The 53278-nt window shown below is 40.8% G+C and carries 47 protein-coding genes and 15 tRNA genes (1 of these 62 cut by a window edge); 42 read left to right on the forward strand and 20 right to left on the reverse strand.

What is annotated here, in order from left to right; all coding sequences use genetic code 11:
- Positions 1-1133, reverse strand: partial view of a M28 family metallopeptidase gene (locus QL986_RS05230; protein ID WP_290191289.1) — the 5' portion only. Its footprint begins 481 nt before the window's first position; 1133 of the gene's 1614 nt are visible here — the first part of the coding sequence; its start codon is at positions 1131-1133; its stop codon lies off the left edge, out of view.
- Positions 1134-1295: 162 nt separating this feature from the next.
- Here QL986_RS05230 and QL986_RS05235 point away from each other — a divergent pair, with 162 nt between their 5' ends.
- Positions 1296-2666: a Gfo/Idh/MocA family oxidoreductase gene (locus QL986_RS05235; RefSeq protein WP_024602781.1), complete on the forward strand. Its 1371-nt coding sequence runs from the start codon at positions 1296-1298 to the stop codon at positions 2664-2666.
- Positions 2667-2734: 68 nt separating this feature from the next.
- Here the strand turns inward: QL986_RS05235 and QL986_RS05240 are convergent, their stop codons facing one another.
- Both QL986_RS05240 and gloB read right to left on the reverse strand, forming a co-directional pair.
- Positions 2735-4312: a LysM peptidoglycan-binding domain-containing protein gene (locus tag QL986_RS05240; protein ID WP_024602780.1), complete on the reverse strand. Its 1578-nt coding sequence runs from the start codon at positions 4310-4312 to the stop codon at positions 2735-2737.
- A 186-nt stretch (positions 4313-4498) separates the two neighbouring features.
- The gene (gene gloB, locus QL986_RS05245) at positions 4499-5272 is read right to left on the reverse strand and encodes a hydroxyacylglutathione hydrolase (RefSeq protein WP_024602779.1); all 774 of its coding nucleotides are present in this window, start codon (positions 5270-5272) and stop codon (positions 4499-4501) included.
- A gap of 53 nt (positions 5273-5325) precedes the next feature.
- Here gloB and QL986_RS05250 point away from each other — a divergent pair, with 53 nt between their 5' ends.
- Positions 5326-6087: a class I SAM-dependent methyltransferase gene (locus QL986_RS05250; protein WP_008465729.1), complete on the forward strand. Its 762-nt coding sequence runs from the start codon at positions 5326-5328 to the stop codon at positions 6085-6087.
- Between the two features lie 14 nt (positions 6088-6101).
- Here the strand turns inward: QL986_RS05250 and rnhA are convergent, their stop codons facing one another.
- On the reverse strand, positions 6102-6566 hold the full coding sequence (gene rnhA / locus QL986_RS05255) for a ribonuclease HI (protein ID WP_013464557.1): 465 nt from the start codon (positions 6564-6566) through the stop codon (positions 6102-6104).
- A gap of 68 nt (positions 6567-6634) precedes the next feature.
- Here rnhA and dnaQ point away from each other — a divergent pair, with 68 nt between their 5' ends.
- From dnaQ to QL986_RS05310, 11 genes are all read left to right on the forward strand, one after another.
- On the forward strand, positions 6635-7348 hold the full coding sequence (gene dnaQ, locus QL986_RS05260) for a DNA polymerase III subunit epsilon (protein WP_024602778.1): 714 nt from the start codon (positions 6635-6637) through the stop codon (positions 7346-7348).
- 9 nt (positions 7349-7357) lie between these two features.
- Positions 7358-8728: a TIGR03503 family protein gene (locus QL986_RS05265; protein WP_024602777.1), complete on the forward strand. Its 1371-nt coding sequence runs from the start codon at positions 7358-7360 to the stop codon at positions 8726-8728.
- A gap of 98 nt (positions 8729-8826) precedes the next feature.
- Positions 8827-8903, forward strand: a tRNA-Asp gene (locus QL986_RS05270).
- Positions 8904-8930: 27 nt separating this feature from the next.
- Positions 8931-9007: transfer RNA gene (locus tag QL986_RS05275), tRNA-Asp, on the forward strand.
- Positions 9008-9048: 41 nt separating this feature from the next.
- Positions 9049-9125, forward strand: a tRNA-Asp gene (locus tag QL986_RS05280).
- Between the two features lie 31 nt (positions 9126-9156).
- Positions 9157-9233 (forward strand) — tRNA-Asp (locus QL986_RS05285).
- A gap of 38 nt (positions 9234-9271) precedes the next feature.
- Positions 9272-9348: transfer RNA gene (locus QL986_RS05290), tRNA-Asp, on the forward strand.
- Between the two features lie 37 nt (positions 9349-9385).
- Positions 9386-9462, forward strand: a tRNA-Asp gene (locus tag QL986_RS05295).
- A gap of 53 nt (positions 9463-9515) precedes the next feature.
- Positions 9516-9592 (forward strand) — tRNA-Asp (locus QL986_RS05300).
- Between the two features lie 220 nt (positions 9593-9812).
- The gene (locus tag QL986_RS05305) at positions 9813-9911 is read left to right on the forward strand and encodes a helix-turn-helix domain-containing protein (RefSeq protein ID WP_016899469.1); all 99 of its coding nucleotides are present in this window, start codon (positions 9813-9815) and stop codon (positions 9909-9911) included.
- A gap of 43 nt (positions 9912-9954) precedes the next feature.
- A complete protein-coding gene (locus tag QL986_RS05310; protein WP_249362451.1) occupies positions 9955-10518 on the forward strand; it encodes a transcriptional regulator in 564 nt (187 codons plus the stop codon).
- A 63-nt stretch (positions 10519-10581) separates the two neighbouring features.
- On the opposite strand, the gene QL986_RS05315 is transcribed toward QL986_RS05310, so the two are convergent.
- Positions 10582-12525, reverse strand: a complete 1944-nt coding sequence (locus QL986_RS05315; RefSeq protein WP_024602776.1) for a S9 family peptidase — start codon at positions 12523-12525, stop codon at positions 10582-10584.
- Between the two features lie 162 nt (positions 12526-12687).
- Between QL986_RS05315 and QL986_RS05320 the strand changes: the two genes are divergently transcribed.
- Both QL986_RS05320 and QL986_RS05325 read left to right on the forward strand, forming a co-directional pair.
- Positions 12688-13278: an ATP-binding cassette domain-containing protein gene (locus tag QL986_RS05320; protein ID WP_013464562.1), complete on the forward strand. Its 591-nt coding sequence runs from the start codon at positions 12688-12690 to the stop codon at positions 13276-13278.
- Entirely contained in the window at positions 13275-14387 is a 1113-nt protein-coding gene (locus tag QL986_RS05325) for a DUF6136 family protein (RefSeq protein ID WP_013464563.1), read from the forward strand. Before QL986_RS05320 ends, QL986_RS05325 begins: the two co-directional genes overlap by 4 nt.
- Here QL986_RS05325 and fadE read toward each other — a convergent pair whose 3' ends face one another.
- A complete protein-coding gene (gene fadE, locus QL986_RS05330) occupies positions 14388-16850 on the reverse strand; it encodes an acyl-CoA dehydrogenase FadE (RefSeq protein WP_138687393.1) in 2463 nt (820 codons plus the stop codon). It lies immediately after the preceding gene.
- A gap of 307 nt (positions 16851-17157) precedes the next feature.
- Here fadE and QL986_RS05335 point away from each other — a divergent pair, with 307 nt between their 5' ends.
- On the forward strand, positions 17158-17922 hold the full coding sequence (locus QL986_RS05335; protein ID WP_013464565.1) for a class II glutamine amidotransferase: 765 nt from the start codon (positions 17158-17160) through the stop codon (positions 17920-17922).
- Positions 17923-18038: 116 nt separating this feature from the next.
- Here the strand turns inward: QL986_RS05335 and QL986_RS05340 are convergent, their stop codons facing one another.
- From QL986_RS05340 to cmoA, 5 genes are all read right to left on the reverse strand, one after another.
- Complete coding sequence (locus QL986_RS05340; RefSeq protein WP_042849237.1) at positions 18039-18833, reverse strand: DUF3108 domain-containing protein; 795 nt, start codon at positions 18831-18833, stop codon at positions 18039-18041.
- Complete coding sequence (gene purN, locus QL986_RS05345; protein WP_013464567.1) at positions 18787-19434, reverse strand: phosphoribosylglycinamide formyltransferase; 648 nt, start codon at positions 19432-19434, stop codon at positions 18787-18789. The genes QL986_RS05340 and purN overlap by 47 nt, the downstream gene beginning before the upstream one ends.
- Positions 19434-20486 carry a phosphoribosylformylglycinamidine cyclo-ligase gene (gene purM / locus QL986_RS05350; protein ID WP_016899473.1) on the reverse strand — a complete coding sequence of 351 codons (1053 nt, stop codon included), beginning with the start codon at positions 20484-20486 and terminating at the stop codon, positions 19434-19436. The genes purN and purM overlap by 1 nt, the downstream gene beginning before the upstream one ends.
- A gap of 196 nt (positions 20487-20682) precedes the next feature.
- A complete protein-coding gene (gene cmoB, locus QL986_RS05355; RefSeq protein WP_028835337.1) occupies positions 20683-21651 on the reverse strand; it encodes a tRNA 5-methoxyuridine(34)/uridine 5-oxyacetic acid(34) synthase CmoB in 969 nt (322 codons plus the stop codon).
- 15 nt (positions 21652-21666) lie between these two features.
- Positions 21667-22392 carry a carboxy-S-adenosyl-L-methionine synthase CmoA gene (cmoA, locus tag QL986_RS05360; RefSeq protein WP_090493955.1) on the reverse strand — a complete coding sequence of 242 codons (726 nt, stop codon included), beginning with the start codon at positions 22390-22392 and terminating at the stop codon, positions 21667-21669.
- A 116-nt stretch (positions 22393-22508) separates the two neighbouring features.
- Here cmoA and QL986_RS05365 point away from each other — a divergent pair, with 116 nt between their 5' ends.
- Positions 22509-23192, forward strand: a complete 684-nt coding sequence (locus QL986_RS05365) for a DUF3334 family protein (protein ID WP_008111638.1) — start codon at positions 22509-22511, stop codon at positions 23190-23192.
- A gap of 226 nt (positions 23193-23418) precedes the next feature.
- On the opposite strand, the gene QL986_RS05370 is transcribed toward QL986_RS05365, so the two are convergent.
- Together QL986_RS05370 and QL986_RS05375 are read right to left on the reverse strand one after the other, a co-directional pair.
- Positions 23419-23916, reverse strand: a complete 498-nt coding sequence (locus tag QL986_RS05370) for a YgjP-like metallopeptidase domain-containing protein (protein WP_016899476.1) — start codon at positions 23914-23916, stop codon at positions 23419-23421.
- A 27-nt stretch (positions 23917-23943) separates the two neighbouring features.
- The gene (locus QL986_RS05375) at positions 23944-24792 is read right to left on the reverse strand and encodes a DUF72 domain-containing protein (RefSeq protein WP_058155471.1); all 849 of its coding nucleotides are present in this window, start codon (positions 24790-24792) and stop codon (positions 23944-23946) included.
- Between the two features lie 237 nt (positions 24793-25029).
- Here QL986_RS05375 and aspS point away from each other — a divergent pair, with 237 nt between their 5' ends.
- Together aspS and QL986_RS05385 are read left to right on the forward strand one after the other, a co-directional pair.
- Positions 25030-26808, forward strand: a complete 1779-nt coding sequence (aspS, locus tag QL986_RS05380; protein WP_013464572.1) for an aspartate--tRNA ligase — start codon at positions 25030-25032, stop codon at positions 26806-26808.
- Between the two features lie 89 nt (positions 26809-26897).
- Positions 26898-27497 (forward strand): pentapeptide repeat-containing protein, encoded by a 600-nt coding sequence (locus tag QL986_RS05385; RefSeq protein WP_290191290.1) that lies wholly within the window; start codon positions 26898-26900, stop codon positions 27495-27497.
- A gap of 35 nt (positions 27498-27532) precedes the next feature.
- Here QL986_RS05385 and QL986_RS05390 read toward each other — a convergent pair whose 3' ends face one another.
- On the reverse strand, positions 27533-27856 hold the full coding sequence (locus tag QL986_RS05390) for a hypothetical protein (RefSeq protein WP_008111621.1): 324 nt from the start codon (positions 27854-27856) through the stop codon (positions 27533-27535).
- 129 nt (positions 27857-27985) lie between these two features.
- Here QL986_RS05390 and QL986_RS05395 point away from each other — a divergent pair, with 129 nt between their 5' ends.
- Complete coding sequence (locus tag QL986_RS05395; RefSeq protein ID WP_290191291.1) at positions 27986-28732, forward strand: alpha/beta hydrolase; 747 nt, start codon at positions 27986-27988, stop codon at positions 28730-28732.
- Positions 28733-28802: 70 nt separating this feature from the next.
- On the opposite strand, the gene QL986_RS05400 is transcribed toward QL986_RS05395, so the two are convergent.
- A complete protein-coding gene (locus QL986_RS05400; protein WP_290191292.1) occupies positions 28803-30005 on the reverse strand; it encodes a bifunctional alpha/beta hydrolase/OsmC family protein in 1203 nt (400 codons plus the stop codon).
- A gap of 426 nt (positions 30006-30431) precedes the next feature.
- Between QL986_RS05400 and QL986_RS05405 the strand changes: the two genes are divergently transcribed.
- Together QL986_RS05405 and QL986_RS05410 are read left to right on the forward strand one after the other, a co-directional pair.
- Entirely contained in the window at positions 30432-31271 is an 840-nt protein-coding gene (locus tag QL986_RS05405; protein WP_290191293.1) for a 2OG-Fe(II) oxygenase family protein, read from the forward strand.
- 171 nt (positions 31272-31442) lie between these two features.
- The gene (locus QL986_RS05410) at positions 31443-32840 is read left to right on the forward strand and encodes a DEAD/DEAH box helicase (RefSeq protein ID WP_290191294.1); all 1398 of its coding nucleotides are present in this window, start codon (positions 31443-31445) and stop codon (positions 32838-32840) included.
- Positions 32841-32909: 69 nt separating this feature from the next.
- Here QL986_RS05410 and QL986_RS05415 read toward each other — a convergent pair whose 3' ends face one another.
- Together QL986_RS05415 and QL986_RS05420 are read right to left on the reverse strand one after the other, a co-directional pair.
- On the reverse strand, positions 32910-33656 hold the full coding sequence (locus QL986_RS05415; protein WP_290191295.1) for a DUF3307 domain-containing protein: 747 nt from the start codon (positions 33654-33656) through the stop codon (positions 32910-32912).
- A complete protein-coding gene (locus tag QL986_RS05420) occupies positions 33656-34279 on the reverse strand; it encodes a hypothetical protein (protein ID WP_013464581.1) in 624 nt (207 codons plus the stop codon). Before QL986_RS05420 ends, QL986_RS05415 begins: the two co-directional genes overlap by 1 nt.
- Before the next feature lie 139 nt (positions 34280-34418).
- On the opposite strand from QL986_RS05420, the gene QL986_RS05425 reads away from it, so the two are divergent.
- From QL986_RS05425 to QL986_RS05460, 8 genes are all read left to right on the forward strand, one after another.
- Positions 34419-34913: an NYN domain-containing protein gene (locus QL986_RS05425; protein ID WP_013464582.1), complete on the forward strand. Its 495-nt coding sequence runs from the start codon at positions 34419-34421 to the stop codon at positions 34911-34913.
- Between the two features lie 187 nt (positions 34914-35100).
- Complete coding sequence (nudC, locus tag QL986_RS05430) at positions 35101-36027, forward strand: NAD(+) diphosphatase (protein WP_013464583.1); 927 nt, start codon at positions 35101-35103, stop codon at positions 36025-36027.
- Between the two features lie 3 nt (positions 36028-36030).
- Positions 36031-37209: a cystathionine beta-lyase gene (locus tag QL986_RS05435; protein ID WP_290191296.1), complete on the forward strand. Its 1179-nt coding sequence runs from the start codon at positions 36031-36033 to the stop codon at positions 37207-37209.
- Between the two features lie 143 nt (positions 37210-37352).
- Positions 37353-38180, forward strand: coding sequence for an ABC transporter permease subunit (locus QL986_RS05440; RefSeq protein ID WP_024601640.1), 828 nt, complete (start codon positions 37353-37355; stop codon positions 38178-38180).
- Positions 38177-39085: an ABC transporter ATP-binding protein gene (locus tag QL986_RS05445; RefSeq protein ID WP_013464586.1), complete on the forward strand. Its 909-nt coding sequence runs from the start codon at positions 38177-38179 to the stop codon at positions 39083-39085. Before QL986_RS05440 ends, QL986_RS05445 begins: the two co-directional genes overlap by 4 nt.
- The gene (locus tag QL986_RS05450) at positions 39085-39459 is read left to right on the forward strand and encodes a PH domain-containing protein (RefSeq protein WP_013464587.1); all 375 of its coding nucleotides are present in this window, start codon (positions 39085-39087) and stop codon (positions 39457-39459) included. Before QL986_RS05445 ends, QL986_RS05450 begins: the two co-directional genes overlap by 1 nt.
- Positions 39460-39667: 208 nt before the next feature.
- A complete protein-coding gene (locus tag QL986_RS05455) occupies positions 39668-40456 on the forward strand; it encodes a putative porin (protein ID WP_013464588.1) in 789 nt (262 codons plus the stop codon).
- Positions 40457-40669: 213 nt separating this feature from the next.
- Entirely contained in the window at positions 40670-42946 is a 2277-nt protein-coding gene (locus tag QL986_RS05460; RefSeq protein WP_024601641.1) for an acyl-CoA dehydrogenase, read from the forward strand.
- A gap of 124 nt (positions 42947-43070) precedes the next feature.
- Here the strand turns inward: QL986_RS05460 and QL986_RS05465 are convergent, their stop codons facing one another.
- Together QL986_RS05465 and cysK are read right to left on the reverse strand one after the other, a co-directional pair.
- Positions 43071-43520: a hypothetical protein gene (locus QL986_RS05465; protein ID WP_013464590.1), complete on the reverse strand. Its 450-nt coding sequence runs from the start codon at positions 43518-43520 to the stop codon at positions 43071-43073.
- Positions 43521-43665: 145 nt separating this feature from the next.
- The gene (gene cysK / locus QL986_RS05470) at positions 43666-44634 is read right to left on the reverse strand and encodes a cysteine synthase A (protein WP_024601642.1); all 969 of its coding nucleotides are present in this window, start codon (positions 44632-44634) and stop codon (positions 43666-43668) included.
- A gap of 377 nt (positions 44635-45011) precedes the next feature.
- Here cysK and QL986_RS05475 point away from each other — a divergent pair, with 377 nt between their 5' ends.
- The 12 genes from QL986_RS05475 (at position 45012) to QL986_RS05530 (ending at position 50531) form a co-directional block, all read left to right on the forward strand.
- Positions 45012-46163, forward strand: coding sequence for a dicarboxylate/amino acid:cation symporter (locus tag QL986_RS05475; protein WP_016899481.1), 1152 nt, complete (start codon positions 45012-45014; stop codon positions 46161-46163).
- Between the two features lie 167 nt (positions 46164-46330).
- A complete protein-coding gene (uvrY, locus tag QL986_RS05480) occupies positions 46331-46981 on the forward strand; it encodes a UvrY/SirA/GacA family response regulator transcription factor (RefSeq protein ID WP_016899482.1) in 651 nt (216 codons plus the stop codon).
- A gap of 9 nt (positions 46982-46990) precedes the next feature.
- On the forward strand, positions 46991-48814 hold the full coding sequence (gene uvrC, locus QL986_RS05485; RefSeq protein ID WP_024601643.1) for an excinuclease ABC subunit UvrC: 1824 nt from the start codon (positions 46991-46993) through the stop codon (positions 48812-48814).
- 42 nt (positions 48815-48856) lie between these two features.
- The gene (gene pgsA / locus QL986_RS05490) at positions 48857-49402 is read left to right on the forward strand and encodes a CDP-diacylglycerol--glycerol-3-phosphate 3-phosphatidyltransferase (RefSeq protein ID WP_013464594.1); all 546 of its coding nucleotides are present in this window, start codon (positions 48857-48859) and stop codon (positions 49400-49402) included.
- Positions 49403-49541: 139 nt separating this feature from the next.
- Positions 49542-49617 (forward strand) — tRNA-Gly (locus QL986_RS05495).
- Positions 49618-49645: 28 nt separating this feature from the next.
- A tRNA-Cys gene (locus tag QL986_RS05500) sits at positions 49646-49719 on the forward strand.
- Positions 49720-49755: 36 nt separating this feature from the next.
- A tRNA-Leu gene (locus QL986_RS05505) sits at positions 49756-49842 on the forward strand.
- Between the two features lie 66 nt (positions 49843-49908).
- Positions 49909-49984, forward strand: a tRNA-Gly gene (locus tag QL986_RS05510).
- Between the two features lie 39 nt (positions 49985-50023).
- A tRNA-Leu gene (locus QL986_RS05515) sits at positions 50024-50110 on the forward strand.
- A gap of 129 nt (positions 50111-50239) precedes the next feature.
- A tRNA-Gly gene (locus tag QL986_RS05520) sits at positions 50240-50315 on the forward strand.
- Positions 50316-50333: 18 nt separating this feature from the next.
- Positions 50334-50407 (forward strand) — tRNA-Cys (locus tag QL986_RS05525).
- Between the two features lie 37 nt (positions 50408-50444).
- Positions 50445-50531, forward strand: a tRNA-Leu gene (locus QL986_RS05530).
- A 672-nt stretch (positions 50532-51203) separates the two neighbouring features.
- Here QL986_RS05530 and QL986_RS05535 read toward each other — a convergent pair.
- On the reverse strand, positions 51204-52622 hold the full coding sequence (locus tag QL986_RS05535; protein ID WP_024601644.1) for a sodium:alanine symporter family protein: 1419 nt from the start codon (positions 52620-52622) through the stop codon (positions 51204-51206).
- Positions 52623-53278: the final 656 nt, after the last annotated feature.

Consider the following 53278-nt stretch of genomic DNA (forward strand, 5'->3'; position numbering starts at 1 on the left):
CCGGTTTCTTCGGCGGTGAAGTTGGCAAAAATAATCGAGCGTTTAAACGGTGTTTGCTGATGCATTTTTTGCATTATTCGAGCAATCTCAAGGGTGGCCGCGGTGCCTGATGCGTTATCAACGGCGCCATTATAAATTTTAGGACCGCTGTCGGTTTGTTTAGTGCCAAAGTGATCCCAATGGGCACTAATAACGATGTATTCATCTGGGCTTTCACTGCCTGTGATTTTTGCGACCACATTATGTGATTTTGCATGTGACACTTCGTTTTTAAATGCAAGGGTTGCTTTTAAATTCAACGCTTTAGCTTGAAATTGCTCACTAAGTGCTTGTTGTTTTAATTGTTGGTAATTTAAGTGTGCTGATGCAAATATTTGCTCGGTGGCATCGAGTGTTAGCCAGCCCATAACGGGCAATTCAGATGCATTGAGGTTGTTATCCATTAGACTGTATTTAGTGCCTGTATTTGAGCTTTCAACTACCCCCCAAGGGTATGCGGCAGGAGCTGTTTCGTGAACAATAAATACCGCTTTAGCGCCTTGGCGCGCGGCTTCTTCATATTTATAAGTCCAACGACCATAATAAGTCATGGCATTACCAGTAAATAACGTATCGTCTTGAGTGGCAAAGCCCGGATCGTTTACCAGCACAATAACGGTTTTACCAGTTACATCAATATTGGCGTAGTCGTTCCAGTTATATTCAGGGGCATTTATACCATAACCGACAAAGACCACATCAGAATTGCGAACATCAATAACAGGCTGTAATTGTTTAGTACGAGCAGTAAAGTCTTTACCCGCTTTAAAGCTTAAATCACCCATGGTCAATTGCATGTTTTGATCTGCGGTGATCATAGCCATTTTAACCGGATGTAAAAAATCACCGTTATAGGCACCAGTTAACCCTATGGCTTTGTATTGTTCACTCAAATAGCCAACGGTTTTTACTTCACCCAATGTTAATGGACCGCGACCTTCAAAGTCATCAGAGGCAAGGGTTTTAATATGCTGTTTTATATTATTTAAACTAACGCCCGGACTGTTTTCGAGCGAGGAAGTGTGGGTTGCAGACTCTGAGCAACCCGTTAGTACAATAACTAAAAAAAATGTGATGGTTTTTATATAAGACATAATAAGTTAGGAAATAATATTTTTTTCGACTATAACCCCAAACAATAACACAATGCGAATTTTTATCCCTTTTAAACCTATTTTTATGCAGCTTACCTCTTTGGCCCTTTACCCATTAACCGCCATTAGGTAAGTTAAAAATAATAACAAAAGGGATAAGTAATGAAGCAATTTAATCGTCGGGATTTTTTAAAGGCAGCCAGTGTAGCTGCCGCTGCTGGTGTGGTTAGTGGCTGTGCATCTAGTGGCAGTGTTCATACTAGCGCGCCTATGCAACAAGGGCGCTCCGTTATCGGTTTGGTCGCACCTAAAATGGATGTGGTGAGAGTAGGGTTTATTGGTGTGGGTCAGCGCGGGTTTGGCCATGTAAAGCGTATGAGCCATATTGAAGGCACTCAAATAGTGGCTATTTGCGATACTCATACAGAGGTTTTAGAACGTGCCGCTAATTATTTAGTTGATACGGGAGTGGCAAAGCCTGCATTGTATAGTGGCAGTGAGCGCGCTTATCAACAAATGCTCGAACGACAAGATATTGATATTGTGATTATTTCAACACCATGGGCATGGCATGCGCCAATGGCTATCGATACCATGAACAGCGCAAAACATGCTTTTGTTGAAGTGCCTCTGGCACTGACTGTTGATGAAATGTGGCAAATTGTCGATACCGCAGAGCGTACGCAAAAAAACTGCATGATGATGGAAAATGTTAACTACGGCCGCGACGAGTTAATGGTATTAAACATGGTACGCCAAGGTGTATTTGGGGAGCTGTTACATGGCGAAGCGGCGTATATTCATGAACTGCGCTGGCAAATGAAAGAGCTTGAGCACAAAACAGGCTCATGGCGAACGCAGTGGCATGCAAGACGTGACGGTAATTTATATCCTACGCATGGATTAGGGCCGGTATCGCAATACATGAATATAAATCGTGGCGATCGGTTCGATTTTTTAACCTCAATGAGCTCACCTTCACTTGGCCGAAGCGCCTATGCGCAACGTGAGTTTGCTGCCGAACACCCCCGTAACCAGCTCAATTATATTGCCGGTGACATGAACACGACGCTGATTAAAACTCTCAAAGGGCGCAGTATTATGGTGCAGCACGATACGACAACCCCTCGGCCGTACTCACGACATAACTTAATACAAGGCACGAATGGCGTGTTTGCAGGTTTCCCTAATCGTATTGCCCTTGAAACTGGTGGCTCAAAAAGTTTTCATGAGTGGGATTATGATATGAGCGCATGGTATGAGCAGTACGACCATCCCTTGTGGACAAAAATGGGTGAAGAGGCGCAGCGCAATGGTGGTCACGGTGGCATGGACTTTTTAATGTTTTGGCGGATGATTTACTGCTTAAGAAATGGTGAACCGCTAGATCAAGACGTTTATGATGGGGCGGCATGGTCGGTTATTTCGCCGTTATCAGCCCAGTCTGTGAGTGAGCGTAGCCGCTCAATAGATATTCCCGATTTTACTCGCGGGGCATGGCAAACCGCACAGCCTTTGGGCATTGTAAGCTAAGGTTTTTAGCAGGCACAAAAAAAGAGCGCATGCGCTCTTTTTTATTTAACAGTTTATTACAATAAGGATCAGCTACTTCTTACATCTACTTTTAATTTAAGCTTTTGGCCTGGCTGTAAGTATTTTTGCCCAGCCAAGTCATTCCATTTAATTATATCGCTCACGGTTAAATTAAACTTAGAGGCTATACGCGCTAATGAATCACCCCGACGCACTTTATAAGTAATAGTGCGATTGGTGTTATTCGCTGACTCTTTAGGCTGATTTGCTGATTTATAAACAACCAATTTTTGATTTAAACGCAGTACTGCATTTTTCTTCAACTTATTCCACTTAGCTAATTCACCCATAGTGACATCGTATTCGCGGCTTATGTCCCACAATGTGTCGCCACTTTTTACCGTGTGTGAGAGCTTAGTACGCAAACTTTTATTAGCGGCCGCGCGTACTTGCTGAGGTAAATGTTCACTGTTAATTTTACCATCTGTTAGCGGCACTAAAATTTGTTGGCCAACACGAATTACGTTTGAATTAAGCTTATTTAATGACTTTATTGCATTGGTGCTAGTGGTAAATTTACTGGCAATTACCGACAGGCTATCACCTTTTTTAACTTTGTATTGTTGCCAGCGAAGACGATTTTTAATGTCAGTTGCAGCCAATTTTTCTGTAAATTGCTCTACTTTATCCGTGGGTATTAATAAAAAGTGTGGGCCATCAGGGTCTGTTGCCCAGCGGTTAAATCCAGGGTTTAGTCTGTATAGCTCGGTAAGGGTCATGTCAGCCATATCGGCTGCCAGCGCTAAATCAATCTGTGACTCAATATTGACCACTTCAACCACTTGCGCGTTAATGATAGGCTTCCATGACACATTAAAATCATCAGCGCGCTTTAATAAATCGGCTAATGCTAATAATTTAGGCACGTAGGCAGTGGTTTCACGAGGTAAATCAAGTGACCAAAAATCGGTAGGTAAATGCTTTTTACGATTCTTTTTAATCGCACGCAGTAAGCGGCCTTCACCTGAGTTATAAGCTGCAATTGCGTTCAGCCAGTCACCCTCAAGGGTTTTGTGTAAGTATGAGAGATAATCAAGCGCTGCGCGAGTTGATTGCACAATGTCGCGACGGCCGTCATACCACCAGTTTTGTTTTAAATCAAAACGCTCGCCGGTTGCTGGCATAAATTGCCAAATACCCGATGCGGTGCGATGCGAGTAGCCATAAGGGTCAAAAGCACTTTCTACTATAGGTAAAAGTGCAATTTCGATTGGCATTTCACGCTTTTCAATTTCTTCAACAATAAAGTGTAAATACGGCTCAGCACGTTTAGAAATACGATCTAGGTAAGCCTGATGGCGCGCATAATAGTTACGTTCAGCGACTACTGGGCGATTTTGGGGAATATCGATAGATAATTGGTAACGAATACGCTCCCAAACATCGTCAAACACAGGGGCTTCCTCTTCGATATCGTTCACTTGTTGATATTGCGCGTTCATCATCAGCGCCGTGCTAATATCGTTTGGGCTTGCGCCTTCAAGCTGCTCTAGTGCCTGATTTTGTGAATCTGTGTTTAACGTTGTCAGAGTTTGACAACCGCTTAGCGTCATCGCTAAGACCAATAAAAGAGGAGATTTATTCATAAATACCAATACATAGGGTAAAAAACTCGGCGAATACTACCCATAATGAGTCAACATTGCCACTTATGACCGTTAAAAGTTCCAAACAAATATGATTAGAAAATGTTAACTTGTTGTTTATTAACTAATCGTTTTTTATTGTTGTTGCTAGCGCATGTTTAACCTTGAAAGGTCAACAGGCCCAAATTAAAAATGATCTTTGAACTTTCTCAGACTAGCAAAGTTTTCCCAAGGTTCATTGTTTTTTGTAACTAAACAATATTCTTTTGGTATTAATTCTATAATGTTTGGCAAATTGCTACGCATAAAAGGGTTAATTTTTAGCTCTTGGCCTATGGTACTTGGCAACGTTATTTCATCTTTATTACGCAATTCATCCACTTGCTGGCTGTAAGCTAGTAACTCGGGGTTTCGTGGCTCAACCGCTTTTGCAAACGCCAAATTCGTCTGGGTGTATTCATGAGTGCAATACACTTTGCAATCACTTGGTAGTGCACTAAGTTTATTAAATGAATGCCACATTTGTTCTGGAGTGCCTTCAAATAAGCGCCCACAACCACCGCTAAATAATGTGTCGCCAGTAAAGGCAAGTGCATCATTAACATAACAAATATGATCGAGTGTGTGGCCAGGCGTGGTGATAATATTAAATGAGGTGCCTAAAACGGTAATCGTTTGGTCTTCATTTAAAGGCTCTGTTATTCCTTTAAATGGACTGTTACTGGGACCGTAAACCTCAATGTTTGGATACTGTTTTACTAATTGGGCAACGCCATCAGTGTGATCATAATGATGATGCGTTATTAAAATACCGCCTAGGGTTAAATTATACTGTGCTAAATGCTCAGTGACCGGCGCAGATTGGCCAGGGTCAACCACCCACGCTTGATTATTATGCTCGGTGGTTAAGCACCAAATGTAGTTATCAGAAAAGGCTTTAATTGCTTTGACTTGCACCATGTATCGTTGCTCTATAAAGTGGTATTTAATTAATATTATAACGAGCTTATATAATGAAACCAGCCCTTAGTTTTCAAGAAGGCCCCAAACCGTTGTCATGGCAACAGTTTCCGCATGGTGATTATTTACGTTGTGATATAGAACGCAAATTGTCGCCGTGGTTACCACGTATGTTTGGCTATCATATGCTTAAATTGGGTAATTTAAGTGGCGAGTTAGATACCAGCAAAAGTTCCATTAAGCATCAAGTATGCGTTGCAGAGCCAGGCCCTTATACCGGAGTGGTGGCTGACATAGACGAACTGCCTTTTTATGAGCACAGTATAGATGCGTGCATTATGAGCCATTGTTTAGAGTATCACTCAGATCCGCATCATATATTACGTGAGGCTCATCGTACGCTTATTCCCGGCGGTTATATTGCCATTACCGGTTTTAATCCTTTTAGCTTTTGTGGGTTAGCGCAATTACTGCCATTTAGTGGTCAAAAATTACCGTGGACAGGGCGCTTTTTTACCCCTGCACGGGTAAAAGACTGGCTTAATTTGCTTGGGTTTGAAATTGTGGCCGATGAGCGCTTTATTTATTCATCGTTGGCACGCGGTAACCGGTTGTCGCGGTTTGCGTTTTGGCGCAGCTTTACCAAGCAATATTTAAAACCTATGGGCAGTGTATATTTGCTGGTGGCACGAAAGCGTGTTGCGCCACTTACGCCAATAAAACCTAAGTGGCATGCACGGCCACAATTTGCGCCAATAAAAGGGGTAGGGCTTAGGCAGACCTCAAAGCAACATTATCAGCAAAATAAAAAATAGTGCGATATTGAGGGTTACGGTTGGTAACCTTCATCATCAATTAAGTTGTTGCCGCTGGCCGCATCACGTGCAAGGTCGTCAACAATTTCATTATATTTATGGCCACTGTGACCTTTTACCCATTTCCAGGTAACGTCGTGCTCGGCGCAGGCTTTATCGAGACGTTTCCATAAGTCGACATTTTTAACCGGCTTTTTAGCAGAGGTTTGCCAACCGCGTTTTTTCCAATTGGTGATCCACGACTCAATGCCTTGTTTTACGTATTGGCTATCGGTAGTCAGGGTAACAGGGCATGAACGATTAAGTGATTCTAGCGCAACAATGGCAGCTAGCATTTCCATGCGGTTGTTTGTTGTGAGTTTGTAACCTTGGCTTAATTTTTTTTCATGGGCTTCATAAATCATAAAAATACCATAACCACCGGGGCCTGGATTACCTAAACACGAACCATCGGTGTAAATCTCTACGGTTTTTTGCACTGTTTTACCTTGATATTATGTACAATAAAGTGATTATAGAAAGATACCAGAGTCAGGCTTAATTCGATATGGCACGCAGACAAATAGTTTTAGATACAGAAACCACCGGCATCGACCCTAAACAAGGGCATCGTATTATTGAGATAGGCTGTGTGGAGCTAATGAATCGTCGGTTAACCGGCAATAATTTTCACGTTTACATAAATCCACAACGCAGCATTGAAGAAGAAGCAATCGACGTTCACGGTATTACCAACGAATTTTTACGTGACAAACCGCTTTTTAGAGACATTGCCCAAGAGTTTTTTGACTATATTAAAGACGCAGAACTCGTTATTCATAACGCGCCGTTCGATATTGGTCATATGGATAATGAATTTGCGTTATTAAATCAAGGTTATCAAAACACCCATGATTTTTGTGGCGTGCTTGATACCCTTAAAATGGCGCGTGACTTGCATCCAGGACAAAAGAACAACCTAGATGCGCTTTGCCGTCGCTACGATGTTGATAACACTAAGCGGACGTTACACGGCGCCTTACTGGATTCTGAGATTTTAGCCGATGTTTACCTGGCAATGACCGGGGGACAAGTAAAGCTAAATCTTAATCAAAATAAAGATGACTCAAGTGAAGATCAAAAGGGCGGCATTAGGCGCTTAAACAGCGATAGAGCCCCATTGGTTGTTGTAGCAGCAAACGAAGCAGAGCAAAGCGCACATCAATCACGTTTAGACATTGTACAAAAGGAGGGCGGCCATTGTTTATGGCGCGCTGAATAAGGCACTATTATGAAAACGCTATTAGTAGTTTCACTGTTTTTAATCGCTGCGTGCTTCATTCCCGATGCACACAGCGTTAAACAAGTTGAAGAGTTAAAAGGCAGCGGAAAACAAAATGAAATACCGTTACTGGATAACCGTTTTCGTATAGATGACAAAATTGATGAAATAAAATTAATATTTTTTAGACGTCCTGGCTCGCCTGCCGTTATTTTAGTTAGACCCGATGGCACTAAATACTTTGCAACCAATGCGGTAAGAAACACCAGCCTAGATTGGTACGACGAATTAAATTACGACCTAGTGGTTATTCGCAACCCTATGCCTGGGCCATGGCAAGTTATTGGCCAAATAATGCCACAGAGCCGTATTGTTGTAATTGGTGAGCTATCACTTAAGGTTGATCCACTCCCTAAGATTCTTTTTCAGGGTGAAACTGTAAAGGTAACCGGTGAGATTTTAAATGATGGCGAGCCCATTCGCGCTAATCTTTTCAAAGATGCGGTATCGCTCAATGTGAGTTTTGTGAGTACCAATAATGAAAATTTTGAAAATTTTGGAGCGGGCATACAGCAAGTTACTGAATTTAAAGACGATGGCTACGGATTTGATGAAAGTGCAAAAGACGGTGTGTTTACGGGTGAGTTTACCTTAAATTTCACTCCAGGCGAGTGGCGGCCAGAACTTTATATTACCACCGATGTCCTTGAGCGACGAGTTGTTCAAGACACTATAGTTGTGCATGAGCCGCCTTTTAGTTTTACCTCAGTTGAAGCAACCGATGAGGGGGACGATCACCGTATTACTATAAATATTGATGAAAAGTTATTAAAGCCTGAAACCGTGATCATGCAAGGGAAAATTTATTATCCCAATAATGAAGAGCAAGTATTTTACTTAGACACTAATAACACCGCAGTAAGAGAACTGGCTTTACAAGATTACGGATGGGGACGTTACAACATTGAAATTTCTGTGTTTGGCTCAACAGTAAATGACAGAGAGTTTATGGCTACGTTGCCAACCTATTTATTTGAAATAGAAAGACCGATAGAAGTTATTCCTGAAATTCCAAAAGCGAGCCTCATTAAGGAAGAAAATATTCCAGAGCCTGTTATAAAACCAAAAGTAATGGCCACGGGATTAATGGTTAGTTTAATTATTGGTGGGAATTTGGCCATATTATTTATTGGTTGGTTATGTATTCGTGTTTTTGTGCAGAATAAACCGATAAAACTTAAATTGAATTTTGCTTTTTTAAAGAAAAAGAAAGCAACCGAGGCAAAAAAATCAGATCAGCAAAAAACAACTGATGCAGAAAATGGCTCAAAAAATGACAAAACAGGTGAAATTTTAAACCTTTCGATGTCAGATGACTAAAAAACCTGTAAAAAAACAAAAAAGCCCTTGACGAAGTAGGGGCTGGTTCGTATTATTCACGCCGCTGTCAGGGGAGACTCAGACAGCAACGAAAATGCGGAGTGGTAGTTCAGTTGGTTAGAATACCGGCCTGTCACGCCGGGGGTCGCGGGTTCGAGTCCCGTCCACTCCGCCAATTTTCGACAATTTGTAAGTAAAAGCTGGAGTGGTAGTTCAGTTGGTTAGAATACCGGCCTGTCACGCCGGGGGTCGCGGGTTCGAGTCCCGTCCACTCCGCCAACACTTACACAACATATGGTTGTAAAACATATTCTTATTATGGAGTGGTAGTTCAGTTGGTTAGAATACCGGCCTGTCACGCCGGGGGTCGCGGGTTCGAGTCCCGTCCACTCCGCCAATAAGAAAAAATAACAGTTTAAATACGCGCTGGAGTGGTAGTTCAGTTGGTTAGAATACCGGCCTGTCACGCCGGGGGTCGCGGGTTCGAGTCCCGTCCACTCCGCCAACTATTTAAACACTGTTATATTACAAAATTTGTATGCTGGAGTGGTAGTTCAGTTGGTTAGAATACCGGCCTGTCACGCCGGGGGTCGCGGGTTCGAGTCCCGTCCACTCCGCCAACAAATTAAGTAATGACAAGTAAAAAGATATCTCTGCGGAGTGGTAGTTCAGTTGGTTAGAATACCGGCCTGTCACGCCGGGGGTCGCGGGTTCGAGTCCCGTCCACTCCGCCATTTGATATCGTAACAAAATTAGTAAGTGCATTACCCCATGCACATACCACTGCGGAGTGGTAGTTCAGTTGGTTAGAATACCGGCCTGTCACGCCGGGGGTCGCGGGTTCGAGTCCCGTCCACTCCGCCACTTGTTATTTCCTCAATAACAAGCAATAAATAATTTACTTATTAATAAATCCAAACATCATTTTTATCAGCTATCAGCTATCAGCTATCAGCTATCAGCTATCAGCTCGACTCTTATATACTAACCTGCTAATATTCTTGTCTATTCTTCAATATTCAGCTTCTTATCTCTGCATGAATTACCAAGAATCTAATCTCACTTTAAAAAAGGAAGCATTAAGATGAGTACATTAGGTCAGCAATTAAAGCAGCTAAGAAATAATAAAAAATTGAGCCAACCTGAATTTGCCCAGCAAGTAGGTATATATATCAAAACTTGAAAACGATAAATCAATTCCCTCGAATGAAATATTTAGAGCTTTATTGATAGCATTAGACCTTTCAATTGATGAGTTTATGAAGCCCCTTACCTACAGCCATGACAAAACAAGACTCATGCAAATACCCGATTTAGAGCTGTGGTTTAAAAGTAAAGCAGTAAAGAGCTCAGTCGCACAGCGTAAAATTATATACCTCGCTATGTTTCTGATTTCTTTTGGCTGTGCATTATTTTATGCAGGACATAAAAATTATCTGTTCAATGAACGCTTTTACGAATATAAATCACTGGGTGTGATCAAAAATGATGAACCTCTAAATATATATACTCATTGGAGCAATTATATTATTGATTCAAACCGAGAGAAAAGAGAGGAAAAAACTCGTGAAATGCTGGCCAGAAGGGTACCCAGTTTTAAGTTAATGAATGAATACATCGGTGAATCATTTGTTGAAGAAGTCGAGGGAGGTAAACGACTTTATAACGTAGATGAACTCTCGCGAACAATACCACATGCAGGCAATAGTTGGTTTGAGTTTTTAGGTATTTTGGCTGCTGTATTTGGTTTGGCGTTCGCTTTACTGGAACCCAGATTAACCAAGCAATAAAAAAGTAATAAAAAGCCTGCGTACATGAAAACGCAGCAGGCTTTAATATAAATTGGCTTGCAATTATCCTTGTGGGCCAAATAACTCTTTTAAGTAAGTATCTAAAAAGTTGAGGTAGGCGTTTGAGGCGCTGATACGGTTTTCTTTTTTGCTAAAACCGTGTCCTTCATCATCAAATAATACATATTCTACTGGCACACCATTAGCTTTAACCGCAGCAACCAACTCATCGCTTTCAACTTGTAATACGCGTGGATCATTAGCACCTTGTATTACCATTAAAGGCTTAGTGATGTTATCGGCATGAAACAGCGGTGAAATAGCACGGTGACGTTCACCATCGGTGGCAGGATCGCCCATTTCATCGTAAAGCGCCTTTTTAAAGCTTTCCCACCATGGTGGAATTGAGTTCAGTGTGCGTACCCAGTTAGTCACACCAAAAATATTGATACCTACTTTGAACTCTTCCGGTTTAAAGGCAAGCGCGGCTGCGGTCATAAAACCGCCGTAGCTACCACCCATGATGCCGATTTTATCTGCATCGACCCAATCTAGGCTTTGTAAGTGTTTTTTACCGTAGATAATATCTTGTAGATCATCGGTGCCATGTTTTTTATCGTCTAAATGGAAAAATGTTTTACCATAGCCTGAGCTACCGCGGTTATTGACGGCAAAAATAGCATAGCCATGATTAACTAAATGTTGCTGCATTGCGCTATAACCAGTTCGGCTTTGCCCACCTGGGCCGCCATGCACCCAAATAAGTGCAGGTACTTTATTGGTGCTGCTGGCTTGTTTTGGTTTGTATAATACGCCCGGTATTTCTAAACCATCAAAACTTTTAAAGTGCACAATGGTGCTCTCTACTAAGTCGTTTTGATCTATATCTTCACTTAATGTGTTGGTAAGTTGCTTGGCTTCATTACTGCCAACTTGCCAAACAAATAAGTTGCTTGGTGAGGTATCTGAATTTAAATAAAACGCCATGGTTTTCTCATCGCTTGAGAAATTCACACCACGTAGATTTCCCGCAGGTAATTTAGGCATGGCAATTTCATCCCCTGTTTGCGTGTCTTTTACTGTGACCTTTGTGCTGGCATCAGCATTTACACCGCTTACTTGGTATCGCCCAGATTTAGAAAAATCAATAAAGCTAACGTCCCAATCACCTTTTAATGCTGGACTGTGCTTGCCTGTGGCGAGCTCATATTGCCACACCTCTGAAAACTCTCCTTTAGCGTCTGTTGAGTAGTATAAATATTTGCTGTCTATAGAGAAGGTCTCAGGCGTATATTGTGCTGGTGTATCGTGTTTTGAAATTAATTGCGGCTTGAGGGTTTTCTTATAGGTATCAAGAATAAACGTATCGCTGTCTTTATTGGTATTATTTTTAGACAGCGCAATGTAGCGTCCATCGGGGCTAATTGCGCCCACATCTAGTCCTTGTGTGTTTTGATAAACGGGCGTGACTTTATAGGTTTTGCTATCTACGCGATACAAGTCCATAAACTTGGCATCGCGTTGATTACTGGTAATAAAAAACTGACTGCCATCTTTAGTAAAGCCTGCAAAACTCGCGCGGGTTTCTTCCCCTGGGGTTAAATCTTTGATTGAACCATCAACTTCACGCACATAAACATGGTAGCGCTCATTACCGCCTGAGTCCTTGGTAAATAGTACACGCTCATCATTTGGGAAATAGCGAATAGGGTAGGTGCTGTCTTCAAAATTGGTTAGGCGCGTTTTGCTACCTGTTTTTACGTCAACTTCATACAAGCTGTAAATACCGCTTTCATCGCTACTAACTAGAACTTTATCGCCAGTCGGGGAAAAGCTACTGCCCATGATAGATGTTGTATCAAAAAAGGTTTTAGCGTTATAGGTTTTTACTTGTCGTGTTTGCTCAGTTGCCACAGGGGTAGAGGCTGAATTATTAGATTGACTGCAACCTGTTAATGCAATTGATACTGCACAGGTAATACAGGCAAATTTGAGGGCTTTTTTCATAGATACATTCCTTGGATTATAATTATGGACTTTTAGTGTTAACCGAAGGTTTTTTAAACGCAAGTAATTAGCCTATTCGAACTGCAATAAAGTGTTACAAACCATGTAGCCCACGAAAATAGAAAACCAGTTATAATTCACTTTCAAAATCAGGGAGTATTTATGATAGAAGTCATTGGGTTACATAAACAGTTTGCTGAAAACGTATTGTACAGTGGTTATAGTGTGCAGTTTTGTGCACCTAAAATATGCATTGAAGCGCCTAATGGCCAAGGTAAAACAACGCTGTTGATGATGTTGGCAGAGCTCGAAACGCGCCAAAGTGGGCAGATTTTATTTTCTAAAAAAGCATTAACCGAACCGCATAAACAAGTTGCTATAGCATCAGACTGTATTGCTTTACCTGACTTTCTTACGGCAAAGCAAATTATTAACTTGTCCGTGAATACGCTGGGTTGTGATTGGCCAACGACAATAATAGATGGGTTTAATTTCAATGAATTTTTAAATACTCGTTTTGATGCGCTGTCGTCAGGTAATCAAAAGAAATGCCAGTTAATTTTAGCGCTTATGCGTGATGCACCTTATTTACTTCTAGACGAACCCAGCGCAGCACTTGATCAAGCCAGTATTCAGTATTTATTAGTACTGCTTGATGAATATCTAATAGATAAGCCAAATGGGCAAATAGTCATCACCTGCCATGAACCAGCGCCATTTATTGAGCGTGGCTTTGAGTGTATACCGTTATGATTGCAAATTTAAAACAATCAATCGGGCAATATCGCTCTTTTATGGATTATCGTTATCAGGCTTACAAAACTGAACTCACGCAATTATTGTTACAACTAAAAAGCTTTGGGTTGTTATTTTTAGTGGTGTTAGGCTCGTCAGTGTTGGGTTTGATATTGCTACTTTTTTTAGGCCTTGGAAAAATTATAGACAGCAGCGCAGCACCCCAATACGGTGCACAAATGGCTTTATTTTATTTGTTACTACAAAGTGTGATGCTCAGCGCAATGAAGTCAGCAATTAAAAATAGTAAGCAGCGGTTATTTCAGCAAACTATTGCACGATCAGTTTGGTTAAATTTAGTCGATATTAAACTATTAACGCTCAGTAATGCATGGCTTATAGCCAGTGTATTAATTGCGCTAGATTTAACGCTAACACAATGGGTTAAAGTACCGCATTTTATTGTATTTATGTTGCTGCAGTTTATCTTGGGCGTTTTGTGTTTATACAAAACCAGCGCACTGGTATATGGCTTTTTGTTTAGCACGATATTAGTGCTGGTTCCTATTCATATGCAGCCGCTCACTTATCATATGGGCTTTGCTTTATTGTTTGCGCTGAGCCTTTTTGTCCCCGTGGTTAATGTTAACGGGCGTATTGCAGTAAGTTCATTATTGGGCTTTTGGTTTTGTTATTTATTAAACCATTGTTGGACACTTGTTTGGCGCGTGTCGTTACTTTTATGTGTATTCATGGCATCAGCTGCGCTAATAAACGAACGTGCTGATTTAGTACCTATACTTGTGATATTAGCCATGGCTTTTATTGTACTCTTTAGTAGTTCATTGCAATTTGATTGCGGTAGGGTGTATGAGCAGTATCGATTATTTTTTAAAACATGCGAGCAAGAACGCGCCTTTTATATTAGCCAGTTTTTACCTAGCATATTGCTGTTTTTATTAGCCACAATAAGTTATAGCGTTATTTTTGGTTACACTCATATTGTATTATTTGTCATTGGAAATATGTGGTGTGTATTACAGGTTTACCTTGCACAAAAAAAACCAGCGCATTATGCGCTGGTTTGGCTAATTTTAGCAGGGTTGCTGCTAGCTTTACTAAACTAGTTAAGCGGCATCTGCCTTTTTAGATTTAGCTTTGCTATTACGCGCTGCTTTGCCGGCAAGTAAATCTGCAGGGTCAAAGTCGTCAACGTTAATAACGTCTAAGCGAGCTTGTTCAACAGCTGCTAACTTATCAGCTTCAGCTTGGCTTAAAATGCCGGCTTCTAAGCCCATTTGCGCCACTTTATCAAGTTGGAAGAATGGCAATTTAACGCCTTTCTCTTTACATACGCGTTCAAATAAAGGCTCTACCTCTAGCAAGTCTTTAAGCGTTTGCTCTTGACGACCTACAAGGTTAAGCGGCTCGTTTGTAAGGTATACATAACTTGCTAAACGATTACGCGTTTCGCTAGGCACTTGCAGTAATTGCGCTAGTTTATGCTCAAGTTTGTCGGTAGGTTTACGAACCGGGCGACCAAACGGGAATAACAATACTTTTAATACGCCACGAAGTGGTGCAGATGGCATATTGTTGATTAAATCAGCAAGCGCACGTTGACAGTGGTAAAGGTGATCCTGACAGCTCCACTGAACCAGTGCAAAATCTTCTTTTTTACGGCCTTCGTCGTTATAACGTTTAAGCGTTGCAGACACTAAGTAAAGGTAGCTTAATAAGTCACCTAAGCGTGCTGAAATACGTTCTTTACGTTTAAGTGAACCACCAAATACTGCCATACTAATATCAGACATAAGTGCAAGCGATGCACTAAAGCGTGAAGCTATACGATAAAACTCTGCCGTTTCGTCTTTGTACGGCACACTAGTAAAGCGAGCGCCAGTAAGTGCAAGCCACTTAGTGCGTACTAGGTTAGACATGGTAAAGCCAATGTGGCCCATTAGCGCTTTATCAAATACGTTAAGCGCTTCTTCGCGGTCTTCAATTTCACACGCACCTAGCTCGGTAAGTACAAATGGATGACAACGAATAGCACCTTGACCATAAATAATCATATTACGGGTCAAGATGTTTGCACCTTCAACGGTAATGGCAATAGGTGCACCTTGATAGCCACGACCTAAATAGTTATTTGGCCCAAGCATGATCCCTTTACCGCCTAGCACGTCCATTGCATGAATGGTGGCATCGCGCATTTGCTCGGTAAGGTGGTATTTAATAATAGCCGAAATCACAGATGGTTTTTCGCCTAAATCAACAGCACCGGTAGACATACTTACTGCAGCGTCTGAGCTGTAAGCATAACCGGCAAGCTTCGCCATTGACTCTTCAACCCCTTCCATTTTACCAATTGGTAAGCGGAATTGACGACGAATACGGCTATAAGCACCTGTTGCTACAGCAATCATTTTAATGCCACCGGCTGAATTTGACGGCAATGTAATTGCACGACCAACCGATAAACACTCAACCAGCATACGCCAGCCTTGACCAGCCATTTCTGGGCCACCAATAATGTAATCAAGTGGTACAAAAATATCTTTACCGCGAGTAGGGCCATTTTGGAACGGCACATTAAGCGGGAAGTGACGACGACCAATTTCTACCCCAGGGGTATCTGTTGGGATAAGTGCACAGGTAATACCAGGCTCTTTAACGTCACTTAATAATCCATCTGGATCTTGTAATTTAAATGCTAGACCAAGAACCGTAGCTACAGGTGCAAGTGTAATGTAACGCTTGTTCCATGTAAGGCTTACACCGACTACTTCTTCGCCATTCCATTGCCCTTTACATACTACACCGTAGTCTGGAATTGAGCTTGCATCAGAACCTGCCTCTGGCGAAGTAAGAGCAAAACATGGAATTTCTTGACCGCTTGCTAAACGCGGTAAGTAATGATTTTTTTGATCTTCAGTACCGTAGTGCTGTAATAACTCACCCGGGCCTAACGAGTTAGGTACTCCAACAATTGACGAAAGCAATGTTGATTTACTGGTTAGTTTTTGCAGTACACACGATTGTGCAAATGCAGAGAATTCTAAGCCGCCGTATTCCTTTTTAATGATCATGGCAAAGAATTTGTTATCTTTCAGATATTGCCATACATCCTGAGGTAAATCCGTTAGCTCATGCGTAGCTTCCCAATCGTCCAGCATACTACATACAACTTCAACAGGGCCGTCGATAAATGCCTGCTCTTCAATAGTAAGCTTTGGAACTGGATACTGGTGAAGCTTTTTCCAATCTGGGTTACCACAAAATAAATCAGCTTCCCACCAAGTTGTACCGGCATCAATAGCTGACTTTTCGGTGTCAGACATGCTCGGTGTAACTTTTTTGAAGACCTTGAAAATAGGCTTGATAATATATTGCTGACGAATGCCAGTAACAGAAAGAGGCACTGCGATGATTAAAAAGATCACCCAGCTAATTAAACCAAAAGCACCAGCAAAGGTACCAATTAATAATGTTGCGGCAGAAACACCAAGTGCTGTGTTCCAACTCGCTCTGTGGTAAAGCGCAATGCTGAGCAGTGCGATTAAACCGAGTGTAAATATGAGTGTCATTGCTAATTCCTTAATAGAGGTCAGACCACCTTGTTTAGAGTAGCGCTAGTAACGCTAAGTTTCAAGTACATTACTTAGATTAAAGTGTAGTTATCGGTACGATTATTACAATCCGTTGTATGTTATACGAACAGTTTGGCTGTAATCGTTTATTTTGGCTTATCATAAAAAATATAAGCGTTAAAAAATCAATTAATCTAGTAGTAATATAAGTTTAATTAAGTAAATATACTTATGATTTTCAGTGTACGCTTATTAAAAATAGAACGATATTCTATGTTTAGCTTTTTAAAGGTTTATTTATTTTATGTGTGAATTACTTGGCATGTCAGCCAATGTGCCAACGGATATTTGTTTTAGTTTTTCAGGGTTGTTGGAGCGCGGTGGCAATACGGGGCCGCATAAAGATGGCTGGGGCATTACTTTTTATGAAGGTAAAGGCTGTAGAACCTTTAAAGATCCTGAGCCAAGTTACCAGTCAGAAATAGCTAAATTAGTTAAAGCTTATCCGATTAAAAGCGTATCGGTGATAAGTCATATTCGTCAAGGCAACCGCGGGCGAGTGTGTCTTGAAAACACCCATCCGTTTACTCGTGAGTTGTGGGGGCGTGAAATAACCTATGCTCATAACGGGCAGCTTTCAAATTATCATGATTTAAAACCTGAATATTATCGACCTGTGGGTAATACCGATAGCGAGTTGGCATTTTGCTGGTTGCTTGACAAAATTCGTGAAAAGTACCCGCAGCGACCAAGTAATATGGCGTCGGTTTTTAGATATGCGGCTAAGCTTTCGCATACGCTACGTGAAAAAGGCGTGTTTAATATGTTATTGACCGATGGTGTATTTGTTTTAGCGTATTGTACTAATAATTTACATTACATAACGCGCCGTGCGCCATTTGGTAAAGCAACACTTATTGATGCTGATATGGTGGTCGACTTTCAACAAGAAACCACACCAAACGATGTGGTAACGGTTATAGCAACAAGGCCGCTAACCAACGATGAACGCTGGCAAAAAATGCAGCCAGGAGAGTTTGCGTTATTTAAAATGGGTGAATTAATGTAGGTTGGTAGAGTAAAACGAAACTCAACTTAAAGTTTCAAATTTAAGTATTGAAATGAAAAGCCCAAGTTATGGTTATCACACTTGGGCTTTTCGTATTGCATCTTGTAAGTAATTTATTAGGGGGTTATTTCGTTCTTAACTTGTGCAGGTAAAGCCGGTGGATTGATCACGGTAAACGATTTCATCTGCACTTCAAACTGTTCCACACCTTTTTCACCTTTCCACATGCGCACGAGCATATAATCCATTTCTGGGGCAAACCATGCTAAGGCTTGGCGTTTGTCATTGTCGTATAAACGTTTTACTTTAATGGCTTCTACGTTACCAATCGGTAAGGAAATCATTTCGGTTTCTACCACTTCAAAGTCGTAGTCACGGCAATTACCTTTTTTATCAACTAACGGAAACGAGAAACTAGTTTTTCCTTTTTTAAGTCCTTCTCGAACTTGCACTTGATAAGAAATACCATCTTGGAAGTTATCATGCCATTGGCATTTTAACGGGTAGTCGCTGGTGTTACTGGTGACAGTTTGTGTTTGACGATCAAAGTTAATTTCATACTTTTTGTCAGGCCCAGTCCCCGTGCGGATCATAGAGTACTGAATAGGCTCTACTCTATCGTTAGCAAAGCTAAAAGTTGATGACTCTTGACGTGAGTCAGAGAAAATCATCCATTCAATATCGCTATGGTAAGTGACTTGGTAGTTATTATTATCGAGTTTTTTAAGCGTCCGCTCGGCTGTACCATGATTTGCGCCTTTGCGCAAAATATCGTAGCTGGCTTGATACTGGGTTAACTCACCTGCAATCAGGCTGGTAGGAAGTAATAAAGTGCCCGCACATAATAGCCAGGCACTTAATTTTTTATTTTGGGTAGTGCGCGCCGTGTGCAGGAAGTTGTTTTTCGTCAAGAACTGCATAATCTGCTTCCATCGTAAGTCGTTGTTCACTGAACCACTTGACCACCAAAGGATAAATTATGTGCTCTTGCGCATGCACACGCTTAGCGAGCGTGTCTGCTGTATCGTCTGCTAATACAGGCACTTTGGCTTGAAGAATAACGGGTCCACCGTCTAATTCTTCAGTAACAAAGTGAACACTAACGCCGTGAATGTCGTCTTTTGCATCAATTGCTCTTTGGTGGGTATTCAGCCCCTGATACTTAGGCAACAAAGATGGATGAATGTTCAACATTTTTCCAACATATTTTTGCACTAAGCTAGGAGTTAGAATACGCATAAACCCAGCTAATACAACTAGATTTGGTTCAAAAGAGTCAATTATATGCATTAATTGGGCATCGTACGCTTCGCGTGAGTCAAACTCTTTATGACTCAGCACGTGTGTGGCAATACCAGCATTTTTTGCACGCTCTAACCCATAAGCGTCTGCTTTGTTACTAATAACAGCCGCTATATGGGCGTTTATCTCGCCGCTTTCACAGGCGTCTATAATGGCTTGTAAATTTGAGCCACTGCCTGAGATCAAAACTACTAGACGAGTGGGTGCCATTACGCAGCACCACCTACAATTTCAACTTGCTCTTCGCCAGCAACGGCATCTTGGATTTCACCAAGGTGCCATGCGTTCTCGCCAAGATCTTTTAAGATATTTAAGCTATTTTCAAGCTCATCCGCAGGTACAACTAACACCATGCCTACACCACAGTTAAATGTGCGGTACATTTCATGTGTTGTAATGTTGCCGTTTTCTTGCAACCAGCTAAACACACTTGGCCACTGCCAGCTATCACCTTTAACAACCGCTTTAGCAGATTCAGGTAATACGCGTGGGATATTTTCCCAAAAACCGCCACCAGTAATATGCGAAAGGGCATGCACGTCTACTTGCTTGAACAACTCAAGTAATGGTTTAACGTAAATACGTGTTGGTTCTAAAAGGTGCTCACCTAAGGTTTTGCCATCAATCACTTGATTAGTATCAGCGTTAGAGACTTCTAAAACTTTGCGAATTAAAGAGAAACCATTTGAGTGAGGACCGCTAGAAGCAAGGGCAATAAGTTGATCGCCTGCAGCTACTTTAGTGCCATCAATAATTTTTGATTTTTCTACCACACCGGTACAAAAGCCTGCCATGTCGTAGTCTTCACCATCATACATACCTGGCATTTCAGCTGTTTCGCCACCAATTAGGGCACAACCTGAAATTTCACAACCTTTACCAATACCGGTTACTACGTCGGCTGCTGTGTCTACATCTAGTTTACCCGTTGCATAGTAATCTAGAAAAAACAGGGGTTCAGCGCCTTGTACTATTAAATCATTTACACACATCGCAACTAAGTCGATACCTACAGTATCGTGCTTTTTAAGGTCAATTGCTAAGCGTAACTTAGTGCCAACACCGTCAGTGCCTGCTACAAGTACAGGTTGCTTATAACCTTCAGGAATTTCGCAAAGTGCGCCAAAACCACCAATTCCGCCCATCACTTCAGGACGACGAGTTTTTTTAACTACGCCTTTAATACGCTCAACAAGTGCATTACCAGCGTCGATATCTACGCCCGCGTCTTTATAGCTTAGAGACTGTTTTTGTTCGCTCACAGGTTTTCCTCAAAATAGTTGTTTTGATGCTTACTTAGAAACGCGCGTATTTTACAACAATTGCAAGGGCGCGGCTAGTTGAAATCTGGATTTGATTTTAAAGACAAGGACACTTGTCCGCTAGTTGCTGTATTAGTAAACAAAAAAAGCGCCCAATGGCGCTTTTTAATATGGAAATAAAAATTAATACTACAAATTAGGCTTTAGCTGTAAGTATCGCTCTAAGTGGTGCAGGGTAGCCTTCAATGGTTTTACTGGTGTCAGCGGGGTCTAAAAAGTCAACTAAAGATTCGTTTTCCATCCAGTCAGTTTTACGCTGCTCGTCGAGCGTTGTAATAGCACAATCTTTAATTTGCACATCTTTAAAGCCAACACGTTCCATCCACAATTTTAATGCCGCAGTGCTTGGAATAAACCATACATTACGCATTTTCGCGTAGCGGTCGGTCGGTACTAATACGGTGTTTTCATCGCCTTCAATAACTAATGTTTCAAGCACGAGTTCTCCGCCTGGGCGAAGCTGTGCTTTTAATTGCGCTAAAAAGTCGATAGGGGAACGACGATGATAAAGCACCCCCATTGAAAATACCGTATCAAACGCTTTAAGCTCTGGCAGGGCTTCTACACCTAATGGTAACAAATGCACGTTTTCATCTGGGTTAAAGTGTTTAATTGCCTGAAACTGACATAAAAATAAGTCAGATGGGTCAATACCCACTACAAACTGAGCACCTTCACCGCGCATACGCCATAGGTGATACCCCGAGCCACAACCAATATCTAATACAGTACGGCCTTTTAATGGCTCAATATGCGGTAGCAGTCGATCCCATTTCCAGTCGCTGCGCCATTCGGTATTTATTTCAATACCGTGAACGTTAAACGGGCCTTTACGCCAAGGCATCATCCGTTTTAATAAATGCGTGGTTTGCTTTTTTTCGCCTTCAGACATTTCGCCAGGCGCACCTATTGCTACTTTGCTGACAATATCAACTTGGTTTGTCGATATCTCAGGTAAGTTTTTCAGCACTTTTTGCCATTGTGGCAAATCGCCATGGCTTGCCTCTTGTTGCCAATGCTTTAATTGCGCAGGCAAGGTTTCTAGCCAGTGGCTAAGTGGGCTTTGTGCAATCGCAGCGTAAAATTGGTTAAACCATGCAGACATGTGTCACTCTCTAAATTATTTAATTGCTACCATTGAGCAAAAATTAAAACATTGATACCACACTTGCGTTTGGCTAAAACCAATGTCGCTTAAACGTTGTGTATGTGTACTAAGTGTATCGGGGCGCATTACGTTTTCAATGGCAGTACGCTTTTGGCTTATTTCAAGCTCAGAGTAGCCATTATGGCGTTTAAAGTCGTGGTGCAAGTCAATCAGTAAGTTATCGCACTGCTCGTTTTCGGCTTTAATTTTTTCACTTAATAACAAAACGCCACCGGGCTTTAAATTAGCGTATATTTTTTCAAGTACCGCTTTGCGCTGCGCAGGTGGAATAAACTGCAGGGTAAAATTCATCGCTACTACTGAGGCATTTTGAATATCAAGCTCGTTAATATCACCTAATGTAACCGTTACAGGAACGTCCGATCTAAATCCTTGTAAATGAACCTTACAACGCTCCACCATGGCTTGTGAGTTATCTACAGCAATAATGTGGCAGCTATCGGTTTTAATATTACGGCGCATACTTAAAGTAACCGCCCCTAACGAGCATCCTAGGTCATACAAATTTGAATTTGGCTGAGCATACTCACCCGCTAATTTTCCCATAGTACTTACAATAGTGGCATAACCGGGTACCGAGCGTTGGATCATGTCGGGAAATACTTCAACCACGTTTTGATCAAAACTAAAGTCTTTTACTTGTTGCTCAGAGGCATAAATACTGTCTTTTATACTCACGAAGGCAGTCTCTTTGAAAATAATAGTGCTATTTTAACATTTTATGCTGGATAGTCAGTGATAAATTCAGTAGCTTGACTAGAATTATGAAGAATAAGTATAAAAGAGATTATTAAATGAGCAAAAGTAAGGTTATTAGTACCGACGATATATTAGCAACATTATGCCACTCAGTAACGGGTGTACTTTCATCAGCCAGCGGCAACGAGATCAGCTATTCAGCCATGGTACAAAAAATAACGCGTACTTGTATGCGACCAGACATAGGCTGTTTTGTTTTATTTGACGGGGGCTTTACCGGCTTGGTTGTTACCAACTTTACAGCGCAAGCGGCCATGGAAATTTATGGCGATTACATGCGTAACATGGGTATGCCAGAAGACGAAATTGCACATAGTCACTTATCTGATGACGTTTCAAACGTGATGGGTGAGTTGATGAACCAAATAGTGGGCGACTTCACGTCAAAAGTGCGTGAACAGCTGCATACCTCTATTACCCAAAATCAGCCAAAAATGATGGCTATTAATAAACAAGTGCAAATATCGGTTGATACCACTATGGATCGTCCGCAAGCACGTCGCGTAACGTTTACGACTCGCAACCAAAATATCTTCTATTTAGAATTAGCGATGGATAAAACAGAGTTTATTAAACTTCACGACTTTGACATTGTAGAAGCGATAGACCCAGACGATATTATCGAAAATGAGGCTAAGCAAAAAGCGGATAAAGAAAAAGCGAAACAGCCAAAGCAAGATGATAGCGATGACGACTTTATGGCCGAATTAGGGCTTTAACGTTTTTACGTAGGCTGGGTTAAGTGAAACGAAACCTAACACGCTTTTAAGCTCTTAGCTGTCAGATTAGAAAGTGACAATAATAAAAACGCGATGTATATCGCGTTTTTTGTTAACGAGGGCTTTCATTGTGAACTCGTGTGTCATTATTTTGGCTGACCGCTGACCGCTGACCGCTGACCGCTGACCGCTGACCGCTGACCGCTGACCGCTGACCGCTGACCGCTCAATTATACGGATTCTCACCCATAGCAATAGCCACACAAAAAATCCGTAAATCTAGCTCTAGCTGATGGTACTGTGGCTCCATATGGCAGCACAGTTTATAAAAGCCTTTATTGTGGTCTTTTTCTTTAAAATGCGCGAGTTCGTGCACCACTAATGCTTTTAATAATGGCTCTGGCGCGCGCAGTAAATCGCTGTTTATTGCTAAATCGTGCTTGCGGGTTTTACCTTGCATACGGTACGTGTGGGTACCGAGTGCATTGGTAACCATATCACCTTGTTTTTTAAACGCAGCGCGTCCAAATGGCGGGGCGTTTTTTAAATACTGCTTTTTAAGCTCAGTGGCGTAGCTATACAGTAACTTATCACTGGTAATACGATGCGCCTGCGGGTATTTTTTAAGTAAATACTCACTTACTTTTCCTGCTTTTATTAGGCTTAATACTTGCTCAACGATATTGGCAGGGTAGCCGGTAAAGTAACGTGCGTATTCACTCATTATTGTCTCTGTATTTTGAATTTATTTTTAAAAAAGTGCTTGCTGGTGGGCTTCTTTTTCGCCACTAAATGGATTGAGTACATTGTGATTATACCCCAAATCTTGGCAAAACTGACGAGCCAGCAGCGGCGCTTCGCGGTTATCAGCGGTATGAAAAAACACATAAGGACTTTTGCCCTCATCAAGCCACTGAGTTACTTTGCTAAGCCAAGGCTGATAAAAGGTCTTATAATCGTTTTCTAAATCAGCAATAACAAAACGTGCCATAGGCTGCGAGCCCGTAGCAATAGCGTGAACTGGTAAATGCGGTTTTTTCTGTTGTGCGTCTATTAGCGCTTCGGTGGTTGGCTTTACTGCAAAGAGCGCCCGAGTATCCATAGCAATACGGTTTATATTATTTGCCATTAAAAGCTGATTAAGTGCGATTTCGGCCTCACCTTTTTTAAAAAAATCAGGGTGGCGTACCTCAACCCCATAGTTTAGCTCTTTAGGAAGTAACTCAATAAAAGCGGCAAGCTTAGCTAAATGTTGTGGCGCAAACGCTTTAGGTAATTGCAGCATTATTTGCCCTGTTTTTTCAAATAGAGGGGCGAATAAATTAAGCCAATTAGTTAGCTCATGTTGCACGTTAGTAAGTTGGAGTTCGTGACTAAAGCGCCGATGAAACTTAAAGGTAAATTTAAACTCATCGGGTACACTGGCAGCCCATCGTAATACGGTGTCAGGCGAGGGATCGGCATAAAAACTGGTGTTACCTTCTACCGAATTAAAATGCTGCGCATATTCGCTAAGCATATCGGCATTTTTACACTGGCGTGAAAATAAATTTCCTTTCCATACGCTGCTCGACCACTGCGGGCATCCAATATATAGCATACAAACAAAAGCCTTGATATAAAGTGCCGGTAGTGTAACAAATAACAAAACAGTGCGCTGTAAATTCCACCCCGAAAGGTAAACACGCCCTAGCATCTTCAACCTACTTGGGTATAATGCAGGGCTTAATTTGATTATTTTGAATTGCTAGCGGCTTTATTTTCATTTTGGTGTTTATAAAAACTTTTAAAACAACAGTGTTTAACCGCTATATGCCTTTTATCTGACAGGAAAACTATGCGCTCTATATACTGCGGACAGCTAAATAAAACTCACGTAGATCAGGAAGTTGAACTATGTGGCTGGATCAACAAACGACGTGACCTTGGTGGACTTATCTTTGTCGATTTACGCGATAGAGAAGGTTTAGTACAAGTTGTATTCGATCCGGAAGTTGAAGGATTAATGGAAACAGCTAACAAACTTCGTCAAGAATTTTGTGTTCAGTTAAAAGGGATTGTACGCGCTCGCCCAGACAGCCAAGTAAATAAAGACATGGCTACCGGTGAAGTAGAAATTTTAGGCACGGGTTTAACGATTATTAACCGCTCTGAGCCTATGCCACTTGATTTTAACCAAGTGAACTCAGAAGAGCGTCGTTTAAAATACCGTTACTTAGATTTACGTCGTTTAGAAATGAGCGACCGTATTAAATTACGTGCTAAAGCAAGCAGCTTTGTACGTCGCTTTTTAGATGAAAATGGCTTTTTAGATATCGAAACGCCAGTATTAACTAAAGCAACGCCAGAAGGTGCGCGTGATTATTTAGTACCAAGTCGTGTACACAAAGGTAGCTTTTACGCATTACCGCAGTCGCCACAGTTATTTAAGCAATTGTTGATGATGTCGGGTTTTGACCGTTACTACCAAATTGTTAAATGTTTCCGTGATGAAGACTTACGTGCTGACCGTCAACCTGAATTTACTCAAATAGATTTAGAAACCTCGTTCATGAGCTCTGATCAAGTACGTGGCATGACAGAGAAAATGATCCGTGAAATGTGGCAGTCATTACTAAATGTTGATTTAGGTGATTTCCCAATTATGCCTTACTCTGAGGCAATGAGCCTATATGGTTCTGATAAGCCAGACTTACGTAACCCAATGAAGCTAATTGATGTAGCCGATTTAGTAAAAGACGTAGAATTTAAAGTATTCTCGGGTCCAGCAAATGATGAAAAAGGCCGTGTTGCAGTGCTAACTGTTCCAGGTGGTGCATCACTTTCTCGTAAGCAACTAGATGACTACACTAAGTTTATCGGTATTTACGGTGCTAAAGGTTTAGCATGGATGAAAGTAAATGACCGCGATGCAGGCGTTGAGGGCGTGCAATCGCCAATCGCTAAATTCTTAAATGAAGATGTGATCACGCAGTTACTTGAACGTACTAATGCACAAACAGGCGATATCATTTTATTTGGTGCGGATAAACGCAACACCGTAAATGAAGCCATGGGCGCACTTCGTTTAAAAATTGGTATTGATTTAGAAATCACTAATTTAGATAGCTGGGCACCACTTTGGGTTGTTGACTTCCCAATGTTTGAAGAAGATGACGAAGGCACATTACACGCTGTACACCATCCATTTACTGCACCAAAAGATATTAGTGCCAGTGAGCTTGAAGCAAACCCAGCAGCGGCTATTTCAGATGCTTATGATATGGTATTAAACGGCTACGAAGTGGGCGGTGGCTCGGTACGTATTCACAATGCAGATATGCAAGAAGCGGCATTTAGAATTTTAGGTATTGAAGCGCAAGAGCAACAAGATAAATTTGGTTTCTTACTTGATGCTCTTAAATACGGCACACCGCCGCATGCAGGTTTAGCGTTCGGTTTAGACCGTTTAGTTATGTTGTTATGTGGTACTGATAACATTCGTGACGTTATTGCTTTCCCTAAAACCACACAAGCATCGTGTTTATTAACCGATGCACCAAGCAAAGCTAACAGCGATTCGCTGACAGAGCTTGCAATTAGTGTAGTTGAGAAAGAATTACCAAGCGCAGAATAAAGCTAGCTTTTAGTTAGATAAAAACCCCTTAGGCTAAATACCTAAGGGGTTTTTTGTTCGGCAAAACCCAATTTAGGTGCTTTATTTTTATGAGCGAGCTATTTAAAGAAAGTCATTATTTTGATCAGTCATTTTCAAACTTTACAGCAAATGCAAAGCGCTTTAGCGATATTGAGTTTGAACAATGTCAGTTTGTTGATTGCGATTTTAGTCACAGCCAGTTTAGTGCCTGTCGGTTTATAGAGTGTGAATTTATTAACTGTAATTTGACTGAACTTAATTGGAATTACAGCTCCTTAGAAGAGGTGAGCTTTGCAAATTGTAAGCTCAATAGCATAGTGTGGGGGCAAGTAAATTGGCCGCAATTAGCGCTAACGTCACCGGTGAGTTTTAAACAGTGTGAGCTGAGCCACAGTTCGTTTTTTGAATTACAGTTAAAAGCGTTAACAATGACGAGTTGTTTTGCCAAAGATGTTGATTTTAGGCACGCTAACTTAACTCAAAGCAACTTCTCGGACACTGACTTTAGATATAGCTTGTTTCATAATACAAATCTTAATAAAGCGAACTTTGTAGGCGCTTCGCAATTCAATATTGATATAACAAGCAATGATGTGAGTAATGCAAAGTTTGAACGGTTTGAAGCGTTAAATTTATTAGCTGGACTTGATATCGAGCTGGTTGATTAGCCGCAAGAGCTTACGGCTAATACGTATATTTACTATTAGCAAGCAGGGCCATTTTTGTTACGTGCACTAGCAAGTGCGCGGGCTATGCTCAGTAGCTCAGGCGAAATATCATCAGCGCCATCTTTAATCAGTTTAGTTACATCACCAGATGAATATAAGCTATCACGCGGTGATTTAATCCCAAGCTCTCTTACAAAGTCTTTGGTTTTACCTGTACTGCCGGTTTCAATGAACTTAAAAATAATGCGTTCGTTGTTACTTTTCGGCTCGGCTTGTAACACTTTAATTTCTTCTTGGTAGGCTTCAATTCTGCTTTGGAGAATGTCGATGCGTTGTTCAATGCTGCTGTATGATTTCATGAATGGATTCTTTTGCGATAATAGTAAAACAATAATCGCTATTATCGCACAAATTAGCAAAGGCGCGCGCTAACCTTTATAATAAAAATTAATTTTAGTTAAAAATATATAGATAATACAATGAAATGCATGTTAAAAATTATAAAAAAGCGTTTAATATTAAGTGCGCTTACTTTAAGTACTACGCTATTTGCATCATCAAGTTATGCCCAAGACGATGCAATCATTGATGATAGTCGTAATCGCTCTATACCTGTAAATATTACCCTACCAACTAACCACCTTAAGTGCAGCGCGCAAGTAAAATGCCCAGTGGTATTTGTAAATGCGGGGTATGGCATTAGCCACAATGAATACACTTTTGCGAGTAAGCTATTTAATGCGCAAGGCTATTTAAGCATTGCGGTAGCACATGAGCTTAAAAGCGACCCTGCGCTTAATGGTGCACAGCCTTATTTGACTACCCGTATGGAAAATTGGCACCGGGGTGTTGTAACCCTCAAATTTTTAGTTAATGAGCTAAGTGTTAAATACCCTGAGTATGATTTTACAAAACTCACTTTATTTGGTCACTCAAATGGTGGAGATATCTCAGCCTTGTATACAGCTATTTACCCAAGTGAAGTAAGCCAATTAATTACGCTCGATCACCGCCGCATGTTATTGCCACGCAATAAAAACATACATGTGCTCACACTTCGAGGTAGTGATTACCCAGCCGATGCGAACGTGCTTTTAACCGATAAAGAGTTAACTGTTTATCCTGTTACACAAACGTTGATAGCAGAATCACGTCATAGCGATATGTACGATGGCGGCCCTAAATGGCTGGTGGATAGAATGAGTAAAGAGGTAGCGGCGTTTTTAGAAAATTAAACGATACAGTCAGCTTTTAAATTAAAATCCTAAAAATAGCGCAGGCCTACTGCGCTATTTTAGTTTTAAGTTACTCTACCAGTTCACTCACCACCAAAGGGCTATTATGTAGCGTTTTATGCACAGGGCATTTATCGGCTATTTCGAGTAATCGATTTCGCTGAGCGTCAGTTAAATCTCCTTGTAAGGTTATTTTGCGGGTAATGGCCTCTATATTGCCGGTTTTTTCGCAATCATCACAATTTTGGTTGTAATTACGGGTATGGTTAAGCTCTACTTTTATATGCTCTAGCGGTAACTCTTTGCGACTTGCATACATGCGAAGTGTCATTGCAGTACACGCTCCAAGCCCAGCGAGTAAATGATCATAAGGGTCTGGGCCTAAGTTTTTGCCACCGACATCGGTAGGCTCATCAGCAAGCCATGTATGGTTTTTAGTACTCACGTGTTGAGTGAATTGATGATCTTTTTCTTCAACTAATACACTGCCGTTAGTTAATTTTGCACTATAGGGTGTTTTCTCGTATTCAACATAGCGATTAGCCCACGTAGCAATGACGTCGGCTGCGTAGTTAGCGTCTTCTTTATTGCTGAGTAAGTGATCGGCATTATCTAAACTTATAAAGCTTTTTGGATGCTTGGCAGCGGCGTAAATTTTTTCGGCTTCGCTAATATTCACGGTGGCATCAATAGGAGAGTGCATAACCAACAAAGCACGCTTAAGCTTGCCTATATGGCTGTTATCGTATTTGGCGATGTCATCTATAAATTGCTTTTTAATCGTAAACTCACGCCCAGCTAAACACACTTTTGCTTCACCCGATTGGTTTATTTCATCTAAATGAGCAGCAAAGTTATGAGTAACATGCTGGGCATCTGATGGCGCGCCTATAGTCGTAATAGCTGACACTTCGGGTATGTGCTCTGCTGCTGCAAGCACCGCAGCACCACCTAAGCTGTGACCTATTAATAACTGAGGTGCTTTAAAGTGTGTTCTTAAGTGATTGGCAGCAGCCACTAAGTCTTGAATGTTTGATGAAAAGTTACTGTTGGCAAAGTCACCATCGCTATTACCAAGCCCTGTAAAATCAAAGCGTAATACGGCAATGCCTTGCTGAGTGAGCGCGCGGCTTATTCGTGTTGCAGCGGCTATATCTTTAGAGCAGGTAAAACAGTGGGCAAATAAGGCATAAAATTTCACCTCACCAGAGGGTTGTTCAAGTTGTCCAGCAAGTTCTAATTCACCGCTTTTAAAAGAGACTTTTTGTCGCATGAGAATACCTTAACTAATTGATAAAGTGTGTGGTGCTGATAAAGAAGAGATTGGTACGATGAGGAGAAAATTCAATACTGGCATTATTTTGATCTCGATCAAGCTAGAAAGGGCTTGCCAATTAAGTGCGGACATATGTCCTTATAATTTCAAAGGGGTTTGTCTATCCTCGCACAGCATAAAAATGCAGCCTTTATTACTTGAATTAAGTAGTTAAGCTATATTTGAATGTAATACCAGTTTGCATAAACCTGTGATTAATTTAATGTATTAAGTCGTTGTTTATCGGCGTTTAAAAAACCTTATCTAGAACAAGTAGATATAATTTTTTTGCGTAGTTAGCATGTAATATTTAGTTAATTTAATGGATCTTTACTCAAGCGAATTGGTAAATGGCTTCTAACAACCTACTTACTGGAATGTACCATGCAATTACCTACAGTTGATTATAAAGCGGACGATGCGGCTGCGCAATTTGTTGAATCGTTGAGAAATACTGGTTTTGGCGTATTAAAAAACCATCCTATTCCGCAATCTTTAGTTGAGTCTATTTATAAAAATTGGCAAGACTTTTTTAACTCAGAGCAAAAGCATGAGTTTTTATTTTCAAAAGAAACGCAAGATGGCTATTTTCCACCGTCGGTATCAGAAGTTGCTAAAGGCCATACAGTAAAAGACATTAAAGAGTACTTTCATGTTTACCCTAAAGGCCGTGTTCCTGCACAACTAGAGGCTGATGTGCGTGAGTACTACCGTTTAGCTAATGAGTTTGCGGCAACATTATTAAGCTGGGTTCAGGCTGAAGCGCCTGAAGAAGTCCGTGCTAAGTTCTCTATCGATTTAAAAGATATGATTGCCCAGTCTGAGCAAACGTTGTTGCGTATTTTACATTACCCGCCAATGACAGGTGATGAAGAGCGAGGTGCTATTCGTGCTGCTGCGCACGGTGATATTAACTTATTAACCGTATTACCAGCGTCAAACGAGCCAGGTTTACAAGTACAAAAAACCGATGGCGGTTGGTTAGATGTGCCATGTGATTTTGGTAGTTTAATTATTAATATTGGTGACATGCTACAAGAAGCATCAGGTGGCTATTTCCCATCAACGATTCACCGTGTAATTAATCCATCAGGTAAAGCAACAACCAAATCACGTATTTCATTACCTTTGTTTTTGCATCCTCGTCCAGATGTGGTGTTATCTGAACGCTACACAGCAGATAGCTACTTACAAGAGCGTTTACGTGAGCTAGGTGTAAAATAATCCTTTAGCATTTGTAATGCTCAGGTAAATAAAAAGCGGCTGTTTAGCCGCTTTTTTAGTATTTGTGTGTATTGATTTGACACAAAGTAAATAATGGCATGCATTCTGAGCTACTAAAGGTATAATGCGCGCAACTGGCCACTTTGGCCTAATTTGAAATAGAGAGTTTATATGAGTTTTGATGGTTTAGGTTTATCACAGTCTTTAGTTAATGCGGTTTTAGAAAAGGGCTATGAAACGCCAACGCCTATTCAGGCTCAAGCTATCCCAGCAATTATTGCGCGTCGCGATGTAATGGCCGCAGCACAAACAGGTACCGGTAAAACCGCTGGTTTTACTTTGCCACTAATTGAGCGTTTATCGTCGGGCACTAAAGCAAAAAGTAATCATGTACGTGCGCTTATTTTAACGCCAACCCGAGAGCTTGCGTTGCAAGTAAGCGAAAACGTTGAAGAATACGCTAAGCATTCTGATGTGAGTTCGTTTGTGGTTTACGGTGGTGTAAAAATTAACCCACAAATGCAGCGCCTGCGTAAAGGGGTTGATATTTTAGTGGCCACACCTGGGCGTTTAATTGATTTACACAATCAAAACGCGGTTAAATTTGATAGCGTTGAAGTACTGGTTTTAGATGAAGCCGACCGTATGTTAGACATGGGCTTTATCCACGACATTAAACGCTTAATTGCAAAAATGCCTGAAAAACGTCAAAACTTAATGTTCTCAGCAACCTTTTCTGACGACATTCGTGCATTGGCCAAAGGGTTAATTAACGATCCGGTTGAAATTTCAGTCGCTGCCAAAAACACGACTGCTAAAAGCGTGACTCAATGCGTGTACGCTGTCGATAAAGCGCGTAAAACGGCCTTGTTAAGCCATTTAATTCGTAGCAACAATTGGCAACAAGTACTGGTATTTAGCCGTACTAAACACGGTGCTAACCGTTTAGTTAAGCAACTGGAACGCGATGATATTGTTGGCGCAGCAATCCATGGTAATAAATCTCAGGGCGCACGTGTTAAAGCATTGGAAGGCTTTAAAAGTGGTGAAGTGCGCGTATTAGTGGCAACCGATATTGTTGCCCGTGGTTTAGATATTGTTGAGCTTCCACACGTAGTTAACTACGACTTACCTAATCTATATGAAGATTATGTTCACCGTATTGGCCGAACTGGTCGTGCGGGTGCATCAGGGCATGCCATTTCGTTTGTAACGGTCGACGATGCAGTGGATTTATACGGTATTGAACGCTTTATTGGCGAGTTAATTCCTCGTGCTGAAGAAGAAGGCTTTGAACCGGCTAACCCTGTTGCTGAGCGCGCCCTCGATGCTCGCCCACTGCCTGCTAAAAAGCCAAAGAAAAAACAACCATTTAATAAGCCTAAATCTGATAGCAGCAAACCTAATAGCAAAAAGCCTAACAATGGTGGCAATGGTACAGGCCCACGTCGTGGTGGTTCTAAAAAGCCAGCAGCAAAAACAGACGAGAATGCACAAAACCCTTGGGCAAAACGCCAATCGGTAGGGGGCACTGGTCAGCGCCGTCGTCGTCCAGCAAATAACGACTAATTGTCACTGCGTTTAGTTAAACGCAGCTGCAAAAAAAGCGCTAGCTTTAAGGTTAGCGCTTTTTTGTTTTTAATTTATCAGTAAGTAATTAATGCCTAGGCCAACAAACAGCGTAACGCTAACACTCAGTAACGTGCCTAGCATCACATATTCCGTGAGTTGTTTATCTTTGCTGGCACTTAAGTCGCCAAATCTAAACACGGATTTGGCGGCAATTAAAAACCCAAGCCCAGCAAACTGATCTAATAAAATAAATGTCAGCATAAGTACTCGTTCGAGCATACCAATACTTTGTCCTGCTAAAGGGAGGCTACCATCACTAGAAAAGTGATTAGTTAAACGCTCTAACATCATTCTTATAAATACCGCACTGGGACTTAAAATAATAAGGTAACCAGTTATAACCCACAGCACTTTTTCGTTGAACAATAACGCCATAAAATTGTTAGTAAATTGCTGATTATCAGTGAGCCAAATGCTTATCACAACAAGGACGGTGATATGGGCAATTTGGTCTAATAAAAAAGGCACCACGCCTTTATTTGAATACGATTTTGCAATATCAATAAAGTAGTGGCTGATCATAATAATACTGGTGGCCAGTAATACGCTGCTTAGTTGTTGCCAGCCAAAGCTATATTCCCAAAGTGCAACAACGACAGCGCTGGTAACTCCGTGAACCAATACATGGTAGTAAAGTTTTTTTGCTTTAAAATGACGGGTGTTTCTGTCGTTTACCCAGCTCATGGGTTGCCAATAAAAATCAGCGAGTAAGTGGCTAATAATCAGTGCGACGAGCAATATTGAAAATTCCATTAGTCATGTCCTTGCTGTATGCTTTTAAGCTGTTGTTGTGCATGTAAAATAAATCGTTCTATCAGCTGATAGTTAGCAAGGTTAAGCAGCTTAGTAACGTTTTCGCGGCTGGTGTTGAGCTCATTAGCTAAGGCTGCATGGTTGTTATTAGTATGGGTTAAATATACATACAAAGCATTTGCTTGTTTTTGGGTTATTTTACACAGTAATACATCGACAAACGCTAGGTTTAGCTTAAAGCTCTCATCAACTGGTTGTTTTGCAATAGCAAATGTAAAACGTTGGTTTGTCATTTTATCTAGCTCATGACCAGAGAGAGTAAATGCAGAGCCTGTAGCAGTTTTTATACTCGTACCAGGGTTATCTATGTGTCCCAATGCCATGCTTTGGCGCAATTCATAGCCGGCAGATTTGAGCTGTAGATAGATAAGAATAGCGGTGGTAACTAACCGTTCACTTTTTTCTACTTGCAGCTGAAATGCATCCCCACGGTAAATATCCCAAGATGTTGTTTTATTACAATTTGCACGTAAACTTTGCTCTAGCTGATAAAGCATGGCATCGTATTGTTGTTTAGGTATTTTTTGCGATTTAATTATATCGCCGCTGATCACACCAATCATATAAATCCAGATAGATTATTTATATGTAACTAATTTTGGTTACATCTTAAAATGTAACCGTATTTGGTTACATTGGGTTTGGTAACTAATTTAGGTTACTTAACACGCAATTGCAAGTATTACTCATTAGGACATAATAATGACCTCACAACAAAGCAGCAAACCTCGTGTAGGTATTTTTGTCGATGTACAAAATATTTATTACACCTGTCGCGAAAGCTACGGTAAAAACTTTGATTACAATGCCTTTTGGCGAATGATAGAGCAACAATACGATATTGAATGTGCGTTTGCTTATGCAATATACCGAGGTGATGAAAAGCAAAATCAGTTTCAAAATATTTTGCGCGCTATTGGCTTTGAAGTAAAACTAAAACCCTTTATTCAACGCCGTGACGGCAGTGCCAAAGGCGATTGGGATGTAGGTATAACCATAGATATGCTAGAGCAGGGAAAGCAGCTTGATAAGGTTATTTTACTCTCGGGTGACGGTGACTTTGCGTTATTACTTGGGCACTTAAAAAATCAATACAATGTTTCGTGTGATGTATACGGTGCTGATAAATTAACCGCAGAGGTACTTAAGCAAAGTGCTGAGCAATTTCATTTAATTGACAATCAGTTACTACTTTAAAAAGTATAAGCGCTGCGTTGGTTCGGTGTAATTTTGAGCAGAATGCCCACCTTCAACATGAGCATTTTTAATACAGCGGGTGCATAGATTAATTAAGCCTAATTTAGGCTTTTTTTATGGCGGTAATAAATTGGGTTTAGTGGATGATTATGGTAATTTTAAGAATCAATTAGTATCAAGGAATTACATGCTTAACTACAGTAATATGCCATTAGACAGAGGCTCAAATGCGCGCAAAGACCCTACTTGGGTAGACGCAAAAAAAACAGCAGACAGCTTATGGCTTTTAGTTAAAGGCAATCACACCTTATTTGCTAACAGTAGCCCTGAGGTGGTGTATTTGGCTTACCTACAGGTGGCACATTTAGATTTAACGCAGGCTATTTTTTTAGGTTCAAATGAGCAGGATAATGCCGTATTTGCGCTAGATGTAACCGCACTCGACGAGTCGTTATTAGCAACGATTATTGATGGAGCCCAGTTTGCAGATATTCGCCAGTTTGGTACACAGGTGGCGCTTGAAGATGGCTCAAATGCAGCGCTTGCCCGTGGGTTGTGTTACTGGCATGCCACTCATAGTTTTTGTGGTCGTTGTGGTACCAAAAATCACTTAGTTGAAGCGGGTCACTCTCGATTATGCGACAATCCTGCGTGTTTGCACCAGACTTTTCCGCGTACCGATCCTGCGGTTATTATGGTAGTAACTAAAACATTTTCTGATGGGATTGAACGCTGCTTATTGGGTCGCCAAGCAACTTGGCCAAAAGGATTGTATTCATCCCTTGCAGGCTTTGTTGACCCTGGTGAAACCCTTGAACAAACCGTGATCCGAGAAGTAAAAGAAGAGGCGGGTATTACTGTGGAAAAAGCAGAATACATTGCTTCGCAACCTTGGCCGTTTCCTTCGTCAATTATGCTAGGTTTTATTGCCACAGCAAGCAGTGATGAAATAAGCACAGAGCAAGATGAACTTGAAGATGCAAAGTGGTTTTCTCGCGAAGAACTTGCGCAATTTAAAGATTGGCACCATCAAGGGGAGCATTTAAAGCTACCTAGAGCTGATTCAATTTCGCGTTATTTAATTGAATATTGGCGTACTCAGATAGAAGGATGAATCATGTCGAGCAAAAATAAAAATACTCAGTTAGTCTCATCAGGGCGCAAAAAAGCGTACACCCATGGCGTAGTCAATCCTGTGGTACAGCGCGCTTCAACGATTGTGTTTGATTCTGTGAGTGAGCTTAAAGAAGCGGCTAAAACACGCGGTGATAAAACGTTATTTTATGGCCGTCGTGGCACCACTACGCATTTTGCCCTGCAAGAGGCAATTACTGAACTCGAAGGGGGTGAAGGCTGTGTCTTATACCCATGTGGCGCGGCAGCGATAAGCCAAACATTGTTATCGTTTTTAAAGTCCGGTGATCATATTTTAATAGTGGATACTGTTTACGAGCCAACCCGTGATTTTTGCGACAAGATTTTAGCGGGGCTGGGCATTACTACGACCTATTATCCGCCCATGATTGGCGCAGATATAAAAGAGTACATTCAAGACAATACCAAAGTGTTGTTTTTAGAATCTCCGGGTTCAATTACCATGGAAATTCAAGATGTTCCCGCTATGGTGCAAGTGGCAAATGATCATAATGTGATGACGGTGCTTGATAACACTTATGGTAATGGTTTGCACTATCGCCCACTTGAACATGGTGTTGATATTAGTATTCAAGCGGCAACCAAATATATTGTAGGTCATTCAGATGTGATGATGGGCGTAGCTGTAGCGAATAAAAAATATTGGCCAACACTTCGTGAACACTCTTATTTACTCGGGCAATGCACCAGTGCAGATGATGCGTATTTAGCACTACGAGGTTTGCGTACCATGGCGGTGCGATTAAATCAGCATGAAAAAGCGGCTATTGAGGTTGCTAAATGGTTAGAGCAGCACGAGTTAGTTGATCATATTCGCCACCCAGCATTTGAAACGTGTCCTGGGCATGAATTTTTCAAACGCGATTTTGACGGTAGTAATGGTTTGTTTTCGTTTGTAATGAAAACCGGTAACCAAAAGGCCATTGATGCTTTTTTAGATAGCTTGCAGCATTTTAAAATGGGCTTTTCTTGGGGAGGCTTTGAGAGCTTAGTAACGGCAAACCTATCAATGAAAGGGCTGCGCTCGCAAACAGGATGGGAGCATGGACCTGTTATTCGTTTGCACATTGGCTTAGAAGATGCTGAAGATTTAATTGCCGACTTACAGCAAGCATTAGCTATTTATGAGCAACATTTATAATTACTAATTGTTTAAATTACATTATTTGTTACAAAGCCTACCTCTGAGTAGGCTTTTTTTTGCTAGCAATTCAACGTGTTTACACTTAGTGTTGTTAAATAACGCTTATTTTAAAGCATGAACAACGTCATTAAGGATAGTCAATGGCAACACCATTACCAATAAACGTAGGGCGCTTAACTCAAATTGCGGGTTTTGAGCTTGTACGTATGTTTTTAACTAAACGAGGACTTATTGCACTGGCGGCTTTCGCGCTAGTGTGGCTTGTTATTTTACGTTACCCCATAGGGCAGGCAGTGGGCATTATCAGCTCCCCCGATTTTGAACAAATAGCCCGTGATATTTCCGGCTCTATTGGATTAAATAAGTTACTTGATTGGCCTGAAGCCGAATTTGCTATGTATTGGCTAATTGCTTTGTATAGTTTTCCTGTTTTTAGCTTATTTATTTGTAGTGATCAAACTGTGGGTGACAGAGAGAGGGGGACTTTAAGGTTTTTATCACTGCGCTCAACCCGCTTTGAAATACTCTTTGGTCGATTTTTAGGGCAGTTAGCGGTACTAACCTGTTTAGTTGGCATTACATTGGTAGCGACATTGGCGGTGCTCGGGTTTCGCGATCCGAGCTTACTTGCTGGTGGCGTTGGCCGTGCAGTTTCAATATTTTTAATTCTCATTGTTACTTTTGCGCCGTTTGTTGCGTTAATGAGTTTGATTAATACTTTTGCGAGCTCATCTCGCTTATCTATTGTGTTAGCCATTTTATATTTTACAGCCGGTGGCATTATTGTTGGATTACTAGAGTGGCAAATACCCGCATTAAGTGTGCTTGATTATTTATTCCCTGGTGTGCAAATAGAGTTATTAGCGGGACAGAACTTACCGCTATTGAGTGCATTGGCTATTCCGCTTGTGCAAACAGCGGTGCTACTTGTGGTTGCGCAACGTGTTTTTGCAAGGAGCTCACTATGAAATCATTAATCACAGGGCGTAATTTAAGTAAATCGTACGGCTCAAAACTGGCTCTTAATAATGTGAATTTTGAGATTCAAAAAGGTGCTCCCGTTGCGCTTGTTGGCCCTAATGGCGCAGGAAAAACTACTTTATTTAGTTTGCTGTGCGGCTATATAGCCCCTAGCATGGGAGAGCTTGAAATACTCGGCCATAAACCAGGCAGCGCTGCTTTATTTAATAAAGTGAGTGCATTACCGCAAGATGCCCAGCTTGATCCGCGTTTTAATATAGATAAACAACTTAGTTTTTATGCCAAGCTACAAGGCATGAGTACTAAGCAAAGCCACGTAGAGGCACTTCGTGTGCTTGATTTAGTGGGCCTTAGCGAAATTGCAAAAAACCGCGCTGGGGATTTATCCCACGGTATGCGCAAGCGTGTAACCATAGCGCAAGCATTAATTGGCTCACCACAAATTGTAATGTTAGATGAAGCCACGGCAGGGCTTGATCCTATTCATGCCAGAGAAGTGCGCGAGTTGGTATCTCAGTTAAGTGACCAAGCGACGTTTATTTTAAGTTCACATGATTTAACTGAATTAGAACGACTGTGTTCCCAAGTACTCCATTTGGATAAAGGCGTATTAAGCGAGCACCAAACTAAAGCAGTGAACACCGATAAGCACTTTTACACCTTAATGCTTAGCGACGTGTATCAAAATGTGGAGCAACAACTCCAAGCACTTGAGGGGGTGAGTCGTGTTTATATGAGCCAGCACAAAGAGTACGTGATTGAGTATCAACCAACCAGTGATCCGCTCGATATAGCACTATTGCAATTTTGTCGCCAACATAATTGGCAGTATCGGCAGTTAGTAAATGGCCATACATTAGAAAATCAAATATTTAAACAGGAGAAACTATAATGGGACTATTTAGTGGTTTAATGGGTAATGCCAGTGAAGTGGATGACGCTGATTTAGAGAAAGTGTTGGCAAATACCCTTATTGAAGGTGAGCAAGTTGAAAAAGCGTATAAAGTTGTCCGTGATATGTTTATCTTTACTAATAAGCGACTTATTTTAATCGATAAGCAAGGCGTGACAGGGTCTAAAATGGAAATGATCAGTATTGCCTATTCTAAAATTACTAAATTCAGTAAAGAGAGTGCGGGGCACTTTGATTTAGACGCCGAGTTAAAAATATGGGTAGGTTCAGATCCAACGCCTATTAGCAAGGACTTTAAAGCAGGTGATAACATAAATGATGTTTATAGGATAATCAGCCAGTATTCATTATAGAAACAAACAAAAATCGGTGTAAAATTAAAGTAATTGTTTACAGCTTGTTGCGATTACTTTAACATAAATTACTCCAACACTTTCTTACAAATTCCCTAACAAATACAATTGCTTGATTCAGTTTTCGTTCAGTTTCGCGGCGTTAGCATACCCCCACTTTAGCAATGTAGTTAAAGTACAAAAACAATGTACATAGGGATGTTTCATTATGAAAAAGTTAGCAATTATTATTTCAGGTCTTTTATTATCAAGTGCTGCACACGCTGCAGATAGCTATCAATCAATCAGTAACTTAGGCTACACAGATACTGATAACAACGATACTATCAGCGTGGACTCTACTTACTACTTCTCTCCAAAGAGCACACTAGGTCCATACGACCAATTCGAATACATTAACAAGCAAAGCAACGTATTTGGTGGCTACGCTGATGACGATTTTGGCGATGTGACTGCTATTGGTGGTGAATACTTCGTTGAAGATTTTGTTGTTGGTGCGTCTTACCAAAATGCTGATTACAACTCTAACAACGAGTCATACACACTTTCTGCTGGTTACTTCTTCAACCCTGACTTACTTGCAAAAGTAAGATTTGTTGATCAAAAAGATGGTGATAACGTTACATTCTTTTCTTTAGCATACAACCACATGCTAAACGATACAGATTACGTAGGTATCACTGTAGAATCAGATGATGATTTTGATTCTCGTTCAGTAGCTGCTAAATACTTTGTTGATTTACAACAAGGTAACTACTTAACAGTAGAAGGTACATTTGTAAGCCTTGACGAAGCAGATGATCAATGGAACGTAGAAACAAACTACTACTTCTCTAAAGCGACTTCTGTATTTGCAGCTTACGATAAAGAAGACAACTACAGCTTTGGTGCTCAACACTTCATCAATAAAAACATTGGTTTAAAAGTGGGTTACGGCAACAACGCAGATGACTCAGATAACGATGCTTACTTTGCTAACATGCGTTTTCAGTTTTAATTAAATAATTAAAACCAGTTAAGTAGTAAAAAGCCCACATTTTGTGGGCTTTTTGCTGTGTGTAATAAATTAGTGACTTTACTCATCGTTATATTTTAATCGCAATAGAATAACTTCATCATTTAGTGGCACTCGTCTGACAGCCCATTGTATTTAAATTAAGATCGGTCATAATTAAATCAGTGTTTTTATAACTGTAAAAGGAATGTGCTCATGTCAGTATTTATTATATTACTGGTTGTGGTGGTCGTGGTGTTTGCGATTAAAGATATCCGCCTTAATTTAATTACTCGACCTACTTTTAAGATGTTTAAAAAGGTGTTGCCGCCATTATCGCAAACAGAGCGAGAAGCCATGGAAGCGGGCGATGTTTGGTGGGATGGCGAGTTATTTAGTGGTGAACCTGACTGGCAAAAATTACATAATTATCCGCGCCCTAAGTTAAGTGAAAAAGAAACTGCATTTATAGATAATCAAGTTGAAACTTTATTAGCCATGCTTGATGACTATAAAATTGTACAAAAAGACAAAGATTTACCTAAAGAGGTTTGGGATTTTTTAAAAACCGAAGGTTTTTTTGCAATGATCATCCCTGAAAAATTTGGGGGTCTTGAATTCTCTGCTATTGCTAATTCCACCATAGTGTCAAAAATTGCGACTAAAAGCTTAACGGCCGCCGTAACGGTCATGGTACCAAATAGCTTAGGTCCTGGTGAGTTATTACTGCATTACGGAACAAGTGAGCAACAAAATCGTTGGTTACCTAGCCTTGCAAAAGGCGACGATGTACCTTGTTTTGCATTAACGGGCCCAGAGGCTGGCTCTGATGCTGGCAGTATTCCAGATTCAGGCGTGGTGTGCAAAGGCGAGCATGATGGTAAGGAAGTGTTGGGACTGCGTTTAAATTGGTCAAAACGTTACATTACCCTTGCGCCTGTGGCGACTGTGTTAGGTCTTGCATTTAAAATGTACGATCCAGATGGATTGTTAGGCGATGAAAAAGAGCTCGGAATAACGTGTGCACTTATTCCAACTGATCACCCAGGTGTTAAAACAGGAGAGCGTCATTACCCACTTAACATGGCGTTTATGAATGGCACAACGTACGGTAAGGATGTATTTATTCCGCTTGATTGGATTATAGGTGGCCAGCAAGGGGCAGGGCGCGGTTGGCGCATGCTAGTAGAGTGTTTAAGCGCAGGGCGTGGTATTTCATTACCGGCATTAAGCACAGCGACAGGGCACTTGGCAGCTAAGATGACCTCGGCTTATACGGTTGTACGCCAACAGTTTGGCGTGTCAATTGGGCAATTTGAAGGCGTACAAGAAGGGTTGGCACGTATTGGTGGACTAACTTATGCATTGGAATCATGCCGATTAATGACCGCAGGTGCAATTGATTTAAAACTTAGCCCGTCAGTAGTGACTGCTATTGCAAAGTACCACATGACAGAAATGGGTCGAACGGTAATGAATGATGCAATGGACATTCATGCAGGTAAAGGGATTCAGGTTGGGCCTAATAACTATTTAGCACACGGTTATATGGGTATTCCCGTCTCTATTACCGTAGAGGGCGCCAATATTCTTACCCGTAACCTTATGATATTTGGCCAAGGTGCAACCCGTTGTCATCCTTTTGTGTTAAAAGAAATGGAAGTTGCAGCAATGGATGACGATGATGCTGCACTTGAGCAATTTGATGGCTTGTTAATGAAGCACATTGTATTTGCACTGAGTAATGCAAGTATGGCCTTGGTGCATGGTTTGACTCGCAGCTACTTTGCCAAAGCGCCTGTGTGTGGAGAGACGGCCGTCTATTATAAACAATTAGGTAGAATGAGCCGAGGATTGGCGTTCACAACGGATGTTGCAATGTTGATGTTAGGTGGTGAACTTAAACGTAAAGAAATGATATCGGCACGTTTAGGCGATGTGTTAAGTCATTTATATATTGCATCAACGGTATTAAAGCGTTTTGAAGATGAAGGGCGTCAACAAGCTGATTTGCCTTTTGTAAAATATGCTATAGAGACATCGTTATATGCAATAGGCCAAGCATTTGATGGCTTCTTTAAAAACTTTTCTAATCCAGTGATTAACTTTGCACTTAAGCGTATTGTTTTTCCATTAGGTAACCATTATCACAAACCAAGTGATGCTATTGCCCAGCGTATTTGCGAGCACATGACTCAACCAGGGGTATTTAGAAATAGACTTACCCATTTGTGTTATGTGGATGAAAATGCCGGAACGGGTGTTATGGAAAATGCTTTCTTAGCAATGCACGATATGCACAATCAATTTAAGCAGTTGAAACAGTGGCAACGAAAAGGCAAGGTGCCTGCCACCTATGATATTGAACAAGCGATTGATTACGCACTTGAACATGAGTTAGTAACTAAAGTTGATGGTGAAGCAATGCATCATGCCAATAAGCTAAGAATGCAGGCTATTGCGGTTGATAACTTTAAACCTGAAGACATTTAACACTGGATTATAATAATGTAGATAATAAAAAAGCCTTAAGTTTATGATTTAAGGCTTTTTTTATGTTGTGTATTTTTTTAAGCTCGAATATACGGTTATCGTTACTAAGGCTCTGAATGACTGATCAGCGCCCGTAAGGATCGGCGATGATTTTATCTACGTACCACTTACCTTTTATTTTAAGCATTTCGATGCTGCGGAAATCATCGATTTTTTTACCATTAAAATAACCGGTAAACACAATGTTTATTTTAGCCTGATTGCCATACTGTTCTCGCAGGCTTGAATTTGACATATCAATTTCAATCACAACTTCATCGTATTGTAAATTAATAAGACTACGCGCAAACTGTTTGGCCGTCCCATACGATTTCATTATGCGGGCTAATTTAGGCGTTGCGAAATCGCTGGCTTTTTGCAAGTTATGCTGGTTATAAAGCGCATCAAAATACACAGTAGCAGTGTCGCCTGGACGATCATTGTCAATATACTGCTCTTTAGGTTTAGTATTTTCATTACAGCCAACGATCAAAATACTAAAAATGAGCACAAAAATGGTTAAAATTGTTTTCATATTTGGTCAGGTTGATTACTTATACATAAAGTGTGTGATGGAATGGAGAAGATGTAAAGAGGAGTGAACTAAATAGATAGTAACTTATTAAAAAAGCAATAAAAAAGGATGTTAAAAAACATCCTTTTTTAATCAGAACGCTCGATTATTGAACAAGCTCTTGTTCGCTAAACTCTTCGTCAAACATCGGGCTTGATAAGTAACGCTCTGTTGCACTTGGCAAAATAACCACAATATTTTTATCTGCATTTTCAGGACGTTCAGCAATACGTTTCGCTGCAACCACAGCTGCACCTGATGAAATACCAACTAAAATCCCTTCTTTTTTCATTAGCTCGTGACACATTGCTATACATTCTTCATTAGAGACTTGCTCTACACCATCAATTATTGATAGGTCTAAATTCCCAGGAATAAAGCCTGCACCAATACCTTGAATCTTATGTGGCCCAGGTTTTACTTCTTCACCAGCAAGTGTTTGGCTAATTACCGGAGAGTGGCTTGGCTCTACAGCGATTGATTTTACATTTAAGCCTTTTTCTTTTTTAAGATAACGGCTTACACCTGTGATAGTTCCACCAGTACCAACGCCTGCAACAAAGAAATCGATTTTGCAATCAAGTGCATCAAAGATTTCTGGGCCAGTTGTTTCAAAGTGAATTTTAGGGTTTGCAGGGTTTTCAAATTGTTGTAATAAAATAAACTTTTCAGGGGCTGATGCTTGAATTTCTTTGGCCTTAGCAATAGCACCGTTCATACCTTTAGCACCGTCTGTTAGTACAAGATTAGCACCGAGTGCTTTTAATAGCTTACGACGTTCTAAGCTCATGGTGTTTGGCATTGTAAGCGTTAATTTGTAGCCGCGTGAGGCTGCTACGAATGCCAGTGCAATGCCCGTGTTACCTGATGTTGGCTCTATAAGCTCTTTATCTTTGGTAAGTTGACCTGATTTTTCAGCTTCCCAAATCATCGATGCACCAATGCGGCATTTAATACTAAAGCTTGGGTTACGCGACTCAACTTTAGCGTATACATTCCCACCTGTAACACGGTTAAGTTTTACCAACGGTGTGTTACCGATGCTTAGTGAGTTATCTTCAAAAATAGTAGACATAATGTTCCTTTAGGTACAATCTGATCAACACATTAACAGTTAGTCTGTTAACTTTATAAGCCTACTTTACTGTGAGATAAAAAAAGTTAAAGTAAGCTTTGGCTATAACATATATTAATTCCGCTTATAACGGATTGAACTAAAAACTTAACCTGTTATTTTTTTAGTTATTAAAAAGGTGAACTTGAAGCCATTTGTTCGTTTTTAACTTTGTACTGTATTTTTTGTTTATGTAGTCGTTATTTAAACAAATCAACACTACATACTTATATTTTGTTGGTTAATTGTGCAAATGAACTGCGGTTGAACAGTTTATTGACACAAACTATTCAAAACATGATAAAAACACATTATCTAAATTCAATAAAGTAATCACCATGAAGTTAATCTTAAAATTAATTGCCGGTATTGTGGCCGGTATTTTAGTCGGACTCTATATTCCCTTAACTGGCGTTGAGCTTTTATACACAGTAAAAGAGCTTATTGGCCAGCTTATTAGTTTTACAATTCCACTGATTATTTTGTTTTTTATTGCCTCTGGGATTGCCGGGCTTCCTAAAGGGTCAGGGCATTTACTGGGAAAAACGGTTGGTTTTGCTTACGGCTCAACAATTATTGCCGGTACCTTAGCGTTTTTATTAGTCACAGCGATTATTCCGTTCCTAAGCGGTGGAATTTCATTTGAAGCTGAAGCAGTCACCGAGGTAGGTAGCTTTATTGACTTAGAAATTCCACCATTAATGGGTGTAATGACTGCTTTAGTCACAGCATTTGTATTTGGTATTGGTATGAGCCAGCTAGGTTTAGACACATTAAAAACGGTGTCTGATCAAGGGCGCGATATTATAGATGGTTTACTTGCTAAAGTAATTATCCCAGCATTACCGTTTTACATTGCGGGTGTGTTTGCTGAAATGACCGTGGCAGGTACCGTTGTTGATACATTACAGGCCTTTGGTGTAGTACTCATTGCCGCATTAGTGATGCATTGGTTATGGTTGAGTGTGCTTTATATTGTATCGGGCCTATTACTTAAGCGTAATCCTATTGAGCTAATTAAAAACATGCTACCTGCGTACTTTACTGCATTAGGAACCATGTCGAGCGCGGCAACCATTCCAGTCTCTTTGCAATCAAGTAAAGCAAATAATGTTAAAGAAGATGTAGCTAACTTTACAGTCCCATTATGTGCCACTATTCATCTATCAGGTTCAACAATTACAATAGTTACCTGTGCTATGGCTGTGATGTTTTTATCGCCTAGCATGGAAGTACCTTCACTAATGGCTATGCTGCCATTCATTATGATGCTAGGTGTGGTTATGATTGCTGCACCAGGTGCCCCAGGTGGCGCGGTAATGTCGGCGTTAGGTTTATTAACTAGTATGCTTGGTTTCAACGAAGGTGCAGTGGCACTAATGATTGCGCTGTACCTTGCACAAGATAGCTTCGGCACTGCGTGTAATGTAACTGGCGACGGTATCATTGCTTTGTGGGTAGACCGTTTTAGTGAAAAAGCCTCAGCTTAAATCACTATGGTGTATTTACCTACGATAGGTAAATACGCTTTGACAATATCGGGTCATAGCGACCGACGGCGAAAGCATAATATTAGTTATGGTTTCGTCGTATCTATGCTAATGTTGAAAATTAATTTTGTTAACTTGCATCTTATTAGGCTAGTGAGGGTGTTCCATTGATTAACGTACTTTTAGTTGATGACCATGAACTTGTGCGCACAGGGATCAGACGTATTCTTGATGACATACGTGGTTTTAAAGTAATAGGTGAAGCTAAAACAGGCGAAGAGGCTGTACAGTTTTGTCGTCAACATGCGCCAAATATAGTATTAATGGATATGAACATGCCTGGTATGGGCGGGCTTGAGGCAACTAAAAAGATTTGCCGTTATTGTCCCGATGTAAAAATTATTGTGCTTACAGTTAATTGTGAAGACCCATTTCCGAGCAAGGTTATGCAAATTGGTGCTCATGGTTTTTTAACCAAGGGGGCAGGATCTGATGAAATGGTGCGTGCTATACGTTGCGTGCATGCAGGGCAACGTTATATTGCGCCAGAAATAGCACAGCAAATTGCGCTTGCTCAGGTTACTGGGCGAACTGATGAAAACCCATTTCAAAGTTTGTCTGAGCGTGAACTGCAAATTATGCTGATGATCACCAAAGGTGAAAAAGCACAGGATATTGCTGAGCGCTTAAATTTAAGCTCTAAAACAGTAAACAGTTATCGCTATCGTATGTTTGAAAAGCTTAACGTAGGGGGCGATGTAGAGCTTACTCATTTAGCCATACGTTACAAAATGATTGATATAGATATCTCTTACTAGTCGATATATATGTCTGAATTTGATCATGCCCAGTTTTTAAAAACATTATCGAGTGAGCCTGGCGTTTATCGCATGCTCGATAATGACAACCAAGTTATTTATGTCGGTAAAGCTAAAAGTTTAAAAAAACGGGTGAGCAGTTACTTTCGCAGCAACATTACCGACAGCAAAACCCGTGTTTTAGTGAGTAATATTTGTAATATTGAAGTCACACTTACTAATACAGAAACAGAAGCGCTTCTGCTTGAAAATAACCTCATTAAGAAATATCAGCCACGTTATAATATTCTGTTACGTGATGATAAATCGTACCCGTACATATTACTCACGAATCATAAGCACCCTCGTTTAGCCTTTCATCGTGGTAGCAGAAAAGTAAAAGGCGAATATTTTGGCCCGTTTCCAAGCGCTGGAGCCGTATCAGAAAGTTTGCGCTTAATGCAAAAAATATTTCCGGTACGTCAATGTGAAGACGCTTACTACCGTGCGCGTAGTCGGCCATGCTTGCAATACCAATTAAAACGTTGCTCTGCGCCGTGTGTTAATAAAGTCTCTGAAGATGAATACGCGCAGCAAGTTGATTATGTCCGTAAATTTTTAACCGGTAAATCCCATGAAGTAATAGCCGAACTTATCGCTAAAATGGAAAAAGCCAGTGAGCAGCTTAACTTTGAACTCGCAGCTAAAGTTCGCGACCAAATTATGCTATTGCGTAAAATGCAGGAGCAGCAGTCTATCTCAGGTAATTTTGCTGAAATGGATGTTGTAGGTTTTGCCCATTTAAATGGCTTAAATGGGATTCATCTACTAATGATCCGCGATCATAAAGTGCTGGGTAGTAAGACTTACTTTCCAAAGGTGCCTAAAGACTCACAGGAGCAGGAAATCTTAACCTCTTTCTTAGGCCAATATTACTTAGCACCGGGAGCAACAGGACGCATTGCCAAAGAAATCATCTTACCATTTGAAATAGAAGAAAGTGATGCGCTCAGCGAAGCACTAACTCAAATTAGTGAACGTAAGGTATCGCTTAAAGTGGTTACCCGTGGTGAGCGTGCACAGTATTTACAGTTAGCGAATAAAAACGCATTAAATAGTATTACGGTTAAGCAAAGCACTCAAGACTCTATAAACAAGCGTTATGCTCAATTAAAGGCTACCTTGCGTCTTGATGACATTAATCGCATGGAATGTTTTGATATCAGCCACACCATGGGCGAAAACACCGTGGCCAGTTGTGTTGTCTTTGATTCTCAAGGGCCTAACAATAAAGAATATCGTCGTTACAACGTCACGGGCATAACCGGTGGCGATGATTACGCCGCTATGGAATTTGCACTAAACAAACGTTATAACAAGTTAGTGGATGAAGATAAAATTCCTGATGTTATTTTTATTGATGGTGGTAAAGGCCAATTAGGTAGGGCAGAACAATACTTTGAAAACTGGCCGCATGCAAAAATGCCACTATTAGTTGGGGTTGCAAAAGGCACTAGCCGTAAACCAGGCCTTGAAACTTTACTTATTGACGGTGGGCGTAAAACTATTCCTATGGATTCTGATGCACCCGCACTGCATTTAATTCAGCATATTCGCGATGAGTCGCATCGCTTTGCTATTGCAGGACATCGAAATAAGCGTCAAAAACAGCGAACTCAGTCGCTATTAGAAGAAATAGATGGCGTTGGTTCAAAGCGTCGACAAACATTATTAAAATATTTAGGGGGCATGCAAGGCGTAAAAGCTGCTAATATAGAACAGCTAAAGAAAGTTCCTGGGATCAGTCCTGACATGGCTGAGAAGATATTTAACCATTTGCATGACAAGGGCTAGCCCTATGTGCGAATATAGAAAAAAAGACATATCCAAGTAGTTATGTGGAATATTCCAAACACACTCACAACGTTTAGACTCTTTCTTATCCCCATTTTTTTGGTGATATTTTATATGCCTTATTCATGGGCATTCTTTGTTGCTGCCTTTATTTTTTGGCTTGCTTCAATCACTGACATACTCGATGGCTATTTAGCGCGTAAGCTTGAACAATCAACGCCTTTTGGTGCGTTTTTAGACCCTGTTGCTGATAAAGTAATGGTGTGCGCTGCTTTGGTTGCTTTATCTGAGCATTATCAATCTTTGTATATGACTATTCCTGCACTTATTATCATAAGCCGTGAAATTGTTATATCGGCGCTACGAGAATGGATGGCTGAGCAAGGCAAACGCGGCAATGTAGCTGTATCCGATATGGGTAAGTTAAAAACCGCAGCGCAAATGTTAGCCATTATTGGCCTAATTTGGCAGTACGATACCTGGATGATGTATTTAAGCTATGGCTTACTTTATATAGCGACGTTTTTAACGCTCAGTTCTATGGTGCAATATTTAGTTGCAGCATGGGCAGAATTGACCAAAAATTGATTGTAAACGTCTAATAACGCACCATTTTAGATAAAAAATAATCAAACAGTTCAAAAGTAGCATTTTTTGTGTTGACGCGTTTAATAATCTCTGTAGAATGCGTCCGTGTTGAGAGGGCATAGCCCCCTAGATAAACAAAGCGGCACTAGCTCAGTTGGTAGAGCGCGACCTTGCCAAGGTCGAGGTCACGAGTTCGAGCCTCGTGTGCCGCTCCAGTTTATCTTAAAGCTAACCTAGTATTGAGGCGGAATGGCAGAGTGGCCATGCACCGGATTGCAAATCCGTTTACCCCGGTTCGACTCCGGGTTCCGCCTCCAATCAACACTCCACACGCTTTAATTAGCAAACTCGATGCCCGAGTGGTGGAATTGGTAGACACAAGGGATTTAAAATCCCTCGACTAACAAGTCGTGCCGGTTCAAGTCCGGCCTCGGGCACCACGTTGTGGTTTGGTTACATACACCAATATGTAACTTATAAAAAATATTATTTAGAATTAATATGATGCGGCACTAGCTCAGTTGGTAGAGCGCGACCTTGCCAAGGTCGAGGTCACGAGTTCGAGCCTCGTGTGCCGCTCCATATTAGTTTTATCCACTTGCTTTAAATAGCAAACTCGATGCCCGAGTGGTGGAATTGGTAGACACAAGGGATTTAAAATCCCTCGACTAACAAGTCGTGCCGGTTCAAGTCCGGCCTCGGGCACCACTTTTAATTATTGACCAAGTTAATTAAAAGTTGATAAATACTTATTTTATGAGGCACTAACTCAGTTACCAGAACGTTTTACCGCGACATGGTCGCGCACCAACGTACAAATTACTGATAAAGTTTTATGCGGCACTAGCTCAGTTGGTAGAGCGCGACCTTGCCAAGGTCGAGGTCACGAGTTCGAGCCTCGTGTGCCGCTCCAAATTATTTGATATGTTTAGGCGGAATGGCAGAGTGGCCATGCACCGGATTGCAAATCCGTTTACCCCGGTTCGACTCCGGGTTCCGCCTCCAAATAATTACTCCACACGCTTTAACTAGCAAACTCGATGCCCGAGTGGTGGAATTGGTAGACACAAGGGATTTAAAATCCCTCGACTAACAAGTCGTGCCGGTTCAAGTCCGGCCTCGGGCACCACTTTATATTCTTTCCGTAAAATCTAATTAAATCATCATATCTTTATTACTAAGTCCCTTGAAGCACACTAATTTACTACCCCCTGTTGTTATCAATAATGGTTTGTTGCAAGGTCTGATACATACTCTTGGCTCACCAATAGACTGTCATTGAACACTTCAGACTTTTTTACAAGTTAATCAAGGTGTAGTGTAGGTCGTTAGCTAAATCATAAACTAGACTTTTTAATACCAATTCGCTTAATTAAGCGGTCTATTTTGAGGCAGGAAAAACGGGTTGATAGCTAGGCAAAAAATTCGCTATTTAGTTGTTCTAAATGAGAATTTTTTAACACAGATAGCGACACGTTTAGCCCCGCAAAATGATTGAGTATTATTGCGGATTGGTATAATAAGCGCAGTGTTAGTTATTATGGTTATGCAGTAATGTATATAAACCTAAGCAGGGATGTCGTTATAAGCATTCAGACCTACTACATAGGTTATTAAATTTACTTGTAGGATGCTTATAATGTTTGGATAAGGTGAGCTTATAGGTAGGTTGGGCGGCTTTAATAACGTCTATCTTCACACTAGTAATTTATCAGTAACTTTTAGATTAAAGTTAAATCAATAAAAAACCCGAAATGACAATGGCCGTTTCGGGTTTTTAACTTGAAGTTATAAAAACTAATTATTTATGCCAAATACCTTTTGGAATAGTTTTATTGAGTTTGTCGTTCTTACTTGGATCAAACGTCGGTAACTTTCCGGCGCGTCGCTGAGCGTTATAATCTTTAGCAAGCCACACGACAACACCTGAGAGCATAAATAATGCGATTACGTTCACTATTGCCATTAAGCCCATAGATACATCAGCTAATGTCCACACTAGTGGTAATTCGCCCAATGCACCAAACATTACCATACCTAACACTAATAACCTGAAGATCAACATGCCAGATGCGTGGTTATGTTCTAAGAATAATAAGTTCGTTTCAGCATACGAGTAGTTAGCCACAATTGATGTAAATGCAAAAAACAAAATAGCGACTGCTACAAATATGGCACCCCAGCTGCCTACATGTTCTTCAAGGGCTGCTTGTGTAAGCGCTATACCCGTTACATCTGAGCCTGGCACTAATTGCTCTGATAATAAAATAAGAGCAGCAGTTGCAGTACAAATAATAATAGTATCTACAAATACACCCAGCATTTGTACATACCCCTGTGAAGCAGGGTGAGGTGGGTTTGGTGTTGCAGTTGCTGCAGCATTCGCAGCACTACCCATACCGGCTTCGTTTGAGAACAAGCCGCGCTTGATCCCTTGGATCATCGCTTGCATTACACCATAACCAATTGCCCCCGCACCCGCTTGCTCAATACCAAAAGCACTTCTGATCACATGCATAAATACATTAGGTAACTCAGTGTAATTTACAGCACATATATAAAGTGCAACCACAAGGTAAGCAGCAGCCATAAATGGAACGGCTAATTCAGCAAATCGAGAAATGGTTTTTAGACCGCCAAATATAATAATACCTGACCCAATAACAAGAGCGATACCGACTATATAGTTAGGGATACCAAAGGCGACTTCAAAAGCCGCAGCAATAGAATTTGACTGTACTGCGTTAAAAACTAAACCAAAGGCTAAAATTAAGCACAATGAAAAGACAACACCCATCCAACGCTTACCAAGTCCGTACTCCATATAATAGGCCGGACCACCACGGAAGTTACCTTCTTCATCGCGTATTTTATAAGCTTGTGCCAATGTACTTTCAGCAAAGCTAGTAGCCATACCAATTAAAGCAATTAACCACATCCAAAAAATAGCACCTGCGCCACCTAAATAAAGTGCAACGGCAACACCTGCCATATTACCAGTACCAACACGGGCTGCTAAAGATGTACAAAATGCTTGGAAAGAAGAAATGCCGCCGTCAGAGCCTTGACGACTTTGAAACATGACTTTAATCATATGTGGAAACTGTACAAATTGGATAAAACCAAGACGTATTGTAAAAAATAGCCCTGCTGCTATTAATAAGTACACTAAAATATGACCCCATAAGAGACCACTTATACTATTTATTATATCTGTCATGTGCGTTACCTAGTGAACGAGTTGTAAATATCGGGCGCAACTTACCACAAGCACAGTAAATAGTTTAGTAAACAGCGTAAAAAAATGAGTTATCCACAGGGTTTTGTGGGTAACATGTGTGTCTAGGTGGGGTATCTTTGGGGTAAAAATTAAATGCAAAAAAGCCTTTAAAAACGCTTGCGTTAAAATCGATTCGCCCTATAATGCGACCCCACTGAGACGGCAGAGCGCAACGCATAGCGAGGCACGAGCTACTCAGTGAGTCGAGTAAAACTTAGTTTCGAAAACTTTCAAGTTTAACAAAATTAAGTGTTGACAAAAAAATAGGAAAGCGTAATATGCGCAGCCCTAGCGAGTTAAAGTTAAACGCTTTAATCGCAACGTTCTTTAACAATATAAAGCAATCATCTGTGTGGGCACTCGTACAGATTGAGTTCTAACAGCCAAGCTATTTAGGTAGTGAGGCAAACAAATTTAGAGTCTCAATTTAAACTGAGTGACCAACAGAATAATTATTTCGATAATTATTCAGCACAGTCAATTCAATATCGAAAGATATTAAATAAATTCAGAATTCATTGAGCTGTCGAAAGACATAAAACTTTTTAATTGAAGAGTTTGATCATGGCTCAGATTGAACGCTGGCGGCAGGCCTA

Source organism: Pseudoalteromonas sp. APC 3250, assembly GCF_030407915.1.
Lineage (GTDB): Bacteria > Pseudomonadota > Gammaproteobacteria > Enterobacterales > Alteromonadaceae > Pseudoalteromonas > Pseudoalteromonas tetraodonis.

Coding starts and splice junctions, on each gene's coding strand:
- QL986_RS05425 (WP_013464582.1), top strand. CDS start 34,419: ATGACCTCACAACAAAGCAGCAAACCTCGTGTAGGTATTTTTGTCGAT.
- QL986_RS05320 (WP_013464562.1), top strand. CDS start 12,688: ATGATAGAAGTCATTGGGTTACATAAACAGTTTGCTGAAAACGTATTG.
- QL986_RS05400 (WP_290191292.1), bottom strand. CDS start 30,005: ATGCGACAAAAAGTCTCTTTTAAAAGCGGTGAATTAGAACTTGCTGGA.
- QL986_RS05410 (WP_290191294.1), top strand. CDS start 31,443: ATGAGTTTTGATGGTTTAGGTTTATCACAGTCTTTAGTTAATGCGGTT.
- purN (WP_013464567.1), bottom strand. CDS start 19,434: ATGGCACCCACTCGTCTAGTAGTTTTGATCTCAGGCAGTGGCTCAAAT.
- QL986_RS05535 (WP_024601644.1), bottom strand. CDS start 52,622: ATGACAGATATAATAAATAGTATAAGTGGTCTCTTATGGGGTCATATT.
- QL986_RS05240 (WP_024602780.1), bottom strand. CDS start 4,312: ATGAATAAATCTCCTCTTTTATTGGTCTTAGCGATGACGCTAAGCGGT.
- QL986_RS05455 (WP_013464588.1), top strand. CDS start 39,668: ATGAAAAAGTTAGCAATTATTATTTCAGGTCTTTTATTATCAAGTGCT.
- cysK (WP_024601642.1), bottom strand. CDS start 44,634: ATGTCTACTATTTTTGAAGATAACTCACTAAGCATCGGTAACACACCG.
- QL986_RS05250 (WP_008465729.1), top strand. CDS start 5,326: ATGAAACCAGCCCTTAGTTTTCAAGAAGGCCCCAAACCGTTGTCATGG.
- QL986_RS05465 (WP_013464590.1), bottom strand. CDS start 43,520: ATGAAAACAATTTTAACCATTTTTGTGCTCATTTTTAGTATTTTGATC.
- nudC (WP_013464583.1), top strand. CDS start 35,101: ATGCTTAACTACAGTAATATGCCATTAGACAGAGGCTCAAATGCGCGC.
- pgsA (WP_013464594.1), top strand. CDS start 48,857: ATGTGGAATATTCCAAACACACTCACAACGTTTAGACTCTTTCTTATC.
- QL986_RS05385 (WP_290191290.1), top strand. CDS start 26,898: ATGAGCGAGCTATTTAAAGAAAGTCATTATTTTGATCAGTCATTTTCA.
- QL986_RS05440 (WP_024601640.1), top strand. CDS start 37,353: ATGGCAACACCATTACCAATAAACGTAGGGCGCTTAACTCAAATTGCG.
- QL986_RS05305 (WP_016899469.1), top strand. CDS start 9,813: ATGAGTACATTAGGTCAGCAATTAAAGCAGCTAAGAAATAATAAAAAA.
- QL986_RS05370 (WP_016899476.1), bottom strand. CDS start 23,916: ATGAGTGAATACGCACGTTACTTTACCGGCTACCCTGCCAATATCGTT.
- QL986_RS05420 (WP_013464581.1), bottom strand. CDS start 34,279: ATGATTGGTGTGATCAGCGGCGATATAATTAAATCGCAAAAAATACCT.
- QL986_RS05325 (WP_013464563.1), top strand. CDS start 13,275: ATGATTGCAAATTTAAAACAATCAATCGGGCAATATCGCTCTTTTATG.
- QL986_RS05395 (WP_290191291.1), top strand. CDS start 27,986: ATGTTAAAAATTATAAAAAAGCGTTTAATATTAAGTGCGCTTACTTTA.
- gloB (WP_024602779.1), bottom strand. CDS start 5,272: ATGGTGCAAGTCAAAGCAATTAAAGCCTTTTCTGATAACTACATTTGG.
- QL986_RS05390 (WP_008111621.1), bottom strand. CDS start 27,856: ATGAAATCATACAGCAGCATTGAACAACGCATCGACATTCTCCAAAGC.
- QL986_RS05375 (WP_058155471.1), bottom strand. CDS start 24,792: ATGCTATATATTGGATGCCCGCAGTGGTCGAGCAGCGTATGGAAAGGA.
- QL986_RS05435 (WP_290191296.1), top strand. CDS start 36,031: ATGTCGAGCAAAAATAAAAATACTCAGTTAGTCTCATCAGGGCGCAAA.
- uvrC (WP_024601643.1), top strand. CDS start 46,991: ATGTCTGAATTTGATCATGCCCAGTTTTTAAAAACATTATCGAGTGAG.
- QL986_RS05405 (WP_290191293.1), top strand. CDS start 30,432: ATGCAATTACCTACAGTTGATTATAAAGCGGACGATGCGGCTGCGCAA.
- QL986_RS05460 (WP_024601641.1), top strand. CDS start 40,670: ATGTCAGTATTTATTATATTACTGGTTGTGGTGGTCGTGGTGTTTGCG.
- dnaQ (WP_024602778.1), top strand. CDS start 6,635: ATGGCACGCAGACAAATAGTTTTAGATACAGAAACCACCGGCATCGAC.
- QL986_RS05475 (WP_016899481.1), top strand. CDS start 45,012: ATGAAGTTAATCTTAAAATTAATTGCCGGTATTGTGGCCGGTATTTTA.
- cmoB (WP_028835337.1), bottom strand. CDS start 21,651: ATGTCTGCATGGTTTAACCAATTTTACGCTGCGATTGCACAAAGCCCA.
- QL986_RS05315 (WP_024602776.1), bottom strand. CDS start 12,525: ATGAAAAAAGCCCTCAAATTTGCCTGTATTACCTGTGCAGTATCAATT.
- QL986_RS05445 (WP_013464586.1), top strand. CDS start 38,177: ATGAAATCATTAATCACAGGGCGTAATTTAAGTAAATCGTACGGCTCA.
- QL986_RS05415 (WP_290191295.1), bottom strand. CDS start 33,656: ATGGAATTTTCAATATTGCTCGTCGCACTGATTATTAGCCACTTACTC.
- aspS (WP_013464572.1), top strand. CDS start 25,030: ATGCGCTCTATATACTGCGGACAGCTAAATAAAACTCACGTAGATCAG.
- QL986_RS05450 (WP_013464587.1), top strand. CDS start 39,085: ATGGGACTATTTAGTGGTTTAATGGGTAATGCCAGTGAAGTGGATGAC.
- QL986_RS05335 (WP_013464565.1), top strand. CDS start 17,158: ATGTGTGAATTACTTGGCATGTCAGCCAATGTGCCAACGGATATTTGT.
- fadE (WP_138687393.1), bottom strand. CDS start 16,850: ATGACACTCATATTTACACTCGGTTTAATCGCACTGCTCAGCATTGCG.
- QL986_RS05265 (WP_024602777.1), top strand. CDS start 7,358: ATGAAAACGCTATTAGTAGTTTCACTGTTTTTAATCGCTGCGTGCTTC.
- QL986_RS05365 (WP_008111638.1), top strand. CDS start 22,509: ATGAGCAAAAGTAAGGTTATTAGTACCGACGATATATTAGCAACATTA.
- QL986_RS05235 (WP_024602781.1), top strand. CDS start 1,296: ATGAAGCAATTTAATCGTCGGGATTTTTTAAAGGCAGCCAGTGTAGCT.